This window comes from Polynucleobacter sp. IMCC30063 (genome assembly GCF_021395235.1).
GTDB lineage: Bacteria > Pseudomonadota > Gammaproteobacteria > Burkholderiales > Burkholderiaceae > Polynucleobacter.
This window is the reverse complement of the sequence record NZ_JAJVCQ010000002.1, coordinates 115,344-173,014: the sequence shown is the minus strand read 5'-3', so window position 1 is coordinate 173,014 and position 57,671 is coordinate 115,344. Positions and strand designations below refer to the sequence as shown.

General features: G+C 45.7%; 52 protein-coding genes and 1 tRNA gene (2 of these 53 cut by a window edge). 16 read left to right on the top strand and 37 right to left on the bottom strand.

Features of this window, described 5'->3' with window-relative positions:
- The 4 genes in view from guaA to LZG75_RS05475 are tightly spaced (at most 34 nt apart) and all read right to left on the bottom strand, a layout consistent with a single transcriptional unit that may run on beyond the window.
- Positions 1-1,501: the 5' portion of a glutamine-hydrolyzing GMP synthase gene (guaA, locus tag LZG75_RS05490; RefSeq protein WP_233936043.1), read on the bottom strand. It extends 107 nt beyond the left edge of the window; 1,501 of the gene's 1,608 nt are visible here — the first part of the coding sequence; it begins with the start codon at positions 1,499-1,501; the stop codon falls past the left edge of the window.
- A gap of 11 nt (positions 1,502-1,512) precedes the next feature.
- A complete protein-coding gene (gene guaB, locus LZG75_RS05485) occupies positions 1,513-2,979 on the bottom strand; it encodes an IMP dehydrogenase (protein WP_233923857.1) in 1,467 nt (488 codons plus the stop codon).
- Positions 2,980-3,013: 34 nt separating this feature from the next.
- Positions 3,014-3,385 carry an RnfH family protein gene (locus tag LZG75_RS05480; RefSeq protein WP_233936033.1) on the bottom strand — a complete coding sequence of 124 codons (372 nt, stop codon included), beginning with the start codon at positions 3,383-3,385 and terminating at the stop codon, positions 3,014-3,016.
- 4 nt (positions 3,386-3,389) lie between these two features.
- Positions 3,390-3,821 (bottom strand): type II toxin-antitoxin system RatA family toxin, encoded by a 432-nt coding sequence (locus LZG75_RS05475; protein ID WP_233923855.1) that lies wholly within the window; start codon positions 3,819-3,821, stop codon positions 3,390-3,392.
- A gap of 29 nt (positions 3,822-3,850) precedes the next feature.
- Between LZG75_RS05475 and smpB the strand changes: the two genes are divergently transcribed.
- From smpB to LZG75_RS05450, 5 genes are all read left to right on the top strand, one after another.
- Positions 3,851-4,300, top strand: a complete 450-nt coding sequence (smpB, locus tag LZG75_RS05470) for an SsrA-binding protein SmpB (protein ID WP_233923854.1) — start codon at positions 3,851-3,853, stop codon at positions 4,298-4,300.
- A 147-nt stretch (positions 4,301-4,447) separates the two neighbouring features.
- Positions 4,448-5,860 (top strand): circularly permuted type 2 ATP-grasp protein, encoded by a 1,413-nt coding sequence (locus LZG75_RS05465; RefSeq protein ID WP_233923853.1) that lies wholly within the window; start codon positions 4,448-4,450, stop codon positions 5,858-5,860.
- Between the two features lie 7 nt (positions 5,861-5,867).
- Positions 5,868-6,845: an alpha-E domain-containing protein gene (locus LZG75_RS05460; RefSeq protein WP_233923852.1), complete on the top strand. Its 978-nt coding sequence runs from the start codon at positions 5,868-5,870 to the stop codon at positions 6,843-6,845.
- Between the two features lie 21 nt (positions 6,846-6,866).
- Positions 6,867-7,664: a transglutaminase family protein gene (locus tag LZG75_RS05455; protein WP_233923851.1), complete on the top strand. Its 798-nt coding sequence runs from the start codon at positions 6,867-6,869 to the stop codon at positions 7,662-7,664.
- A 31-nt stretch (positions 7,665-7,695) separates the two neighbouring features.
- A complete protein-coding gene (locus LZG75_RS05450; RefSeq protein ID WP_233923850.1) occupies positions 7,696-8,538 on the top strand; it encodes a peptidase in 843 nt (280 codons plus the stop codon).
- Between the two features lie 41 nt (positions 8,539-8,579).
- On the opposite strand, the gene ppsA is transcribed toward LZG75_RS05450, so the two are convergent.
- Positions 8,580-10,970, bottom strand: coding sequence for a phosphoenolpyruvate synthase (ppsA, locus tag LZG75_RS05445; RefSeq protein WP_233936443.1), 2,391 nt, complete (start codon positions 10,968-10,970; stop codon positions 8,580-8,582).
- 128 nt (positions 10,971-11,098) lie between these two features.
- On the opposite strand from ppsA, the gene LZG75_RS05440 reads away from it, so the two are divergent.
- On the top strand, positions 11,099-11,920 hold the full coding sequence (locus LZG75_RS05440) for a pyruvate, water dikinase regulatory protein (protein WP_233923849.1): 822 nt from the start codon (positions 11,099-11,101) through the stop codon (positions 11,918-11,920).
- A gap of 14 nt (positions 11,921-11,934) precedes the next feature.
- Here the strand turns inward: LZG75_RS05440 and LZG75_RS05435 are convergent, their stop codons facing one another.
- From LZG75_RS05435 to rpsB, 16 genes are read right to left on the bottom strand one after another with little or no spacing between them, the layout of a single operon-like run.
- On the bottom strand, positions 11,935-12,777 hold the full coding sequence (locus LZG75_RS05435) for an RNA methyltransferase (protein WP_233936030.1): 843 nt from the start codon (positions 12,775-12,777) through the stop codon (positions 11,935-11,937).
- Positions 12,774-13,403 carry a ribonuclease HII gene (rnhB, locus tag LZG75_RS05430; protein ID WP_233936028.1) on the bottom strand — a complete coding sequence of 210 codons (630 nt, stop codon included), beginning with the start codon at positions 13,401-13,403 and terminating at the stop codon, positions 12,774-12,776. Before rnhB ends, LZG75_RS05435 begins: the two co-directional genes overlap by 4 nt.
- Before the next feature lie 10 nt (positions 13,404-13,413).
- The gene (lpxB, locus tag LZG75_RS05425) at positions 13,414-14,646 is read right to left on the bottom strand and encodes a lipid-A-disaccharide synthase (protein ID WP_233936025.1); all 1,233 of its coding nucleotides are present in this window, start codon (positions 14,644-14,646) and stop codon (positions 13,414-13,416) included.
- Positions 14,606-15,403 (bottom strand): acyl-ACP--UDP-N-acetylglucosamine O-acyltransferase, encoded by a 798-nt coding sequence (lpxA, locus tag LZG75_RS05420; protein ID WP_233923845.1) that lies wholly within the window; start codon positions 15,401-15,403, stop codon positions 14,606-14,608. The genes lpxB and lpxA overlap by 41 nt, the downstream gene beginning before the upstream one ends.
- Positions 15,403-15,852 (bottom strand): 3-hydroxyacyl-ACP dehydratase FabZ, encoded by a 450-nt coding sequence (gene fabZ / locus LZG75_RS05415; RefSeq protein ID WP_233923844.1) that lies wholly within the window; start codon positions 15,850-15,852, stop codon positions 15,403-15,405. The genes lpxA and fabZ overlap by 1 nt, the downstream gene beginning before the upstream one ends.
- A 41-nt stretch (positions 15,853-15,893) precedes the next feature.
- Positions 15,894-16,955, bottom strand: a complete 1,062-nt coding sequence (gene lpxD / locus LZG75_RS05410) for a UDP-3-O-(3-hydroxymyristoyl)glucosamine N-acyltransferase (protein ID WP_233923843.1) — start codon at positions 16,953-16,955, stop codon at positions 15,894-15,896.
- Between the two features lie 5 nt (positions 16,956-16,960).
- On the bottom strand, positions 16,961-17,500 hold the full coding sequence (locus LZG75_RS05405; RefSeq protein ID WP_233923842.1) for an OmpH family outer membrane protein: 540 nt from the start codon (positions 17,498-17,500) through the stop codon (positions 16,961-16,963).
- 28 nt (positions 17,501-17,528) lie between these two features.
- Positions 17,529-19,997 (bottom strand): outer membrane protein assembly factor BamA, encoded by a 2,469-nt coding sequence (bamA, locus tag LZG75_RS05400; protein WP_233923841.1) that lies wholly within the window; start codon positions 19,995-19,997, stop codon positions 17,529-17,531.
- A 12-nt stretch (positions 19,998-20,009) separates the two neighbouring features.
- The gene (locus LZG75_RS05395; protein WP_233923840.1) at positions 20,010-21,143 is read right to left on the bottom strand and encodes an RIP metalloprotease; all 1,134 of its coding nucleotides are present in this window, start codon (positions 21,141-21,143) and stop codon (positions 20,010-20,012) included.
- A 15-nt stretch (positions 21,144-21,158) separates the two neighbouring features.
- Complete coding sequence (ispC, locus tag LZG75_RS05390; RefSeq protein WP_233936022.1) at positions 21,159-22,367, bottom strand: 1-deoxy-D-xylulose-5-phosphate reductoisomerase; 1,209 nt, start codon at positions 22,365-22,367, stop codon at positions 21,159-21,161.
- Complete coding sequence (locus LZG75_RS05385) at positions 22,364-23,194, bottom strand: phosphatidate cytidylyltransferase (protein WP_233936013.1); 831 nt, start codon at positions 23,192-23,194, stop codon at positions 22,364-22,366. Before LZG75_RS05385 ends, ispC begins: the two co-directional genes overlap by 4 nt.
- A 26-nt stretch (positions 23,195-23,220) precedes the next feature.
- Positions 23,221-24,006 carry a polyprenyl diphosphate synthase gene (gene uppS / locus LZG75_RS05380; protein WP_233923837.1) on the bottom strand — a complete coding sequence of 262 codons (786 nt, stop codon included), beginning with the start codon at positions 24,004-24,006 and terminating at the stop codon, positions 23,221-23,223.
- A gap of 45 nt (positions 24,007-24,051) precedes the next feature.
- Positions 24,052-24,612, bottom strand: a complete 561-nt coding sequence (frr, locus tag LZG75_RS05375; protein ID WP_233923836.1) for a ribosome recycling factor — start codon at positions 24,610-24,612, stop codon at positions 24,052-24,054.
- 13 nt (positions 24,613-24,625) lie between these two features.
- Positions 24,626-25,336: a UMP kinase gene (gene pyrH, locus LZG75_RS05370; RefSeq protein WP_233923835.1), complete on the bottom strand. Its 711-nt coding sequence runs from the start codon at positions 25,334-25,336 to the stop codon at positions 24,626-24,628.
- Positions 25,337-25,365: 29 nt separating this feature from the next.
- Complete coding sequence (gene tsf, locus LZG75_RS05365; protein ID WP_233936003.1) at positions 25,366-26,247, bottom strand: translation elongation factor Ts; 882 nt, start codon at positions 26,245-26,247, stop codon at positions 25,366-25,368.
- Positions 26,247-26,996, bottom strand: a complete 750-nt coding sequence (gene rpsB / locus LZG75_RS05360) for a 30S ribosomal protein S2 (protein ID WP_233936001.1) — start codon at positions 26,994-26,996, stop codon at positions 26,247-26,249. Before rpsB ends, tsf begins: the two co-directional genes overlap by 1 nt.
- 172 nt (positions 26,997-27,168) lie before the next feature.
- Here rpsB and map point away from each other — a divergent pair, with 172 nt between their 5' ends.
- Together map and LZG75_RS05350 are read left to right on the top strand one after the other, a co-directional pair.
- On the top strand, positions 27,169-28,005 hold the full coding sequence (gene map / locus LZG75_RS05355; RefSeq protein WP_233923832.1) for a type I methionyl aminopeptidase: 837 nt from the start codon (positions 27,169-27,171) through the stop codon (positions 28,003-28,005).
- Between the two features lie 30 nt (positions 28,006-28,035).
- A complete protein-coding gene (locus LZG75_RS05350) occupies positions 28,036-30,636 on the top strand; it encodes a [protein-PII] uridylyltransferase (protein WP_255698793.1) in 2,601 nt (866 codons plus the stop codon).
- Positions 30,637-30,673: 37 nt separating this feature from the next.
- On the opposite strand, the gene ligA is transcribed toward LZG75_RS05350, so the two are convergent.
- From ligA to smc, 3 genes are read right to left on the bottom strand one after another with little or no spacing between them, the layout of a single operon-like run.
- Positions 30,674-32,689: an NAD-dependent DNA ligase LigA gene (ligA, locus tag LZG75_RS05345; RefSeq protein WP_255698792.1), complete on the bottom strand. Its 2,016-nt coding sequence runs from the start codon at positions 32,687-32,689 to the stop codon at positions 30,674-30,676.
- A gap of 9 nt (positions 32,690-32,698) precedes the next feature.
- Positions 32,699-33,754 carry a cell division protein ZipA C-terminal FtsZ-binding domain-containing protein gene (locus tag LZG75_RS05340; RefSeq protein ID WP_233935994.1) on the bottom strand — a complete coding sequence of 352 codons (1,056 nt, stop codon included), beginning with the start codon at positions 33,752-33,754 and terminating at the stop codon, positions 32,699-32,701.
- Positions 33,755-37,276 carry a chromosome segregation protein SMC gene (gene smc, locus LZG75_RS05335; protein WP_233923829.1) on the bottom strand — a complete coding sequence of 1,174 codons (3,522 nt, stop codon included), beginning with the start codon at positions 37,274-37,276 and terminating at the stop codon, positions 33,755-33,757.
- Positions 37,277-37,445: 169 nt separating this feature from the next.
- Between smc and dapD the strand changes: the two genes are divergently transcribed.
- The 3 genes from dapD to prmB are packed head-to-tail and all read left to right on the top strand — an operon-like array spanning position 37,446 to position 40,415.
- Positions 37,446-38,273, top strand: coding sequence for a 2,3,4,5-tetrahydropyridine-2,6-dicarboxylate N-succinyltransferase (gene dapD / locus LZG75_RS05330; RefSeq protein WP_233923828.1), 828 nt, complete (start codon positions 37,446-37,448; stop codon positions 38,271-38,273).
- Between the two features lie 2 nt (positions 38,274-38,275).
- Positions 38,276-39,442: a succinyl-diaminopimelate desuccinylase gene (dapE, locus tag LZG75_RS05325; RefSeq protein WP_233935992.1), complete on the top strand. Its 1,167-nt coding sequence runs from the start codon at positions 38,276-38,278 to the stop codon at positions 39,440-39,442.
- 52 nt (positions 39,443-39,494) lie between these two features.
- On the top strand, positions 39,495-40,415 hold the full coding sequence (gene prmB / locus LZG75_RS05320; protein WP_233935989.1) for a 50S ribosomal protein L3 N(5)-glutamine methyltransferase: 921 nt from the start codon (positions 39,495-39,497) through the stop codon (positions 40,413-40,415).
- Here the strand turns inward: prmB and radA are convergent.
- The 3 genes from radA to LZG75_RS05305 are packed head-to-tail and all read right to left on the bottom strand — an operon-like array spanning position 40,407 to position 44,218.
- Positions 40,407-41,777, bottom strand: coding sequence for a DNA repair protein RadA (gene radA / locus LZG75_RS05315; RefSeq protein ID WP_233935980.1), 1,371 nt, complete (start codon positions 41,775-41,777; stop codon positions 40,407-40,409). The genes prmB and radA overlap by 9 nt on opposite strands.
- A 6-nt stretch (positions 41,778-41,783) precedes the next feature.
- A complete protein-coding gene (locus tag LZG75_RS05310; protein ID WP_233923824.1) occupies positions 41,784-42,278 on the bottom strand; it encodes a hypothetical protein in 495 nt (164 codons plus the stop codon).
- On the bottom strand, positions 42,275-44,218 hold the full coding sequence (locus LZG75_RS05305) for a potassium transporter Kup (protein WP_233935968.1): 1,944 nt from the start codon (positions 44,216-44,218) through the stop codon (positions 42,275-42,277). The genes LZG75_RS05310 and LZG75_RS05305 overlap by 4 nt, the downstream gene beginning before the upstream one ends.
- 143 nt (positions 44,219-44,361) lie before the next feature.
- On the opposite strand from LZG75_RS05305, the gene LZG75_RS05300 reads away from it, so the two are divergent.
- Positions 44,362-44,438 (top strand) — tRNA-Met (locus tag LZG75_RS05300).
- A gap of 194 nt (positions 44,439-44,632) precedes the next feature.
- On the opposite strand, the gene LZG75_RS05295 is transcribed toward LZG75_RS05300, so the two are convergent.
- From LZG75_RS05295 to LZG75_RS05285, 3 genes are all read right to left on the bottom strand, one after another.
- On the bottom strand, positions 44,633-45,019 hold the full coding sequence (locus LZG75_RS05295) for a hypothetical protein (RefSeq protein WP_233935966.1): 387 nt from the start codon (positions 45,017-45,019) through the stop codon (positions 44,633-44,635).
- Positions 45,020-45,082: 63 nt separating this feature from the next.
- The gene (locus LZG75_RS05290) at positions 45,083-45,721 is read right to left on the bottom strand and encodes a YbjN domain-containing protein (protein ID WP_233935963.1); all 639 of its coding nucleotides are present in this window, start codon (positions 45,719-45,721) and stop codon (positions 45,083-45,085) included.
- A 65-nt stretch (positions 45,722-45,786) separates the two neighbouring features.
- Positions 45,787-46,770 (bottom strand): tripartite tricarboxylate transporter substrate binding protein, encoded by a 984-nt coding sequence (locus tag LZG75_RS05285; RefSeq protein WP_233935961.1) that lies wholly within the window; start codon positions 46,768-46,770, stop codon positions 45,787-45,789.
- A gap of 127 nt (positions 46,771-46,897) precedes the next feature.
- Between LZG75_RS05285 and LZG75_RS05280 the strand changes: the two genes are divergently transcribed.
- Positions 46,898-47,590 (top strand): fumarylacetoacetate hydrolase family protein, encoded by a 693-nt coding sequence (locus LZG75_RS05280; RefSeq protein WP_233935958.1) that lies wholly within the window; start codon positions 46,898-46,900, stop codon positions 47,588-47,590.
- Positions 47,591-47,708: 118 nt separating this feature from the next.
- On the opposite strand, the gene LZG75_RS05275 is transcribed toward LZG75_RS05280, so the two are convergent.
- The 3 genes from LZG75_RS05275 to LZG75_RS05265 form a co-directional block, all read right to left on the bottom strand.
- Positions 47,709-48,623 (bottom strand): hypothetical protein, encoded by a 915-nt coding sequence (locus LZG75_RS05275; protein ID WP_233935956.1) that lies wholly within the window; start codon positions 48,621-48,623, stop codon positions 47,709-47,711.
- 113 nt (positions 48,624-48,736) lie between these two features.
- Complete coding sequence (locus LZG75_RS05270) at positions 48,737-49,285, bottom strand: hypothetical protein (protein WP_233923818.1); 549 nt, start codon at positions 49,283-49,285, stop codon at positions 48,737-48,739.
- A gap of 2 nt (positions 49,286-49,287) precedes the next feature.
- On the bottom strand, positions 49,288-49,536 hold the full coding sequence (locus tag LZG75_RS05265; RefSeq protein ID WP_233923817.1) for a helix-turn-helix transcriptional regulator: 249 nt from the start codon (positions 49,534-49,536) through the stop codon (positions 49,288-49,290).
- Positions 49,537-49,607: 71 nt separating this feature from the next.
- Between LZG75_RS05265 and LZG75_RS05260 the strand changes: the two genes are divergently transcribed.
- The 3 genes from LZG75_RS05260 to LZG75_RS05250 all read left to right on the top strand — a co-directional run bounded on the left by LZG75_RS05260 (position 49,608) and on the right by LZG75_RS05250 (position 52,654).
- Positions 49,608-50,549: a YqaJ viral recombinase family protein gene (locus LZG75_RS05260; protein WP_233923816.1), complete on the top strand. Its 942-nt coding sequence runs from the start codon at positions 49,608-49,610 to the stop codon at positions 50,547-50,549.
- A gap of 9 nt (positions 50,550-50,558) precedes the next feature.
- Complete coding sequence (locus tag LZG75_RS05255) at positions 50,559-51,356, top strand: recombinase RecT (protein ID WP_233935954.1); 798 nt, start codon at positions 50,559-50,561, stop codon at positions 51,354-51,356.
- 155 nt (positions 51,357-51,511) lie between these two features.
- Positions 51,512-52,654, top strand: a complete 1,143-nt coding sequence (locus LZG75_RS05250) for an epoxide hydrolase family protein (RefSeq protein WP_233923814.1) — start codon at positions 51,512-51,514, stop codon at positions 52,652-52,654.
- A 192-nt stretch (positions 52,655-52,846) separates the two neighbouring features.
- Here LZG75_RS05250 and LZG75_RS05245 read toward each other — a convergent pair whose 3' ends face one another.
- The 4 genes from LZG75_RS05245 to LZG75_RS05230 form a co-directional block, all read right to left on the bottom strand.
- Positions 52,847-54,259 carry an amidase gene (locus LZG75_RS05245; RefSeq protein ID WP_233923813.1) on the bottom strand — a complete coding sequence of 471 codons (1,413 nt, stop codon included), beginning with the start codon at positions 54,257-54,259 and terminating at the stop codon, positions 52,847-52,849.
- A 612-nt stretch (positions 54,260-54,871) separates the two neighbouring features.
- Entirely contained in the window at positions 54,872-55,222 is a 351-nt protein-coding gene (locus LZG75_RS05240) for a non-heme iron oxygenase ferredoxin subunit (protein WP_233935950.1), read from the bottom strand.
- A 55-nt stretch (positions 55,223-55,277) separates the two neighbouring features.
- A complete protein-coding gene (locus LZG75_RS05235) occupies positions 55,278-56,225 on the bottom strand; it encodes a fatty acid desaturase (RefSeq protein WP_233923811.1) in 948 nt (315 codons plus the stop codon).
- 516 nt (positions 56,226-56,741) lie between these two features.
- Positions 56,742-57,671, bottom strand: partial view of a tripartite tricarboxylate transporter substrate binding protein gene (locus LZG75_RS05230; RefSeq protein WP_233923810.1) — the 3' portion only. Its footprint extends 39 nt past the window's final position; only the last 930 of its 969 coding nucleotides appear in the window; the start codon falls outside the window, past its right edge; its stop codon occupies positions 56,742-56,744.

Genomic DNA, 57,671 nt, shown 5'->3' with positions numbered 1-57,671 from the left:
CATGAGGCAAATGCGCCCAATGTGCGGTCATAAAATCTTGAGTCTGCACTGCACGCAAAGCTACAACATATTCGTAAGTGCGACCATCGCCCATTACCCCTACTGATTTGACTGGTAGAAATACCGCAAAAGCTTGACTCGTTAAGTCGTACCATGATTTTCCGCTAACTTCATCAATCGTGTTGCGCAATTCTTCAATAAAAATGGCATCGGCATGACGCAGTAAATCAGCGTATTCAGCCTTCACTTCACCTAAGATGCGCACACCCAAACCAGGGCCTGGAAAGGGATGGCGATAGACCATTTCACGGGGTAGACCTAGCGCCACACCCAACTCGCGTACCTCATCCTTGAATAATTCACGTAAGGGTTCGAGTAATTTCAAGTGCATATCATCTGGTAAACCGCCTACATTGTGGTGACTCTTAATGGTATGAGCACCCTTTTTACCTTTGCCAGCAGACTCAATGACATCCGGATAAATAGTGCCTTGCGCCAACCACTTGGCATTTTTAATTTTGATAGATTCAGCTTGAAATACGTCAATAAATTCTTTGCCAATAATTTTACGTTTCATCTCGGGATCGCTTACGCCTGCTAGCTGCGCCATAAATTGTTCAGCTGCATCTACCCGAATAACCTTCACCCCTAAATTACGGGCAAACATTTCCATCACCATTTCACCTTCATTCAAGCGCAATAAACCATGATCGACAAATACACAAGTAAGTTGATTACCAATCGCTTGATGAATTAATGCTGCGGCAACGCTCGAGTCAACGCCTCCCGATAAACCTAAAATTACTTCATCGCTGCCAACTTGTGCGCGAATATGCGCGATGGCCTCACTAATGTAATCACCCATCACCCAATCGCCTGGGCAATGGCAAATATCACGTACAAAACGCTGCAAGATGGCTTCGCCCTGCAGGGTATGGGTTACTTCTGGATGAAACTGAAAACCATAAAATTGTTTGGCTTCATCGGCCATGCCAGCAATGGGGCAAGAGGCGGTTGAAGCCATTAATTGAAAGCCAGGCGGCATAGTCGTGACCGAATCACCATGACTCATCCAGACCTTCAGCATGCCATGACCATCAGTAGTCACAAAATCTTCAATGCCTTTTAAAAGGGCAGTATGGCCATGTGCTCGAACTTCTGCGTAACCAAATTCGCGGGCTTTACCCAGCGTCTCGGCTGACGCAACCGCACCGCCCAATTGTTCAGCCATGGTTTGCATGCCATAACAAATGCCAAGTACTGGCACACCTAATTCAAAAACAATTTGTGGGGCTCTAGGACTAGCGCTGCTAGTAACTGAATTTGGACCGCCAGAAAGAATAATGCCTTTGCAGTCGTCTTGCTCTACTAAACGTCGAATCAGTTCAGGAGCGCAATCGTAAGGATGAATTTCGCAATAGACTTTTGCTTCACGGATACGGCGGGCAATGAGTTGGGTTACTTGGGAACCAAAATCAAGAATAAGAATCTTAGCGTGCACAGCGATATCGTTTAATCAATATGGTAATTAGGTGCTTCCTTTGTAATCTTGACATCATGCACATGCGATTCACGCACACCTGCTGAAGTAATTTCTACAAAATTGGCTTTGTCATGTAACTCGGCAATTGTTTTACAACCGCAATATCCCATTGAGGAACGAATACCGCCAGTCAGTTGATGCAAGATGGTGAGAACGCTACCCTTATAAGGTACTTGCCCTTCGATACCTTCGGGAACTAACTTATCGGCATTAGCAGTAGCAATATCTTCTTGGAAATACCGATCGGCAGCACCATCCGTCATCGCACCTAAAGAACCCATGCCACGATAACTTTTATATGAACGGCCCTGATATAAAAAGACTTCACCTGGCGCCTCTTCAGTACCTGCAAACATGCCGCCCATCATTACCGCATCTGCTCCAGCTGCCAGCGCTTTCGCCACATCACCTGAATAGCGCACTCCACCATCGGCGATTAATGGCACACCGGTGCCTTTGAGGGCCAGCGCAACATTGACGATGGCAGTAATTTGTGGAACACCGACGCCCGCCACAATGCGAGTAGTGCAAATGGAGCCGGGGCCTATACCCACCTTGACGCCATCGGCCCCCGCTTCCAATAATGCTTTTGCGGCATCAGCAGTGGCGATATTGCCGCCAATCACTTGCACTTGCGGATAATTTTTCTTCACCCACTTCACTCGATCAAGAACCCCTTGACTGTGACCATGGGCCGTATCAACCACAATCACATCGACCCCTGCCCTCACCAGTAACTCGACGCGCTCGTCGTTATCTGAGCCCACTCCAACCGCCGCCCCAACGCGCAACTTACCTTCGCTATCTTTACACGCATTCGGATGCTCGGTAGCTTTTAAAATATCTTTAACCGTAATCAGGCCCCGTAATTCAAAAGCATCGTTGACCACCAACACGCGTTCAAGGCGATGTTTATTCATTAAGCGCTTGGCGTCTTCTAATGAAGCGCTTTCGCCCACAGTAACGAGTCGATCGCGCGGCGTCATTTTGGTTTTTACCGGCGCATCAAGCTCCTCTTCAAAGCGTAAATCGCGATTAGTGATGATGCCCACGACCGTCTTGCCCTGCAGCACAGGAAAGCCAGAAAAGCCATGTTCACGCGATAACTGAATCACCTCGCGCACGGTAACCTCAGGTCCAATGGTGATGGGGTCACGCAAGACGCCTGACTCATAACGCTTTACTTTAGCTACTTCGCGGGCTTGCTCAGCTGGTTTGAGATTTTTATGCACAATACCAATACCACCCTCGCTGGCCATTGCAATGGCTAAACGACCTTCGGTTACGGTGTCCATGGCCGCCGAAACTAAGGGGATGTTTAAGGCAATATCGCGGGTTAAACGACTAATTAAACTCGCATCACGTGGTAAGACCGCCGAATAAGCAGGCACAAGGAGCACGTCGTCGAAAGTGAGTGCTTTTTGGATGAGTCGCATACAAAACCCCTAGTCGCAAAATCAGATTATAGACTTATCGCTGCTTCGCCTTGCGACGGGCCTGACGAGCCAGGGCGCTGGCCTTTAATTCACTATCCCGGTTTTGATTGGCTTTTTTACGCCGCACTGCCTTCGGATCAATCAATAAGAGGCCATATAACTCAATTCGATCACCTTCATAAATAGGGCTAAGCCAGTCTTTGCGCTTGCCAAAGACCCCAATACAACCCTTTCGACTAAAGGCTGGATCAGTGGGCCCACTAGCAATCCCGGCACGCATTAAGGCCATTCCAATGGTGGCCACCGCGCCACTTGGCAGGGGTAAATACAAAGGAGTAATGATCGGTGAGGCATCGCCCCTTTGCAAACTAGCGCTTGCGCGGGCGTCGCAAAGCCACAAATTCAAGCCTTTAGCCATATAAGCTTTCAGCTCGGGTGACAAAGCGATCGACAAACGTACCAGCAATATGGGCAAAGACGGGGCCAATAATTTTATCGAGCAAGGCATTTTTAAATTCCCAATGCAACTTAAACTCTACTTTGCACGCATCTTCGCGCAAGGCAATAAAGTTCCACTGACCTGAAAAATGCCGAAACGGTCCATCGACAAAAACCATATCAATGGTTTCGGGGCGATGATTCACATTGCGCGTATGGAAGTATTGATTAATGCCTTTAAAATGAATGTGTATTTTGGCGTCTAAAATTGTTTCAGACTGTTCAAAAATCTCTACGCCGCCACACCATGGCAGAAATTCAGGGTAACGCGCCACATCGGTCACTAAATCGAACATCCGTTCAACGGATTGGTTAATTAAAACGGTCTTGTAGACGTCTGCCATAATTAAGTCAGAAAATTACTATATAAACCATGAGTATCGTTGATAACAAAAAAGCCTTCTTTGATTATTTTATCGAGGAACGCTGCGAAGCTGGACTCGCCTTAGAGGGCTGGGAGGTGAAAGCCATTCGCGCAGGCCGGGCACAAATTAAAGAGGCGTATGTGGTAATCCGCAAGGCTGAACTATTCCTCATTGGCGCACATATTAGCCCGCTTAGCTCCACTTCGACCCATGTACTAGCTGACCCCACGCGTACCCGTAAATTACTCCTTAATGCCCTTGAAATTCGCAAACTCATTGGCAAGGTCGATCAAAAGGGGTATACCCTTGTACCCATTAACCTGCATTTCTCGAAAGGCAATGTGAAATGCGAGATTGGCTTAGCTAAAGGGAAAAAACAACATGACAAACGCGCTACCGAAAAAGAACGTGATTGGGAGCGAGAAAAAGCCCGCATTGCCCGCGGCGACCTGTCTTAAGCTAACGGCACTTTTCGCTGGAGCTGCCTTTAAAAATAAGCCGTTTTTAGCTAAAAAGTTTCTTTTAGCACCAAATTTGTGCATTAATGCACCATCGAACCTCCCCGTTCGCCCCTGAAGTGCCCTAAGGTGATTTAACTTATAGCGATGAACTTGCCATACGACGAAATGCTCAACGAGGCAGGTAAAGCGCGGCCCCATTACCGCACCTTTCATCGCTGGCTAAAGCAGCAAAGCGATACCCTTATGGGTCTGAAGCGCGCTGAGGCGGAACTGATTTTTCGACGAGTGGGAATTACCTTTGCTGTTTATGGTGATGACTTGGGCGCAGAACGCACGATTCCATTTGATCAAATTCCGCGGATATTTAGCGCTCAAGAATGGGCTCAGCTTGAGGCTGGGCTGCGCCAACGGGTTCAAGCCTTAAACTGTTTTATCTCTGATATTTATCATGCAGAAGCCATTATTAAAGCGGGCATTGTGCCCGCCGAGCAAATTTTTAATAATGCCCAATACCGTCCCGAGATGCGCAATGTAGATGTGCCGCGCGACATCTACGCGCAAATTGCGGGAATTGATATTGTGCGTGCAGGTGCAGGGGAGTTTTATGTATTAGAAGATAACTTACGCGTGCCATCTGGTGTCTCATATATGGTGGAAGATCGCAAAATGATGATGCGCTTATTTCCCGACTTGTTTCAAGAGCAACGCATTGCACCCGTAGAGCATTACCCCGACCTTTTATTGGAGTGTCTGAAGTCAGTAAAACCCAGCGATGTTAAAAAACCCAATGTGGTTGTGTTAACTCCAGGGATGTACAACTCAGCTTACTTTGAACATACCTATTTAGCCTTACAAATGGGGGTTGAATTGGTTGAAGGCAAAGACTTGTATGTGAAAAATGAGCAGGTCTTCATGCGCACTACCCAAGGCCCCGAACGAGTTGATGTCATTTATCGACGCATTGATGATGACTTTTTAGACCCTCTGGCTTTTCGCTCTGATTCCACACTCGGTGTTGCTGGTCTCCTCTCGGCCTACCGAGCGGGTAATGTGACCTTGGCTAATGCTATAGGCACAGGCGTAGCTGATGATAAATCGATTTACCCCTATGTACCGGAAATGATTCAGTTCTATTTAGGTGAAAAACCCATCCTCAATAACGTCCCTACTTTTCAATGCCGTAAACCAGAAGATCTGGCTTACACCTTGGCACACTTAAGCGAGTTGGTGGTCAAAGAAACGCATGGTGCAGGCGGCTATGGCATGTTGGTAGGACCAGCCGCCAGCAAAGCTGAGATAGAAAGTTTCCGCGTCCACTTAAAAGCCAACCCAGAAAAATATATTGCACAACCTACCTTAGCCTTATCAACCTGCCCAACTTTTGTGGAATCGGGTATTGCGCCCCGCCATATTGATTTACGCCCTTTTGTGCTTTCAGGTAAAACGGTGAAGATGGTACCGGGCGGGCTTACCCGAGTGGCCCTGAAAGAAGGCTCATTAGTGGTTAATTCGTCTCAAGGTGGCGGCACAAAAGATACCTGGGTCCTAGAAAAATGAGGCAATCATGTTAAGTCGTACCGCCGATTGCCTCTATTGGATGGCACGTTATACCGAGCGCGCTGAAAATACGGCACGCATGCTCGACGTTAGTCATCAAACGTCTTTACTTCCCCAGCCAGAACAATTTCTCGAGCAAAGCTGGAAAAAACTCTTGACGATTTCGAAATTAGAAGATGATTTTGGCAGCAAATATGACGCCATCAATCGTCATAACGTGCTTGACTTCATGATTTATGAAAATACTAACCCATCTAGTATTGTTTCTTGCCTATATTCTGCCCGTGAAAATGCTCGCGTGATTCGCGGTCGCATCACCTCCGAGGTATGGGAAACACAAAATACTACTTGGCTTGAACTACAAACCATCTTAGTGAATCGCGAGCGCTCAGACCATAGTCGCTTTTTAGATTGGGTTAAGCACCGCTGTCATTTAGTGCGTGGCGTGATTCAAGGCACAATGTTAAAAAATGAAGCTTTATATTTTTTAGGTATTGGCACTTTAATCGAGCGCGCTGATAATACTGCGCGCATCTTGGAAACAAAATATGAGATTCAAGAAAATTTAAAGCAAATACCAACGAAAAAAGAATTAGAAGAAGAATCAGGCGATAGCTTCTTTGATTTTTATCATTGGGCCTCACTACTGCGCTCAGTATCTGCATTTGAAATTTATCGGCAAATTTATTCAGATCAAATCACCCCTAAAAAAGTTGCAGAACTATTAATTTTTAACCCACAAATGCCGCGTTCGCTAGTTTCTTGTGTCAATGAGTTAATCCCCTTAATGGCTGCTGTACGCAATCAAGACTCGAGGGAAATCGAACGTCTGCTTGGCAAACTAAAAGCCAGCCTTGAATTTTCCGATATCGATGAGGTCTTTAGTCAGGGTCTCGAAGAATTTATGGAAGTTTTCTTAGCGCGCATTAATCATATTGCCGATGATTTTAGTAATACCTTCCTAATACCCCTAGCTGTTGCTTAATCACCCTTTACTGCCCAATTCATGCAATTAAAAATTATTCACCGCACCGAGTACCATTATGAATTGCCAGTCCGCTACTCAATTCAAGAGTTACGCTTAACCCCCACTACAACTGCCGGGCAAGACGTTGAAAAATGGTGCATTCAGACGCCCATTAAAGCCAATCTGTCAATTGATGCCTTTCAAAATACCTGCAGCACCTTTGTGCAAGATAATCCTTATACTGCAATGATGATTGAAGCTGAAGGAATTGTTAAAACGAGTGCAGCCTATGAATTTATCGATTCAAGCAAAACGGTTTCGCCTTATTATTTATTACAACAGACCCGCCTTACCGAACCCACTGCAGACATGCTCGATTTTTTTGCCGCCGACTTACCAAAAAATAATCAGCCTGATGCTATTCTAAATTTAGCCACGGCCGTACAGCAAGCCATTGCGTATATTCCTGGCTCAACCAATTTTGCTAGTTTAGCAGCGCAATCATTCGCCTTAAAATCTGGGGTCTGTCAAGATCACAGCCATATACTCTTGGGCCTCTGTCGTGCCAGCCACATTCCAGCTCGCTATGTAAGTGGTTATTTCTTTACTGAAGACTCACCCGATTTAGCCAGCCATGCTTGGATTGATGCTTGTATTGACATTGAGCGCGGTCATTGGATTAGTGTAGATACTACCCATGCCTGTTTTACTGATGCGCGCCATATTCGCCTGGCCGTGGGGCGAGATTACTATTCAGCCGCGCCCGTAAAAGGGGTTCGCTCTGGGGGTGGCGAAGAAGAACTGACCGCGACTATTTCCATCCATCAATTATCCTAGTAACTATTTTTATGAAGAATGGATTCTTGCCATGACCTATTGCGTTGGCCTTTGCCTAAAAAATGGCTTGGTTTTTTTAGCTGATACCCGTACGAACGCGGGTGTTGATCAAATTGGCATCTTCCGCAAAATGACCTTATTTCAAAAAGATAAAGATCGTTTCTTTGCCCTGATGAGCTCTGGAAATTTAGCTATTACTCAAGCTGTAAAAGAAATTCTACTGCAAGGAAAATTACTCAGTGGGAAAAATTTATGGAACGCTGCCAATGCACATGAAGCAGCTGAAGTTGTTGGTGACGCCATTAAAAAAGTGTATGAACGTGATTTTGAAGCACTTAAAAAAGCAGGTATTGACTTTAATTGCAATCTCATTTTTGGTGGTCAAGTACGCGGTGAAAATCCACGGCTATTTAATGTTTATTCAGCGGGTAATTTTATTGAGGCTACACCCGAGAATTGTTATTTCCAAATTGGCGAATCAAAATATGGCAAACCCATATTAGATCGGGTTGTCAATTTTCAAACTCCTTTAAATCTGGCGACAAAATGCGCTTTAATTTCGATGGATTCCACTCTCAAAAGCAATATCTCGGTTGGTTTACCCCTCGATTTACTAGTTTATGAAACCAACTCGTTTCATCCCAGCAAACTGGTGACGATTGACGAAAGTAACCCTTACTACCAAATGATTCATCAGGTCTGGGGACAAAAATTACGTGCCGCTTTTATGGAAATACCGGAACCCAGTTGGAATAGTTCACGCCGAGGTACAGCCATTATGTCGAGCTCAAAAGAGCTTGGCGCGGTACCCATTGAGCATGAAAATAAAAAGAAGTCTGCTACGAAACCAAAGCGCCAGAGCCATAAAAAATAAACTTTTTAGCAAACTACTTCGCCCGCGCGCTTTAATCTCGCTTATTTCGCCAACATTTCCCAAGTTTGCACTACGCTATCGGGGTTCAAGGAAATTGAGGTAATACCCTTTTCCACTAACCACTTAGCAAAATCAGGATGGTCAGAGGGTCCTTGACCACAAATACCAACATATTTATTTTGCTTGCAACAGGCGTCTATAGCGCGCTCAATCATGAAGGTCACTGCTGGGTCGCGCTCATCAAAATCAATCGCCAAGAGCTCCATTCCTGAGTCGCGGTCTAAGCCAAGCGTGAGTTGTGTCAGATCATTCGAGCCAATCGAAAAACCATCAAAATAGGTCAGAAATTCATCTGCCAAAATTGCATTCGACGGCACCTCACACATCATTATTAAGCGCAGGCCGTTTTCCCCTCGCCGTAGACCCAGCTTAGCCATCATGTCAATAACGCGCTCAGCCTGTTTGGTGGTGCGCACAAAGGGCACCATAATTTCAACATTATCTAAGCCCATGTTTTCACGAACGCGTTTCAGGGCTACACATTCCAAAGCAAAGGCCTCACCAAAATCGGCAGACACATAGCGCGAAGCACCACGAAAACCGAGCATCGGATTTTCTTCGTCAGGTTCATAACGCGATCCACCAATCAGTTTCTTATACTCATTCGATTTAAAGTCGGATAAGCGCACAATGACCGATTTAGGATAAAAAGCAGCAGCAATTGTTGCGACCCCTTCGACCAATTTATCCTCATAAAATGCCCGTGGACTGGCATAACCGCGCGCGACACTTTCTACTGCGCGCTTTAAGTCGGGGTCGATATTCGGATACTCTAAAACCGCTCGGGGATGCACGCCAATGTAATTATTAATAATAAATTCGAGCCGCGCTAAACCAACACCACTATTCGGAATTTGGCAAAAATCAAAAGCCAATTGCGGATTACCAATATTCATCGTTATTTTTACAGGTATCTCTGGCAATTCTCCGCGTGATATTTCAGTTATCTCGGTTTCAATCAGACCGTCATAAATATGCCCTTCATCACCTTCCGCGCAAGAAACCGTTACCACCGCGCCTTCTTGTAATACGTCGGTCGCATCACCGCAACCCACAACGGCTGGCACACCTAACTCGCGGGCAATGATAGCGGCATGGCAAGTACGGCCACCGCGATTGGTAATAATGGCAGCCGCTCGTTTCATCACGGGCTCCCAGTTGGGGTCGGTCATATCCGCTACTAAAACATCGCCGGGTTGCACTCGATCCATTTCGTTTGCATCGCGAATAATACGTACTGGTCCAGCGCCAATTTTTTGGCCAATTGCTCGACCCTTCGCCAATACCTTTGAACTGCCTTTTAACTTATAGCGCATCTCTAATTGACCAATGGCCTGACTCTTCACAGTCTCTGGACGCGCCTGCAAAATATATAACAGGCCATCTTTACCGTCTTTACCCCACTCGATATCCATCGGCCTACCATAATGTTTTTCAATAATCACGGCAAACTTGGCAAGCTCAGTAATATCGGCATCCTCCAAAGAAAAGCGATTGCGTTTTTCGGGAGCAACATCGGTGGTAATGACCCGCTCTGCAGAGCCAGCAGGGGCAAATTCCATTTGAATTAATTTAGAACCGAGCGAGCGGCGAATAATGGCGCTTTTATTCTGGGCTAAAGTAGTTTTGAAAACATAAAACTCATCCGGATTGACTGCGCCCTGCACTACTGTTTCACCCAAGCCATAACTTGAGGTAATAAACACGACATCCGGAAATCCCGATTCAGTATCTAGTGTAAACATCACTCCAGCTGCGCCTAAATCAGAGCGCACCATACGCTGGATGCCGGCCGATAAAGCAACTTCAGCATGAGCAAAGCCCTTATGTACCCGATACGAAATAGCGCGATCGTTGTACAAAGAAGCAAAAACAATGCGGATCTTCTGTAAAACATCCTCAATACCCGCCACATTCAGAAAAGTTTCTTGCTGACCCGCAAACGAGGCGTCAGGCAAATCCTCGGCTGTTGCTGATGAGCGCACCGCAAACGATCCTTGGCCTGAGGCGTCTAGCTGAGCAAACGCTCGGCGAATTTCCTGTTCAAGACGAGGCTGAAACGGCGCTTCTTCAATCCAACGGCGAATTTCCGCCCCCGCTTGCGCTAAAGCACGTACATCGTCAATGTTTAAATTGACTAAACGCTGTTGAATACGCTCAGTTAACTGATTGTGCTGCAAGAAATCACGAAAAGCTAAAGCCGTGGTGGCAAAGCCAGTTGGAACTCGCACGCCAGCACTCGCTAGTTGCGAAATCATTTCCCCTAAAGAGGCATTTTTACCGCCAACCGATTCAACATCGGTCATTCTTAGTTGTTCAAAAGGCAATACATACGCATCGCCCGCCTGGGCTACAGTTGGTTGGTTGGACATAAATACACTCGCAAAAAATAAAGAAAGCGGTTCAGCAGCCAGCAAAAATGCGGCATACTTCATTAATCGCTATTGTAGTACCCCGCTTGCCTCGGTCAGTCTAAACTGACCTAATTGACCCTTAAACTATGACCAACTCCACTAGGCTCGTTTTTATCGTCTCAGACGGCACGGGAATTACGGCCGAAAACTTTAGCCAGTCGATTTTGGCGCAGTTTGAGCTGAGCTTTAAGCAAATCCGCATTCCTTTCGTAGATAGCCCAGAAAAGGCCTATAAAGCTCTAGAAACGATTAATCAGGCATGCCAAGACAAAGGGTTTAAGCCAATTATCTTCACTACCCTCGTCAATCCTGAAATGAACAGCATTGTGGCCAAAGCGGAAGGCTTGGTGCTCGATATGTTTCAAACCTTTGTTGCGCCGCTCGAACAATTGTTGGGCCAAAAATCGACCCATGCCATTAATCGCTTACACCACAACGCCGATACCGATGCATATAAAAATCGTATAGAAGCCATCAATTATTCACTCGCCCATGACGATGGGCAATCAAATCAAAATTTAGCCTCTGCTGATGTCATTTTGGTGGGGGTTTCCAGGGTTGGCAAGACCCCCACGAGCCTGTATCTAGCCATGCAATATGGCTTAAAAGCGGCTAACTACCCGCTCATTCCTGAAGATTTTGAGCGCGGTAAATTACCCCAAGATTTACGCACATTTCAATCAAAAATCTTTGGCTTGATGATTGATCCCGAAAGACTCGCTGAAATTCGTAATGAAAGGCGTCCAGGAAGTAATTATGCTAAGTTAGAAAACTGTCGCTATGAAATTAACGAGGCTACGGCGATGATGCGCCGCGAATCAATTCCTTGGATTGCTACTACTAGCAAATCAATTGAAGAAATTGCCACGACGATCTTACAAGCGATTAAATCGGATAAAACTTTATGAACCAGATCGCGTTATTAGCTGCTGCGTACCCGCACAGTTTCGAATAAACACACTGCTGCGGCAGTTGCAACATTTAAGGATTCAACCCCTGCTGCTAGCGGAATTCGCACGAGTTGGCCTTGGGACCGCAGCTCTACAGAAACGCCGTGACCTTCGCTACCAAATACCCAAGCTACAGGATTTTTTAATTGCGCTTGCAAGGCATATAAGTCTGTCTTCGCTTCGGCAGCAGTGATCAGCAACGGCGCATCAAGATACTGCATGAGATTAGTTATTGTCCAATCTTCATATAAGGTGAGTTGATGGTGAGCGCCCATCCCTGCCCGCAATACTTTACTAGACCATAAATGGGCACACCCCCTTAAGGCCACAACCGTTTTTACCCCGGTTGCTGCCACAGTACGCAAAATGGCACCGACATTTCCAGCATCTTGAATACCTTCTAGAATCACCACATCTCCGTTTAGCAGAAATTGCTTGGCGATAGGCTGAATGACAGAATCGGGAAGCTGCACTAATCCCAAAAAATGGGGGGCATTCTCTAACTCACTAATTGAGTCCCAGAGTGCAGTATCTAGCTCAACTAAGCGGGTTTGCGGACATAAAGCCAAATGGCGTTCTAGCGACTCCAGTATTTCTGGGTTTGCCAAACCAGCTGCACTCGTTAGTACGGTGCTTAAACTGGGGTCACCAGCCCAGGTTTGTAATAAATGCACTCCCTCTAGCACTGCTTGGGAGTTTGCCAAACGTTGCTTCTGGCCTTTGCTGCCTAGCGCTTGTAACAAGCGAATTTGCTTGAGCAGTGCATTGTCTTTTGAGCTAATGAATTCAACTTCGGTATTACCAAATAGATTCATGGGGCTTCACCATTTAATACCCGCCGCACGGGCCCAAAACTAATACGATGCTCTGGGCAAATTCCAAACTCAGTTAAGGCGGCGTAATGGGATGGGGTTGGATAACCCATATGCTGATTAAAACCGTATTGAGGAAAGCGCGCATGGAGTTCATCCATTTGTCGATCGCGACTTACCTTAGCCAAAATTGAAGCGGCTGAAATCGCCTGCTCTTTAGTGTCGCCTTTAATTATTGCCTCAGCTGCTATCGGTAAGACTGGGCAACGATTTCCATCAATCAGCGCTTTATCAGGCCAAGCGCCTAAAGCGACGACTAAATTTTCAATCGCCCGTTGCATTGCTAGCATTGTGGCCTGCAAAATGTTCAATTGATCAATCTCTTGTGGACTCGCTTCGCCAACCCCCCATGCTTTAGCCTTGAGCATAATTTCAGCGTATAAAAATTCACGCCTCGCTGGCGTTAATTTTTTTGAATCTTTTAATCCTAGAATCGGTTGCAAGGGATTTAAGAGTACGGCCCCAGCTAAGACCGCACCAACCAATGGTCCTCTCCCGGCCTCATCTACGCCACAAATCCATACCCCCTCTTCAATCGCCGAGTAGAGAGAAATCGCCCGCGCATTCATTTTGCGGCACTCAACGCTGTGATAACTTTTCAGCCAACACTTGCGCAACTAAGAGCGCAGTCGGTTGACGCAATTCATGATGCAGCACACTAAAACGTTGGCGTAAGGCAGCAACTTGGTCGGGGTTGAGCAGCCAATTGAGCAGGGCTTTAGCCAATTTCTGTGGTTGGGCCTGAGATTGCAACAACTCGGGCACCACGAATTCCCCACACAAAATATTAGGTAAACCAACATAGGGCAAGTAAGCCTGACGCTTCATTACTTGCGCAGTAAGCCAAGGCACCCGATACGAAATAACCATTGGTTTTTTCCACAGGGCTGCTTGCAAAGTGGCAGTTCCACTTGCAATGAGTACGACATCAGCGGCCTCTAAAATAAGATCAGCTTGACCATCGAACAAATGAATTTGTAATTGTGGATGGCGAGTCAAAACCTCAAGGCGAAGCTGTTCTAAGGCTGGTCTTAAGTGGGGTGCAGCCACGGGTATAACAAAAATGGGTACCGCTTCCTCAAGCTGTTGAGCTAAAACAGGCATCGTTGCAAAAAAAATTGGCGCAATTAATTGAATTTCTGAATGACGACTACCAGGCAAAACAGCCACCACTTTAGCCGTCGTTAAATTTTGCAGACTGGGATCAAGTTCTAATAAGCGGGCTCGAGCTTCTGACACATTAGGCTCTAGAGGAATGGAACTCGCCAAAGGATGGCCGACATAAGTGGCTTGAATACCCGCAGCTTCATAAATCGCTTTTTCAAAGGGGAAAATGCACAGCATATGATCTACTGCTCGTTGAATTTTTTTAATCCGACTACCGCGCCAAGCCCAAATGGATGGCGAAATGAAATGCACAGTAGGAATACCCGCCGAGCGTAATTTTTCTTCAACTCCCAAATTAAAGTCTGGCGCGTCAATCCCCAAAAAAACATCGGGGCGTTTTGCGCCAAGTAAATCAGTAATCAGCGCTTTTCGTACACGCAGAATGGTGGGCAGTTGCCGTAAAGCCTCAACATAGCCCCGCACACTCAAAACTTCCATTGGCCATAAAGATTGTAGGCCTTGAGCCTGCATGAAGGGGCCGCCAATGCCATACATCTCTAGCCCCGCCTGCGCCGGAATTTGCTTTAATGCCTGCAAGCTCGAGGCTGCCAATAAATCGCCCGAGGGTTCACCTGCGACACATGCCAAAGTTGGCAAAGTAAGCCTAACGAATAATGCCGCGCGTTGAGGCGGCAATAAAATCATGAAATTCTGTCAACTTGCCGCTGGTGGCAGCATCTAAACCGGGGCTTACCGACAGCGCATGAATAGCTAATTTAGCGTCTTCAAAGCTAAGACTATCTTTATATAACAATTTATAGGCTTGACGTAAGGCAGTAATCGTTTCAGTCGAAAAATCACGCCGTTTCAAGCCTTCAGTGTTAATCCCATGCGGCGCAGCTTTATCTCCAGCAGCAATGACAAAGGGCGGAATATCTTGCACTAAAGCCGATGCTCCACCTAACATGGCATGTTGTCCGATACGAACAAACTGATGCACACCTGTCATACCACCCAAAATCGCCCAATCGCCTACCTCCACATGACCAGCAATTTGTGCATTGCTAGCAAAAATAGTGTGATTGCCAATTTGGCAATCGTGGGCAATGTGTACGTAAGCCATAATCCAATTGTCATTGCCAATACGTGTGACTCCAGTATCTTGCGCAGTGCCAATATGGATGGTCGTGAATTCGCGAATCGTATTGCGATCGCCAATGGTCAATTGTGTAGCCTCACCTCGATATTTCATATCTTGGGGTGCGCCGCCCAGAGCGACAAAATGCCCGATCACGTTATCAATACCTAAAGTGGTCCGCCCCTCAATGACCGTATGCGAACCAATTTTGCTGCCTGCGCCAATCACTACTGCAGGCCCAATTACCGCATAAGGACCAATTTCAACGGTATCGCCAATTTTTGCTTGCGGGTCAATAATCGCCGTTGCATGAATGCGCGCCATTAAACACCTTTTTTGCGCACTGCGCAGGTAATATTAGCCTCGGCAACCAATTTATCATCAACAGTTGCGCTAACTTGAAATTTATAGATGCCAGCACGTTCACGTTCATACAGAGCGGTCATGATCAGTTGATCGCCAGGAACTACCGGTTTTTTAAAGCGGGCGCCATCAATGCCAGCAAAGTAATACAGTGAGTCTTCTTGCTGAGATTCAGAAAATGTCAGCAACGCTGCAGTTTGTGCAAGCGCTTCAATAATGAGCACCCCAGGCATGACCGGCAACCCAGGAAAATGTCCTTGAAAAAAAGGCTCATTCATGGTGACGTTTTTTAATGCCCGAATACTGACACGAGGCACTAAATCTAAAACCCGATCGACCAATAAAAAAGGATAGCGATGCGGGAGTAATTGCAAAATCTGATTGATATCGATCAAGATGGGCTGGGTCATAAAGCTGCTTTGTTCATATAAAAATGCCAGTGAGGAAAGAATTAAGTATCAGTCGAAGATTTGCCACGCTCTAAAAAACGCAATCGTTGGCGTATTTTATCGAGTCCACGCAAGATCGCCGCGTTTTTCTCCCAAGCCGCATGTAACATCGATGGAAACACGCCAGTAAAGTGCTGTCCTGGCTCAATAATAGAGCGAATAATCGACGTACCACCTGAAACCGTCGTGCGATCGGCAATTGTCAAATGCCCGGCAAAATTAGCATAGCCTCCGATCATGCAATAACTACCAATCGTTGTACTGCCGGAAATACCTACACAGCCAGCCACAACAGTATGAGCGCCAATATGGACGTTATGACCAATTTGCACTTGATTATCAATTTTGCAACCTGCCCCAATGCGAGTTTCATTCATTGCACCACGGTCGATAGTAGTCGAGGCGCCAATTTCTACATCATCTTCTAGCACTACCTTACCAGTTTGCGGAATTTTGACCCACTCGCCACCCGTCGCCGAAAAATCGGGTGCAAAGCCAAAGCCATCAGCGCCAATTACAGTGCTGCTATGAATAATGCAACGTGTCCCAATTTCGCAGCCGTGATAAATCGTTGTCAGCGGGTGTAGCACGCTATCACTGCCAATTCGTACATTTCTACCAATTGAGCTATTCCCCAATATGGTTACCCGCTCACCCAAGACTACACCAGCAGCAATTTGCACAAAAGGACCAATATGGCATGAGGGTGGGACTATGGCCGATGCATCCACAGCAGCCTGCGCATGAATACCGGGCGCATACTTCGTATTCACGTTTCCCTCAAATAGTTGCGCAATGCGCGCAAAAGTTGCATACGGATTTTTTGCCACAATAAAACTACGCAGTTTCGTACTCGCAGCTTGAATAAATTCGCAATCAGCCGCGCTAACAATTAGGACGCCAGCAGCGCTATCGAGCGCTTGTTGACGATAAAGGGGGTTGGATAGAAACGCAATTTGATCGGCTTGGGCCAATTCTAGTGGGGCTAAACCCCTTAACGGCGCAGAGCCCTCGCCCACCAACTCCGCTTGAAACTGTTTAGCCAGCTCGATGGCGGTGGGCATGAAACTTACTTTAGATTATTTAAAGCCTTGATGACATCATCAGTGATATCAATCTTCGGGCTTACGTAAGCAGCATCTTGAATAATGACATCAATTTTCCGTTGCTCTGCAATTTGGCGCAAAATTACATTGGCCTTCTCGGCAATCTTGGCGCGCTCTTCAAAATTACGTTGATTTAAATCTTCGGTATATTCTCGTTGCTTGCGCTGCAGTTCACGGTCTTGATCAGCCAACTCACGCTGTTTACGAATTCGATCTGCCTCTGGCATCACGGCGGCGTCGCGATCTAATTTTTCAGCTGCAGTTTTAATTTTTTGCATTGAATCGCGTAATTCATTTTGCCGCTTAGCAAATTCAAGTTCCAATTTTTTTTGCGTTGCCTTGGCCATGTTCGATTCGCCAAACACTTTTTCCACGCTCACGACTGCCAATCGCGTTGGCGGCATCTCCTGGGCAAAAACTGAAGAACCAAACGCAAGCCCAAACAATGTTGAGATTGTGTATAAGCCAACAGAAAAACCTCTCGGTAGATAAGGTTGCTTCATAAGTCTTCCTTAAAACAATTAAAGATGGTTAAAACGCGGTACCAATTTGGAACTGTAAACGTTGAATATTATCATTTGGCTGCGATTTTATCGGAATGCCATAGCTAAACTTTAACGGTCCCAGCGGTGATATCCATTCTAAACCTAAGCCATAAGAATACCTTAGAACGAGGTTGATATTGGTGCCAAAGGCATTTCCGCCATCAGTAAAGACGAAAGCCCGTAAGGTTTTGTCGTTGCCAGACCCAGGGAATGGCACGGTATATTCAAGGTTAGCCACAATTTTAGACTGCCCGCCGGTAGGCTGATAGGTGCCAGTAGAGGTATTAAAGTACTGTGGGCCGATAGATCCAGGGGAGTAGCCCCGAACCGACCCAATACCACCCACATAGTAGTTTTTGGTAATTGGAAAGGGGTACTTGCCATAAGCCTCGCTGTAGCCCGTCTCAAAATTAAAGGACAAAATATGGGCCTTTGAGAAAGAGTGATATTGCTGATATTTGCCATAAATACGGTAGTACTGCATATTGGCTACCGGGGTTCCAACTTCACTTAAAAGGCTGATTAAAGAGCCGGTTGAGGGGACTAAAGCGCTATCGCGTCCGTCACGGGTCCATGAAGCGGTAAGGGGTACGTTAAAGGTGGTTAAGGTACCCGGAATGGTTACCCCATAATCCTGCACATAAGTTTGATAAGGTACCGGCGTATTCGACGTGGCATTAATTTGGTAGGCCTCAACCGCAGTACCATAAAACACCCGATCCACTTCAGAGTAAGGCACCCCAAAACGCAAAGTTCCGCCAGCACTCTTAATTTGGTAGGCGGGATCACCCGTGTAATACAGCGGTTTTGAAGAGCGATAGAATAAATCGGTATAGCGGCTGATACCATCATCAGTAAAGAAAGGGTCGTATTGGGATAGGACCAGGTTTTGATTAATTTTTCCCAATGAGGCATTTAAGCCAATTGCCGTACCCGAACCAAAGGCATTTTCTTGATTAATACCCGCAGTTAAGATAATTTTTTCAGTTGATGAGTAACCAGCACCAAGGCTAATAGAGCCAGTCGGTTTTTCGGCTACCTTCACGTCAACGTCAACCTGATCGGGCGCGCCTGGCACATCTTTAGTCATGATGTCAGCTTCAGTAAAGTAGCCTAAGCGATTAATCCGCTCTTTTGACAATTGAATTTTGTCGCCATCAAACCAAGAGCTTTCAAACTGGCGCAGTTCACGACGAATGACCGTATCACGCGTTCGGGAATTACCGGTAATATTTACTTGACGTACGTAAACTCGGCGCCCAGGATCAATGACTAGAGTTAAATCGACTTCACTTAAATCTTGCCGTACGTCGGGCTGGGGGTTTACTGTCGCAAAAGCGTAGCCATAAGAGCCTAATAAGCCGGCAATCAATTTTGTACTCTCGGCTAACTTTGCCGAAGAGTACACATCCCCCGCTTTAAGCTGTAGTAGTTTGCTGAGTTCCGCTTCTTTGCCAAGTAATTCGCCAGCGAGCTTAATGTCTTTAACTTTAAAGCGCTGGCCTTCTTTCAAGCCAATAGTCAGGTAAATACCTTTTTTATCCGGAGTAATTGACACCTGCGTTGACTCAATTAAAAATTCTAAGTAACCCCGATTTAAATAATAGGAACGAATCGTTTCCAAATCGGCTGTGAGTTTTTGCTTTGAATATAAATCATCGTTAGTGTAAAAAGACAGCCAGCCTTTTGCTTTGAGTTGCATTTCATCGCGCAAAGTGCCTTCACTAAATACTTTATTACCAATAAAATTAATTTCTTGAATCTTTGCAACGGGGCCCTCATCGACATTGAAATACACTGAAACTTGATTGCGCTCCATTGGAGTAACGGTTGCGACAACCTCGGCGGCAAATAAGCCCTTGCTCACATATTGGCGCTTTAATTCTTGTTCAGCTTTATCAATCAATGCTTTGTCATAAAAACGCGCTTCCGCAAGGCCTACTACCTTTAGCGATTTCCGGACAATGTCTTGATCAAATTCTTTCATGCCCGTAAATTCAATGCGATTAATCGTAGGCCGCTCCTCCACACTCACAATTAAAACATCGCCCTGTTCTTGAATTTGTACGTCACGAAAAAAGCCAGTACCATAAAGTGCGCGAATTGCTTCCGCGCCTTTTTCTGGCGTAAATTTATCGCCAACCTGCAAAGGCAGGTAACTAAATACCGTGCCTGGTTCAACCCGCTGCAAGCCCTCTAAGCGAATATCTTTTATGACAAACCCGCCTGAATCTGTTGCGCTTGCTGGAAGATCGCCTGGCGCACTAGTTTTGCTTGCGGAATTTTTTGGCGGAGTACTTGGCGCTGGGGCAGCCGCAGGTCCGGGTGCATTGTCGGGTAAAGCCTCAGTAACCAAATTACTATTGGTCTCGGCAGCTGAAACGGCAAAACCAAAAAAAGCTAAAGCAATAGAGGTGCCATAAAGGCATGAGCTTAGACGAATTTTAAGACTCATATTCTGGTGGACTCAAGGCGAAAGATAGCGTTGAAAATCATTAAACAAAGCCAACAGCATTAGAAACGTTAACAAGATAAAACTACTTTTTTGTAAAACCGCTTGCAAGGCTTCTGGTAGGCGTCGACCCGACAGCAGTTCCCATGCATCATACAGTAGCTGACCGCCATCAAGCATAGGTATTGGAATCAAATTAAGCAAGCCGATACTGATACTTAGAAGCGCCAAAAATGCTAAATAGGGTTGCCAACCCACTTGAGCAGACTTGCCCGCCATATCGGCAATACTCAGTGGGCCGCCAATTTGCGCTAAAGAAGTACTGCCTGTCACTAAACCCAGCATCATGCGGCTTGATACTTTTGTAATTAACCATACTCGCTCTGCGGCATAAGCCATGGCAGGTAACGGCGCTAATTGCAATTCAAACCATTGCGGAGAATTGGCAACCAGTGGAAAAAGTCCGAGCTCACGAAATACATCCGTCTTTGGTTTGACTTCAGGTAATTGCTCACTTAAAAATCGTACGGTTGATTTTCCGCCGCGGGCATTTTCAATTTGCAACGCAAAACCAGTGTGTGCCGTAATGCTATCCAATAAATACCACCGCAAAGCATTCCAGCTCACTACTGAAGTAAAGGCATTCGCTGGGTCATCGACATTTTCTTCATTTCCCAAGCTGCGCCAGCCAATAACCCGATCGCCAGCACTTAAACCGGCTTTAGCCGCTAAAGATACGGCGGGTGGGGTTTGCAGTTGGGCAGGCAATTGCGGTACCCCGCTAACATAAATCACACTCAATAATAGTAAAGCTAAGACAAAATTCGCGAGGGGGCCCGCCGCTACAATCAGTGAGCGTTGCCATAATGGCTTCCGCTCAAAGTCACTGGCTTGATCAGCTATCGAGATAGTTTGTTCCGCATCGCGTCCGTTTAATAACTTGACATAGCCACCTAAAGGGAGCAGCGCAATAACCCATTCCGTTTGATGGCGATCATGAAAAATGAAGAGTGGCTTACCAAAACCGAGCGCAAAGCGCAGTACTTTTACCCCGCAACACCGAGCGGCAAAATAATGGCCAAACTCGTGAAAACTCACCAGTATTCCTAGCGCCACTAAAAAAGCCAATAAAGTGCTCAGTGCTTGCATCGGTGCTGGCCTCGCTTAATGACTGCGCAAACGCGCCAAACATTGCATAGCAACGCGCCGAGCTGTTTGATCAGCGTCTAATACTTCGGCAAGAGTTTGAGCTTGAGCGGCCGCTACTTGCTCAAGCACTTGCTCAACTAAAGTAGGAATCTGTAAATACGGTAATTCACTAGCCAAAAAGGCACCCACAGCCACTTCATTAGCCGCATTCAAAATTGCTGGAGCAGTACCGCCGCTGTGTGCAGCGGCAAAAGCTAAAGCTAAACAGGGGAATTGCTTTAAGTCAGGCTGAATAAAATGTAAAGCACTCATCTGGGTTAAATCAAGCGGCTCAACCCCCGCCGCAATTCGCTGCGGCCAAGCTAAGCCGTAGGCAATGGGAGTGCGCATATCAGGCTGACCCAGTTGGGCAATGACCGAGCCGTCGCGATAACGCACCATTGAATGCACTACGCTTTGAGGATGAATGAGGACCCGAATTTGCGCTAGTGGTACGCCAAACAACCACCGTGCCTCAATCACCTCTAACCCTTTATTCATCATGGTGGCTGAATCAACTGAAATCTTGCGCCCCATCACCCAATTAGGGTGAGCGCAAGCTTGATCAGGAGTGATATCTGCCAACTCAACTAAAGGCGTGGTACGAAATGGGCCCCCAGAGGCAGTGAGCCATAATTCTTCAACCCCACACTCTGCCCTTGCAACGTCGCTATGCAGAGCATTAAAACCCGCTGGTAAACACTGAAATATCGCATTATGTTCACTATCGATAGGAATTAATTCAGCGCCACTATCACGTACCGCTTGCATCAATAAATCCCCAGACATGACGAGCGCTTCTTTATTCGCTAACAAAATACGTTTACCTGCGCGAGCCGCAGCCAAGGTTGGCAACAAGCCAGCAGCGCCTACAATAGCCGCCATCACAGTATCGCAATCCGATTCGCTTACTGCGCTAACCAATGCTTCAGCCCCATATAAAACAGTAGTCGGAATTTTTTCCTGAAGCACGGCTGCAGCCAATTTTTTTGCACTCTGCGCATCACCTACAACTGCAATACGAGGTTTAAACTCACGACACTGCGCGAGTAAGCGGTCTACTTGTTGATGCGCAGTTAAGGCGGCTACCTGATAGCGCTCAGGATGCGAGCGGATCACATCTAAGGTATTCACTCCAATCGAGCCAGTTGAGCCCAAAATCGTGATGCGCCGTAATAACCTCATAACATCAAGCCAACTAAAAGCGCTGCTAGCGGCATGGTAGGCAATAAGGCATCAATCCGATCTAATACTCCGCCATGGCCTGGCAATAAGCCGCTACTATCTTTTGCGCCCGCCAAACGTTTTACCTGTGATTCAAATAAGTCACCTATGATGCTAAACAACGTTAAGCCGATAACCAAGACCAGCATCGAGGGAAAACCCAATCGCATCACGGCAAAGCCAAATAAAGTAAGATTAAAAGGTAAATACCAAGCGCAGATACTGGCATAAATACAAGTCAAGATTAGGCCCCCAACTGCTCCCTCAAGCGTTTTACCAGGGCTAATTTGCGGGGCTAAGCGACGGCGACCAAGCGCTTTACCAACGAAATAGGCGCCAATGTCGGCAACCCAAACTAAGGCCATAGTAGAAAGTAAAAATATCACGCCAAACTGACGCAATAAAATGAGCGCAAACCAGGCTGCGCTAAAAATAACTAAGCCTAATAATGCGAAGGTCAGCGGCCATTTTGCTACGGGCAAACGCAGTCCTCGCCACAACAAAATAGGGGCGCCAACGAGCCAAAAACAACTCGCCGCTAATAAGATACTAAATTCAATAACGGGAATTTGTGTATACAACAAGGCGGCAATAACGCAAATCAAAAGCAACGCATAGAACCAAGCTAAGCGCCCTTTTTGTGGCGCAATTAAACGGCTCCACTCCCATGCTGCTAATGCCAAGATTAATAAAAAGACGCCACTCAAATAAAGCGGATTAAGCAAAAATAAACTAGGCAATAGTACTGCAAGCAAAAGTAACGCGGTAATGATACGGGTCTTTAGCATCGCAGAGTGTTTAGACGCAACTGCGCTTAAACAGTGCCCTGAGCAGAAACTTTAGAGACTTTGGTGGCGAGTTGTGCACTAGTTCGGCCAAAGCGTCGCTCACGCTGACTAAACCAATCAAATGCTTGCTGTAATTGCGCAGCATCAAAATCGGGCCATAATATATCGGTGAAATACAGCTCTGTATATGCTAGTTGCCATAATAAAAAATTACTCACGCGTTGTTCACCGCCCGTACGGATAAATAAATCGGGCTCTGGTGCATACGCCATCGATAAATTTTCTTGCAGTAATTCCTCCGTTATTTGATCGGCCTGCAAGGTAGGATTAAGCAACAAACATTTGCGCATCGCCTGCAAAATGTCCCATCGTCCGCCATAGTTAGCGGCTACAGTTAAGGTTAAACCTTTGCAATGGGCGGTTTTCTCTTCCGAAAAACGCACCATATCTTGAATTGCGGTATCAAAGCGGCTTAAATCGCCAATTAACTTAAAGCGGATATCGTTATCACTTAAGCGACTGACCTCACGGCGCAACGATTTTAAAAATAACTTCATTAAAAACCCTACCTCTTCAGGTGGGCGGCGCCAATTTTCCGAACTAAAAGCAAAAATAGTCAGGTATTCAACACCAGAACGGCGACATTCTTCCACCACTTTGCGCACCGACTCTAGACCCTCTGAATGCCCTGTCACTCGCGGCATTAAACGCTTTCCAGCCCAACGTCCATTACCATCCATGATGATTGCAACATGACGAGGTACTTCACTTACCTCGGGAATGACTAAGGTAGAGCTACTATGTTTAGACATAAAAAGTGAATAAGTAGAAATACATATTTTTTAGATCAAACGGGTCTAGACCGTCATAATCTCTTTTTCTTTTTCAGCAACAATTTTATCGATATCCGTTACGGCCCGATCGGTCATTTTCTGAACTTCATCTTGGGCACGGCGCTCTTCATCTTCTGAGATTACTTTGTCTTTACTCAGTCGCTTTAAATGTTCGTTAGCATCGCGCCGTAAATTACGAATAGCAATTTTGCTTTCTTCGCCTTCACTCTTCACTAATTTAGTCAGCTCGCGCCGACGTTCCTCGGTAAGTGGCGGCATTGGTACGCGAATGACAGTACCTTGCGAAACGGGGTTTAGACCTAAATCAGAATCACGAATGGCCTTTTCAATTACCGCAACCATGGTTTTTTCGAAAGGCTGCACATTAATCGTCCGCGCATCGGCAAGACCTAAATTAGCCACTTGACTTAAGGGCGTTGGGTTACCGTAATAGTCAACCGTAATATGCTCAAGAATGCCAGCATTCGCGCGGCCTGAACGAATTTTTGCTAAATTACTTTTTAATGATTCCAGCGACCGATGCATTTTTTGCTCGGCACTCGTTTTGATTTCAGCAGCAGACATCACAGCACTCCTTTTAAACGTGTACTAAAGTACCTTCCGACTCACCTAACACCACACGCATTAAAGCGCCTGGCTTCAAAATAGAAAATACCCGAATTGGTAGCTTGCGATCACGACATAAAGCAAACGCCGTTGCATCCATCACTTGTAAATTTTTAATTAATGCTTCATCAAAGGTAATCGACTGATACAAGGTCGCGGTAGGATCGAGTTTGGGATCACTACTATAAATACCATCCACTTTAGTGGCCTTGAGCATCACCTCAACACCCATTTCAGCTCCACGCAAAGCAGCTGCAGTATCGGTGGTAAAAAATGGGTTGCCAGTACCAGCGGCAAAAATGACTACTTTACCCTCGCTCATAGCACGAATAGCACGCGGCCGTATATAAGGCTCAACTACTTGATCCATACGTAAAGCTGATTGCACGCGAGCTTCGACGCCTTTTTGCCGCAAGGCGTCTTGTAATGCGAGGGAGTTCATCATTGTGGCTAGCATACCCATGTAATCGGCAGTTGCACGATCCATGCCGGCAGCACCTCCCGCGACGCCGCGGAAAATATTACCGCCGCCAATGACAATGGCTAACTCGATGCCAATTCCAACTACTTCAGCAATTTCTGCCACCATCGCATCAATCGTGATGGGGTTGATCCCAAAAGCATCATCCCCCATCAAGGCTTCTCCCGATAGTTTGAGGAGGACACGCTTATAAGCAGGCATAGTGAAAGACCTTATTAAAGTGATTAATCTTAAGCGCTTACCTTTGCAGCAGCTACTTGCGCAGCAACTTCCGCGGCAAAATCGTCTTGGCGCTTCTCGATGCCCTCACCCACGACATACAAAGTAAATGACTTAATCGTAGTATTCATGGCCTTGAGCATTTGCTCAACCGTTTGCTTATCGTTTTTAACAAAGGTTTGATCAAGCAAAGAAACTTCCTTAAGATACTTTTGCACCGTACCCTCAACCATTTTTGCCACGATGTCAGGAGGTTTGCCCGACTCGGCCGCTTTCTGCTGCGCAATATTCCGTTCGGCAGCAATGTTGGCTGCAGGAACATCAGCTGCAGATAAGGCGACCGGCTTCATTGCTGCAATGTGCATCGCAACATCTTTAGCGGCTGTTTCATCGCCTTCAAATTCCACCATAACGCCAATGCGAGTGCCATGTAGATAAGATACTAATTTACCGGTACTCGCAAAACGTTGAAAACGACGCGGCGTCATATTTTCACCAATGCGTCCAATTAATTCACTACGCACAGCATCGACCGTTTTGCCATCCATTGCTAAGGCTAATAAAGCAGTGGTATCAGCCGGATTCTGCTTAGCAACCAACTGTGCACAAGCATTACTAAAGGCTAGAAAATCATCGTTTTTTGAAACGAAATCGGTTTCGCAGTTCACTTCAATTAAAGCGCCAGAGCCACCATCGATGTAACTCGCAACGACGCCTTCAGCAGTCACACGTGAAGCAGCTTTGCTGGCTTTGCTACCTAATTTCACCCGCAGAATTTCTTCTGCTTTCGCCATATCGCCAAATGCTTCAGTTAATGCTTTTTTGCACTCCATCATTGGAGCATCGGTTTTGGCACGTAATTCGCCAACCATTGCAGCAGTAATAGCCGTCATTACTCTACCTTCCCTTCTTCAACAAACTCTTCTTCGCCTTCTTTAACAGCGTCTAAGACTTCCTGCACTGAATTCGCTTTGCCTTCTAGAATCGCATCGGCAATGCCGCGTACGTAAAGAAGTACTGCCTTGCTAGAATCATCATTACCAGGAATGATGTAATCAATACCTTCAGGGGAATGGTTGGTGTCAACTACGGCGATAACGGGAATGCCAAGTTTTTTCGCTTCGGTAATAGCTATCTTGTGATACCCAACGTCAACCACAAAAATTGCATCGGGTACGCCATTCAGATCTTGAATTCCGCCTAGGGCTTTTTGTAATTTGTCGAGATCACGATCGTTGGTTAATGCTTCTTTCTTTGAGAGCTTATCCCAATCACCCGCTTCTTTAGCAACAGCCATGTCTTTTAAGCGCTTCAAAGAGCCTTTGACAGTCTTAAAATTAGTTAAGGTGCCGCCTAACCAGCGGCTATCGATATAAGGCATGCCAGCACGTGCAGCTTCTTCTGCAATCACTTCGCGTGATTGACGCTTCGTACCAACAAATAAAATCGTGCCACGATTTGCAGCAATTTGCTTTGCAAATTTCAGGGCATTCTGAAACATGGGCAAAGTCTTTTCCAAATTAATAATGTGGATTTTATTGCGATGGCCAAAAATATAAGGGGCCATCTTGGGGGACCAAAAGCGCGTTTGGTGGCCAAAGTGGCAACCGGCTTCTAGCATTTCACGCATGGTTACTGACATAACATTCTCCTAAGGGTTTGGTCTAAGGCTAAGTCCTGACTGCGCTAAAAAACGCTACCCTGGAAGGCTTAGCCTGCTATTTCGAATTGCTTCGATGGGCAAATTATAGCTTATATATCAATCATCTAGGCGCAAAAGAGCCAAAAAACCTCAAGTCGTTGATAATCAAGGCATGAATAGTGTTTTTACCCTTGAAAAAGACCTCCAAGGCATGCGTGAGGCGGGTCGACTCGCCAGCGAAGTACTCGACCACGTGGCCCCAGCGATTCGTCCGGGCGTTAGTACTGGCGAACTCGATCAAATTTGCCACACCTTTATGCGTGATGTTCAAAATACTATTCCAGCCCCATTAAATTATCAGCCCCCCGGCTACCCCCCTTTTCCAGCAGCGATCTGTACCTCGGTCAATGATGTCATCTGCCACGGTATTCCAGGAGATAAGGTATTAAAGGGCGGTGACGTGGTCAATCTCGATATCACCGTGATTACCCCAGATGGCTACTATGGCGATACCAGCCGCATGTTTATGGTGGGTGAAGTTTCAGTGTTAGCCGAGCGCTTAACGCAAATTACCTTTGAATGTATGTGGCTGGGAATTGCCCAAGTAAAGCCCGGGGCTTATTTAGGCGATATTGGTCATGTAATTCAAACGCATGCTGAACAAGCGGGTTATTCGGTCGTTCGGGAATACTGTGGTCATGGTATTGGCAAAGTCTTTCATCAAGACCCGCAAATTTTGCATTATGGTCGGCCCAATACGGGAGAACAATTGCAAGCAGGAATGACCTTTACGATAGAGCCCATGATTAATGCTGGGCGCCGCGAAATTCGTACCATGCCCGATCAATGGACAGTAAAAACCAAAGACCGCAGCCTATCAGCACAATGGGAACACACCTTGCTTGTTACGTCACAAGGTGTGGAAGTTTTAACTTGGTCGGCAGGCAGTAACGCGCCGCCAAATTGCGTTAAGGGCTTAGTATTTCGACCTCAACTAATTACGGCCTAAGTACCACTCCAAATTAGTCCTTCTGCGACCATGAATTCAGTGACTGCACTCGCACCGCATCAGGCCATTGCTCATCTACGTAGCTCATGCGCTGCTGAATACGAACTATTTCTAGCAGATCAAAATGTCGCGCGACTAACAAAAAAACTCACCGAATTAAATGATCTGGCCTTAAAACAGTTATGGCAAGACTGCGCTATGGGAGCTCATTTGGCGCTGATTGCAGTCGGTGGTTTTGGGCGCGCAGAGCTTTTTCCCTATTCTGATATTGATATTTTAGTATTACTACCCAACGAATCGAAGCTGGATACAAAAGCTGAGAGTGAAAAGGTGGCACGTTTTATTACGCAATGCTGGGACTCGGGACTAGAAATTGGCTCGGCAGTGCGCACATTAGCAGAATGCTTAAGTGAAGCGGAACAAGATATAACCGTGCGTACTTCACTGTTAGAGGCTCGGCTCATCTGCGGTTCGCGGTATCTATTTCAATCATTTGCAACCGCATTTACTGCGACACTTGATCCCAAGGCCTTCTTCCAAGCTAAATTGCTAGAGCAAACCCAACGTCACCAAAAGTATCAGGGTACGCCCTATGCGCTTGAGCCCAATTGCAAAGAAAGTCCCGGCGGGCTCCGCGACTTACAAGTAATCCTCTGGGTAAGTAAGGCCGCTCAACTGGGCAATAGCTTTAATGATTTGTTCCAAAAAAATCTCATTACCGAGCGCGAGCTTACTGAATTAAAACGCAATAAGCGCTTTCTAGCAACGCTTCGCGCTAATTTACATTTACTTGCTAAACGCCATCAAGATGTTTTAGCGTTTGACTTGCAAGCGGGTTTAGCGAAGTCCATGGGTATTGAAGAAAGCTCAGCCCGTCAAGCCAGTGAAGCCATCATGCGGCGCTACTACTGGGTAGCCAAGGCGGTTACCCAACTCAATACTATTTTGTTACAAAATATTGAAGCTTTATTATTTCCCCAAGAATCACGCACCATTCATCCTATTGCGGGTGCAGAGAACAGTGATTTTATTGAGCGCCAAGGCCTCTTAGATATTCAAGATCCCAATTTATATCAAAAACACCCTGAGCAAATTTTGCGGACCTTCTTAGTATTAACCCAAACCCCAGCAGTCAATGGCTTATCAGCTACGATTTTGCGTGCACTGTATAACGCGCGTAAAAAAATGAATAGTCAATGGCGTAAGGCCCCAATAAATCGCCAACTCTTTATGGAAATTTTAAAGCAAGCCGATGGTGTCAGTAATGCCTTTAGACTCATGAATCAAACCAGTGTACTGGGTCGCTACCTACCTCCCTTTCGGCGCATCGTCGGGCAAATGCAACATGATTTATTCCACGTCTACACGGTCGATCAACATATTTTGATGGTCCTTAGAAATGTGCGCCGCTTTATGTTGGTCGAACATGCTCACGAGTTCCCTTTATGTAGTCGTTTAATTGCGCACTTTGAAAAGCCTTGGCTACTAGTTATTGCGGCTTTATTTCACGATATCGCTAAAGGGCGTGGGGGCGATCATTCAATACTAGGTAAACGCGATGTCCGTGAATTCGCCAAAGACCATGGGCTTGATAAAAAAGATACCGAATTATTAGTTTGGCTAGTAGCTGAGCACTTAAATATGAGTCAGGTTGCTCAAAAACAAGACATTAGCAACCCAAATGTGATTATGGCTTTTGCAAAAAAAATTGGCGATGAACGTCATCTCACAGCGCTTTACTTACTAACTGTTGCCGATGTACGTGGCACTAGCCCTAAAGTTTGGAATGGCTGGAAAGCCAAGTTACTGGAAGATTTATATCGCGCTACCCTAAGGGTTTTAGGTGGTGCAAAGCCTGATGCCTCATCGGAATTAGCTCAGCATCAAGAAGAGGCGCGACGTAACTTGCGTTTACATGGCTTTCAAGACTCAGCGTATGAAGACTTCTGGCAAAAACTCGATGTGGCTTTTTTCTTGCGCCAAGAGGCAGGTGATATTGCTTGGCTATCGCGCCATTTAATGGATCAAGTTGAAACTACCAAACCGATTGTGCTTGCACGGCTATCACCGGCAGGAGAAGGTTTACAAGTTGCTATTTATATGCCTGACCAAGCAGACCTTTTCTCGCGCATTTGTGGCTACTTTGAACGTAACGGTTTTTCAATTTTAGATGCGCGCATTCATACTACGCGTCATGGTTATGCTTTAGATACCTTTGAAGTTGCTAGTAGTGAACTCGATGATGAGCCTCATAGTTACCGCAATCAAATTCAATTAGTTGAATATGCCCTTACTGAAGCATTACAAAAAGCCACACCTCTACCTACGCCAGCGATGGGTCGTTTATCGCGTCAGTCACGCAGCTTCCCCATTCAACCCAGGGTCCATATGCAGCCCGATGAACGAGGTCAATACTATGCTCTCTCATTCACCGCCAGCGACCGCGCAGGCTTGCTCTATGCTATATCAAGAGTATTGGCTAAACACCATGTTTCACTGCATACTGCGCGCATCAATACGCTAGGCGAGCGAGTTGAAGACGTCTTACTTTTAAATGCTAGTGAACTCAGTAAAAATCCGCGCTTACAAATTCAATTAGAAACTGAATTACTGGAAGTACTGGGAAGTTAATAGAGCAAAGTTGCGTATCGCGAAATAATGTAATTATTTAACGCAATAAAGCCAGCATTTCTGCTTCGTCAATTACGGCAAGACCAAGCTCTTCTGCTTTGGCTAGTTTGCTACCAGCATCTGCGCCGGCGACAACATAATTGGTCTTCGCTGATACCGAGCCAGCAACCTTTGCGCCGGCTTTTTCCAACATCGCTTTAGCATCCTCACGTGAAAGGGATGGCAAGGTACCGGTCAAAACAAAGGTTTTACCTGCTACCGCTGCATTCAAGGTCTTTTCAGTCACACTCAACTGCATACCAGAGGCTAGCAATTGTTCAATGACTTCGCGATTATGTGCCTCAGCCATAAAACTTTCAATCGAATCGGCTACAACTGGGCCAACGTCATGAATAGTTAATAGTTCCTCGGCAGAGGCCGCCATCAAGGCGCTCATATTGCCGTAGTGCGCAGCTAAGTCCTTAGCCGTAGTTTCACCGACATGACGAATTCCTAAGGCAAAAATAAAGCGCGCCAAACTCGTTTTTCGGGATTGCTCAATTGCTTGAATTAAATTGTCCGCCGACTTTTCACCCATCCGCTCTAAATTAGCTAGAGCATTAAACCCGAGGCGATAAAGATCTGCTGGGGTGCGTACGATATTCAAATCGACCAATTGATCAACAATTTTTTCTCCCAATCCCTCAATATCCATTGCCCGACGTTGGGCAAAATGCAATAAAGCTTGCTTACGTTGCGCACCACAAAATAAGCCACCGCTACAGCGCGCAATTGCTTCATCAGCCAAACGTTCAATATGGGAGTCGCACACCGGACAACGCTTGGGCATTACAAATTGTGCGGTCTTCTTGGGACGTCGCTCGGGTAACACCGCTACTACCTCGGGTATTACGTCGCCTGCTCGACGCACAACTACGGTATCGCCAATGCGCACATCTTTACGGCGTACTTCATCTTCGTTATGTAAAGTCGCATTGGTAACGGTAACCCCCCCAACCTCAACTGGCGCTAAGCGTGCCACCGGAGTTATCGCGCCAGTGCGGCCCACTTGCACATCAATTCCTAAGACCGTAGTCAACGCCTCTTGTGCAGGATATTTATGTGCTAAAGCAAAACGGGGTGCCCTAGAAACAAAACCCAATTGATTTTGCTCGGCAAAGGAATTGACTTTATAAACTACGCCATCAATGTCATAGGGCAAATTAGCGCGTTTCGTACCCACCTCATCGTAAAAAGCCAGCATCTCTTTTACTGAGTTTAATAAACGACGCTCAGGACAAACCGGTAAACCCAATTCAATATAACGATCCAATAATTCTCGATGGGTTGCAGGTAACCAAGAATTTGGAATTAATTCGCCTAATCCATAAGCAAAAAAAGAAAGTGGGCGACGTGCGGTAATTTTCGAATCTAACTGCCGCAAACTACCGGCAGCTGCGTTACGGGGGTTGGCAAATTCCTTTTCACCCAGTTCAGCCGCTAATTGATTCATCCGCTCAAAGTCGCGCAAATACATGAACACCTCACCACGTACCTCGAGCACAGTAGGTATTGATTTTCCCAATAAATGCAAAGGAATAGCGCGAATGGTACGAATATTAGCAGTAACATCTTCACCGTTAGCGCCATCACCACGCGTCGCAGCCCGAACGAGTACGCCATTTTCATAGCGTAAGGAAATGGCCAAACCATCAAACTTTAATTCGCCGGCAAATTCAACTTGCTGCAGATGTAGACCTTCACGACAGCGCCGCTCAAAAGCTTCTAATTCCTTTAATTCAAATGCATTATTTAAGGAAAGCATGGGTACCGCATGTTGCACTGATTTAAAATCACTTAAAGCAACACCGCCAACCCGCTGGGAGAGTGAGTCGGGCCTAACCCATTGAGGGTGCATGAGCTCAATATCGAGCATCTCGCGATACAGTCGATCGTATTCACTATCAGGCACTAAAGGCGCATCAAGCACATAATAAGCATGCTCTAGACGAGCTAGCTCTAACTGAAGCCACCGATATCGCTCGGCTAATTTTGCCGGATCCTTCTGCGACAAAATCACAACCTAACTAAATAACCGTTGAGCAGTGGCAGAACCAGCAACAATGCCGCCCCGCTCTAATTCGGCATAAAGACCATCGATATGATGATGAATACTACTAACTGCCATCGCCGTTAAATTAATGCCATTATCATCAACCAAGCGACCCTGCTTTGTCTCAGCAATTGCCGCACCTTCCGCTAACATTTTCTCAAAGGGCCGCTCTTCAACTGCTACCAGTGGCAGCTCAAGTAAAAAAGTAAGTTGGCTAACTGGCTCAGCAGGATTTAATTCGCTACTGAAGAACAGTAATTGCTGCTGATTAAAAAATTCAAAGGAGCGACCATTCGCGCTAAGACGAAAGCCCCTTGCTTGCAGCAAAGCCCCTAAATCATTCCAGCTTAAGGGGGTGCTATCAAAAAGTATATTAATACTCAGCTGTATATCGGTTTGGGCTGCCAAGGCATCTAATTCTTTAGCGCTATCTAGCATCGCGTTAACCCCAGGCATGTCAATTTGTGCGCCTAAAGCTTCTGCTAAATTTTGGCAATGAGTGAAAAAATCGGATAAGTCAAAAACCTCAATTGGCCCTTGTCGATTGGCGAGTTGCATTGCCAACTGTAATTCACTATAAGCAGAGCCCGCTTGAATTTTTTCCCAAGTATCGCCATCAATCCAATTTGCCTTTAAGCCTTCAGCCCCCCAATTAAATTGAAAACGAGGCCAGGTGGCAATTTCTGCCAAGATCTCCGTTGCCTGAATCGGCTCAGTAAAACGCAAGGTCACGACACAATCAATGCGAGGATCAATAGTCATCTTGCTGCTATTTGTTGCTGAATCAGCGAGCAATGAAGAACTCACTGCAGGATCGCTTTCACCAAGAGAAGGTTCATGTCGTTGCTGCGATCCCAGCTCAGGATCAAATTTTCCGGTGCTCCTCATTTCATTCAATTTGCGGCGAGCGCGCCCATGCCTAAAATTGACAATCACCACTAACAGTAATAAAAAAATCCCAATGACAACTAAAGCCAATTGCAGGTCTGACAGTCCTAATTTGCCAATCATTTCATTTATTGGCATTTAAGCCGGCTCCACCATCGATACCGCCGAAGAAATATCGACTGCCACTATGCGCGATACACCTTGCTCCTGCATGGTCACGCCAATGAGTTGATGAGCAATTTCCATGGTAATTTTGTTATGCGAAATAAAAACAAATTGAGTCTTAGCTGACATTCTGGCAACCATTTCAGCATAGCGTAAGGTATTTGCATCATCTAAGGGCGCATCCACCTCATCTAATAAACAGAACGGCGCAGGATTTAATAAGAAAAGTGAAAAGACCAAGGCAATCGCAGTTAAGGCCTTTTCTCCACCCGATAAAAGGTGAATTGAACTATTTTTCTTGCCAGGCGGTTGCGCCATGACCAGCACACCGGAATCTAAAATCTCCTCGCCTGTCATCACTAATTCGGCATGACCACCACCAAAGAGCTCGGGGAACAAACGACCAAAGTGTGCATTAACTTGATCAAAAGTGCCTTGTAATAAATCACGAGTTTCAGCATCAATCTTGGCAATTGCATCGGTTAAGGTTTGCATGGCCTCGTGCAAATCAGCCGATTGGGCATCAAGGAATGATTTACGCTCACGCGAGCTCACCAACTCATCTAGCGCAGTCATGTTGACAGGGCCCAATGATTGAATTTCATTATTCAAGCGGGTAACCTCGCTTTGTAAACTACTGACTTTTAAATCAGTGCTAAAGCGAACCTCAAGACTATCAAGATCAGCTTCAGCATCTGATAATAAAGTGGCAAATTGCTCATAATTGAGACGTGCAGCCTGTTCCCGTAATTGCAAGTCAGTCGCTTTATCACGCAATGGTTGTAGGGTACGCTCTACCAACATCCGTGCTTCATCTGCTTCACGCAACTCATGTAGTAATGCATCCTGTTCTGTACGCGCATTCGCTAAGGCAGTTTCACGATCAGTACGAGTCACCAGTAAAGTTTGTAACTTATCCTGAGCATCTTCATCACTTAAACCTGCTAACTCAGTTTCAGCGGCGGCAAATTTATCTTGAATTTCCATAATTTGGGTACGCGCCGTAGTTTGGTCGCGCTGCAAATCGGTAATTCGTTGCTGTAAAGAGCGGGCTGCAAAAGCTGCTTCCTGCGCCGCCATTTCAGCAGTTCGTAAGGCCTCACGTAGTTGGTCACGAGCCTGCGTAGCTAACTCATATTGCTGGTGAGCAGCTGTCAATTCTGTCTGCGTACTCGCTTGGGTTTGCTCGGATTGATTAAAGTCAGCTCTGGCTTGTTCTACCTGTAAATTACTTTGCTCAATTTGCTGACTTAATTCAGTTAGTTCCGTGTTAATTTGGGTAGCCCGCAAGGTATATTGCTCTTCGGCCTGACTTAACTGCATTTGCTCAACTTCAAAACCATGGGCTGTTTGCACAGCCCCCTCGGCATTGAGTCGAGCACGCTCAGCGGCTTGTAAGGCAGCTTGATAGTTTGCAGTACATTGATCTAAGGCACCTTGTAACTCGCTTTGCATGAGGCGTTGCGCGCGTAATTGTTTTTCCAGCCCCTCCATCTCTTGCGCACGAGCTAACATCCCAGCCTGCTCCGAATCAGCCGCATACAGTTGCACACCTACGCGAGTTACTAGATGACCTTGTGCGGTGACAAAGGCTGCACCAAGGGGTAATTTTTCGCGCCGCTGCAAAGCATCATCTAAGCTATCGGCGATAAAAATAGCATTTAGCCACTCTTGCAGTACTAGCTGAATACTCGATCCTGCCACACATTGCACCCGCGTCATTAAAGGGGTAAAACCCGTCGGCACATTCAGCGTCACCGTTTTTAAACCATCGGTTAATAAAATCGCCAAACGACTTGGAGGGGCGTCTTTAGCTAATGTCAGCGCAGCTTTAACATCCTTGCCAGTTAAGGCGGCAAGCCGTTCGCGTAACACCGATTCCAATGCTGGCTCCCAACCCTTTTCAACCTTAATGTCTTGCCATAGGCGCTTGCTCTCTTTTAAGCCTTTACTGTCTAGCCATGGGCCAATTTTTCCTTGGGCTTGCACACTCGCTTGCAGCGCTGTTAAGGCAGTTAATTTGGCTTCGGTTTGCGCTAGATCTTGATTTGCCGTTTGAATTTCTTCCATAGCCGCTTGACGAGCAGCATCTGTAGCGGGTACGCGCGCCTGGGTTTCTGCTGCCTGGACTTTGCTCTCTTCAACCTTGCGCGCCGCAACTGCATAGCGATCGAGGGCCATTTTTAAGGCTTCTGCATCAGGTTGTCGCAAGCCTTGCAATTCTGCTGTTAAACGCGCCTCGCGCCCTTTTGCATCTTCCATTTGCTCAGCTACCGCCTTGATGCGCTCTCCTAAACTCGCTAAGCGCTGATCGACATTAGCTAAAGCAATTCGTAAGTCATCAACACTTTTTGTGGCATCTTGAAACGCAGTTTCTTTAATGGGTGCATCGGCCTGCAAATCAGCAAGCTCAGTTGACATCACTTGCTCATGGTCAGAAGCGGCACTTAATTCATGCTCGGTACTACGTTGGGCTTGCGCGGCATCGGTTTCTTGCGTGGTCCAACGCTGTAGTTGGGCTTGTAGGTCTTGGGTTTGTTGCTGTAAACGCAAGCGAGATTCCTGCACATATTTAATTTGTGACTCAACTTGACTTACATCTGAATTGGTTTGATATAAATCCCCTTGGGCTAAAGAGACTTTATCTTGTAAGGCGTACTGCCGAGTACGCATCGTTTCTAGTTCGGTTTCGGCGTGCCGTAACTTCGCTGTTTGCTCTTCCAATTGCACTTGTGAGTCACGAATTGCATTGGCATAACGTTCTTGCTCTTTGCCTGCCTCGGTTTGGCGTACAAACCATAATAATTGCTGCTGCGCTTTCATTTCGGTTTGCAACTGGTTATGGCGCTCAGCAACTGTCGCTTGACTTTCTAAGCGCGCTAATTGCAATTCCAGCTCGCGCAAAATATCTTGTACGCGCACTAAATTTTCTTGGGTATCTTCTAGCCGTGCGGCAGTTTCTTTGCGCCGCTCTTTGTATTTTGAAACGCCCGCAGCCTCTTCAAGAAAAACCCGCAACTCTTCTGGTTTAGATTCTAAAATTCGAGAAATCGTGCCCTGACCAATAATGGCATAACCACGTGGCCCCATGCCAGTGCCTAAAAAGATATCTTGTACATCTTTACGGCGTACTACTTGATTATTAATATAGTAACTAGAATTGCCATCACGAGTTAACACCCGCTTTACCGAGAGTTCGCCAAAACTACTCCACTGCCCTTGCGCGCGTCCATCAGCATTATCAAAAATTAATTCCACACTGGCGCGGCCCGATGGTTTACGCAAACCAGAGCCATTAAAAATCACGTCTTGCATTGATTCGCCACGCAACTCACTGGCACGTGACTCACCCAAAACCCAGCGAACCGCATCAATAATGTTTGACTTACCGCAACCATTGGGCCCCACTACACCAATCAATTGACCAGGTAATTCAAAATGAGTGGGATCAACAAAAGATTTAAAGCCTGAGAGTTTGATTGATTTAAGTTGCACGGCGTACTTTGTAAAGAAAGGGATTAAAAAGGCAATTTAATGACAAATGGCACTGTGGAAGATGATAGCAAGTTAGGGGCATCAACACCCATTTTTGACCCACCGATATAATGATAATTCGTCCTCCTAGAACAAAACCCCTTAACAATCTGATAGTTAACTAAAAAGTATGAGCCAATCACCACAAAGCATCATTGAACAAGCATGGGAAAACCGTGCCAACCTTTCTATTCAAGACGTTTCCGCCGATATCCGCAAGGCTGTAATTGCAGTTCTTGAGGGTCTTAATTCGGGCCATATTCGGGTTGCTGAAAAAAAGGGCAGAGGCCAGTGGGAGGTCAATCAGTGGGTTAAAAAGGCTGTTTTACTCTCGTTTCGCCTGGAAGATAACAAGCCCATGGGGGCGGGAGGGTATACCCAGTTTTACGACAAAGTTCCCAGCAAGTTCGAAAACTTTACGGCCGCCGATTTTGCTGCTGGCGGCTATCGCGTTGTCCCGCCTGCAATGGCTAGACGAGGCTGCTTTATTGGCAAAAATGTGGTTCTGATGCCCTCTTATGTCAACATTGGTGCCTATGTAGATGAAGGCACGATGGTCGATACCTGGGCCACCGTTGGCTCATGCGCCCAAATTGGTAAAAATGTCCATCTTTCCGGTGGTGTCGGCATTGGTGGGGTACTCGAACCCATTCAAGCTGGACCCGTCATTATTGAAGATAACTGCTTTATTGGCGCTCGCTCAGAAATCGTTGAGGGTGTCATTATCGAAGAAAATAGCGTTCTTTCCATGGGCGTATACCTTGGCCAAAGTACCAAAATTTATGATCGCGACACTGGCGAAGTCCATTATGGTCGCGTACCAGCAGGCTCAGTTGTGGTGCCTGGCTCACTACCCTCAAGCGATGGCAAATATAGCCTTTACGCGGCTATTATTGTTAAAAAAGTCGATGCACAAACGCGGGCCAAAACCGCTATTAATGAGTTATTACGCGACTAAGCATGCCTTTAGCCACCCATTCGGCTACCGCCGATTTAACTGCAGAGCTCATCGCTTGCCACTCGATTACGCCAGCCGATGGTGGTTGCCAGCAGGTCATCGCTGGACGTTTAAAAGCGCTCGGTTTTGAGATTGAAACGGTGATCAGTGGTCCGGCAGATTTTTCTGTAACGAATTTATGGGCCATTAAATTAGGCAAGCTAGGCAAAGCTGGAAAAGTCTTTGTCTTTGCGGGCCATACCGACGTCGTGCCCACGGGTCCATTAGACAAATGGGATAGCAACCCCTTTACCCCAAGTGAGCGTGATGGCTACCTCTTTGGCCGTGGTGCAGCAGATATGAAAACCTCATTAGCGGCTTTTGTCGTGGCCACTGAAGAATACGTACGAAGTAACCCCAATCATGCGGACACCATTGCTTTTCTCCTCACTAGTGACGAAGAAGGCCCTGCACACGATGGCACGGTAGTGATGTGTGAGCGCCTCAAAAAACGCGGTCAAGCCTTAGATTACTGTGTCATTGGCGAGCCCACCTCAGTCAATCGCTTAGGGGACATGATTAAGAATGGTCGGCGCGGGTCTTTATCTGGGAAGCTCAGTGTCAAAGGCATTCAAGCCCATATTGCTTACCCTCACCTCGGTGCCAACCCCATTCATTTAGCGGCTGGGGCGATTGCTACCTTAGCCAGCACCGAATGGGATCAGGGTAACGACTATTTCCAGCCAACCACGTTTCAAATTTCGAATATTCACGCTGGTACTGGTGCAAACAACATTATTCCCGGGGAAATGACCGTCGAATTTAATTTTCGCTTTTCATCTGCCAGTACCCCAGAAGCGTTACGCGCAAAGGTTAGTGCAATTTTGGATGAAGCTAAACTTGACTATGCAATCGATTGGAAGCTAGGTGCTAGCCCTTTTCTGACGCCAAAAGGGGCCTTAGCGCTTGCACTCCAAGAGGCGATTCAAACTGAAACTCAGATAGTTACTGAGCTTTCTACCACCGGTGGCACTAGCGATGGTCGCTTCATCTCGCAAATCTGTAAAGAGGTAGTCGAATTTGGTCCAATAAATTCTACTAGCCATAAGCTCAATGAGTGTGTTTCAATAAACGATATTGAACCTCTCAAAAATATCTATCGACGCGTTTTAGAAAATCTGCTGGCTTAATCGTTATCCCTCTAAGCTGGCACTTGAATCCCTTCCGCAAAATATTCCCTTCATGGACCCTGAGCCTCTAGCGCCACAGCAGCCTTCTGCTGCTAACCCGATTTCAATTGAAGCATGCTGCCAACAGCTAGCTACGCAGCTGGCTATGGCTAACTTGCATTTTGGTCATGGTGCTATCGATGCCCAAAGCGAAGCACTCTGGATTGTCAGTAAAGAGTTGGGTTTAAGTCCCAGTGCAGCACTTGAGCAAATGCATACTGAATTAACTACCGCGCAACAAGCGCATGCCTTAGCCATTGCCACGGAACGCATTCGTAGCCGTAAGCCACTTGCATACTTACTGGAAGAGGCGTGGTTAATGGGGGTGCCATTTGATTGCAATGAGCAAAGCATTGTGCCCCGCTCGTTTATTGCCGAACTGATTACATCAGGCGATATCGAGCCTTGGCTGCCAGCTGATGGTAAGGTACTCGACCTTTGTACTGGCAATGGCTCGCTAGCTATTTTGGCTGCCCTAGCTTGCCCCGATATTCGCGTTACAGCCTGTGATATTAGTATGCCCGCCCTAGCTTTAGCCGCGCGGAATTTAAAGCGCCATGGGTTTAGCGAACAAATAGAGCTTTTGCATGGTGATTTATTTGACGCTTTACCCGATCCGAATGAAGAAGAACGTTTTGATTTAATTATCTGTAACCCACCGTATGTCAACGACGCATCAATGCAAGCCTTACCAGCAGAGTATCAAGCTGAGCCAGCAATTGCTTTAGCGGGTGGCAGCGATGGGATGAATTTGATCCGGCGCATTATTGATGCTGCGCCAGACTATCTAAATGAGCGCGGCGCACTCTTAATTGAAATTGGCAATGAGGCCGAGCACTTTCATTTGGCTTTTCCCCAGATACCCGTTATTTGGATGGAGGTATCAGCTGGCAATCAGCAAGTGATCCTCATTCAGGCTGAAGACTTACGCTAACTCTAAATCATTAGCCGCAGCAATCGCCTCATCAATGCGCTCAACGCTAATAATGCGTAGACCAGCAATTTTAGTTTTGGGCATATTCGCTTTAGGAATAATGGCAACAGTAAAGCCCAATTTAGCAGCCTCCTTCAAACGCTCTTGACCCCGTGGACACGGCCGGATTTCGCCAGCCAAACCGACTTCACCAAAAACAATTAATTCACGCGGTAAAGCGCGGTTACGAATCGAGGATTGAATCGCTAGCAACACCGCTAAGTCAGCCGCGGGCTCAGAAATCTTGACTCCACCAACTGCGTTCAAAAAAACATCTTGGTCAAAGCAAGCAATCCCAGCGTGGCGATGCAAGACCGCCAAGAGCATGGCTAAACGGTGCTGCTCTAAACCTACTGCCAAGCGACGCGGGTTGGGAATATGCGCGGTATCAACTAAGGCTTGAATCTCCACTAATAAGGGGCGACTACCTTCTTGCGTTACTAATACACAAGCACCTGGCACCATTTCAGCATGCTGCGAAAGAAATATGGCTGAAGGGTTTGATACCCCCCGTAAACCCTTTTCCGTCATAGCAAAAACACCAAGTTCATTCACTGCACCAAAACGGTTTTTAATCGCGCGTACTAAACGAAAACTCGAGTGGGTATCACCCTCAAAATACAAAACGGTATCGACAATGTGCTCAAGCACCCGTGGGCCAGCTAAATGACCGTCCTTAGTCACATGACCGACCAATAAAACACAAATGCCCGTGGACTTTGCAAAACGGGTTAACTGGGCTGCGCACTCGCGCACCTGCGCAACTGATCCTGGTGCAGAGCTAAAGGCTTCGGAATAAATCGTTTGAATCGAATCAACCACGACTACTTGCGGGCGCACCGTATCCATGATCATTAACAATTTTTCTAACTGAATTTCGGCCAATACTTCAAGCTGAGGGGCTTTTAAATCAATCCGTTTAGCACGCAGTGCAATTTGAGCAGCCGATTCTTCGCCACTGCTATATAACGCTGAAACTCCAGCCGCGCTCATTTGCGCTAAGGCCTGCAGTAGTAAAGTTGATTTACCAATACCAGGGTCTCCGCCAAGTAACACCACTCCGCCAGGCACTAAACCGCCACCCAGAACCCGATCAAACTCTTCAATGCCAGTAGGAAGGCGCGGCAAATCTTCCGCTTGAATGGTGGCTAATTTTTGCCGTGGAATCGCTTGTGTTAAACCCTGAAAGCGAGGTGCACTGGGTGTTTCAGCAATGCTTTCCTCCAGCGTATTCCATGCTTGACAAGTTGGGCATTGGCCCTGCCATTTAGCAGAAGTGCCGCCACAAGCTTGGCACACGTATATTGTTTTTACTTTTGCCATAGGAAATTAATCGAGTTGAGTACCCGCTTTATTTTCTTGCGCACGCCGTGGCGCATCTTTACGGCGTTTTTCTAAATCAGCGGCACGTTCAGCTTCGTCTTTTTGTTTTTGTTCAAACGCTTTTTTATTATCAGCACGTTGCACTGCTTTTGCGGGATCCGCGCGCTCAGCAGCCCGCTTGGCATCATTGGCATCTTTAATTTTGTCGCGCACAATCCGCTGGCTTTCATGTAAAGCCACTTCTTGCGCACGAATGGGATCAATTTCTTCGCGATAATCAGCGCGTGTGCCTTTTAAGCAATAGGTTACGAAGAAATCTTTGTAACATGCTGCAGAGGCTTTTTTCCAACGGTAATCAATCCACTGACGCTGTAATAGTAATTGCGCTTCAATTTTATTCAGCTCTGCTAACTCATCTTCCTCAGGAGTATTAGCCCATACTGAATTAGCGCAACACAAAATGGCAAATACCATAGTAAGCGCAGCAAATACGGCTTTCAAATCTCAACCTTTGCGCCTAATTCAACTAAGCGATTTGCCGGAATTTTGAAAAAGTCAGATTGACGGCTCGCGTTTTGATACATCCAGGCAAATATGGCTTCACGCCAAAGAGCCATGCCTTTCATATCAGTAGGCACAATGGTGTCACGCGATAAGAAAAATGAGGTACTCATCAAGTCGAATTTCAAGTTCGCTTTAGTCTCAATCAAATGCATGATTTGACTCATATCAGGGGTTTCATTAAAGCCATACACCGCCCGCACAATAAAAATATTCGGCTCAATTTCACTTAGAGTAATACGGTCTTCATTTCGCACTCGGGGTATATCCCAAATACTCACTTTCAAGAAGAAAACCCGTTCATGCAAGACATGATTGTGCTTTAAGTTATGCAAGAAAGACACCGGCAAGTAATCAACATGCGCAGTAAGAAAAACCGCGGTGCCCTCTACGCGATGGGGAGGATGCTTTAATAAGGAGCTCATGAAAGAATCGAGCTTAATGCCATTATTTACTGCCCTCTCACGCATCATTTGTCGGCCCTGATACCAGGTTAAGAGCAGCATGAAACAAATGGCACCAAGCAGTAAGGGGAACCAGCCCCCCTCTAATACTTTTAATAAGTTAGCGGTAAAGAAGGCGGCGTCGACAAATAAAAAAGCGGAAATCACAAGGGTAACTAAATAGGCATTCCAGCGCCATAAAACCCGCATCACAATTGCAGCTAAAACCGTATCAATAATCATAGTTGTTGTAACTGCAATGCCATAAGCAGCGGCTAAATTTTCAGACTTTTTAAATGCCAACACAATCACAATCACAAAGATAAATAAAATCCAATTGACTAAAGGAATATAAATTTGTCCGATCGACTTATCCGACGTATGTTGAATCTTCATGCGTGGCAAGAAACCCAACAAAATAGCTTGGCTAGTAATGGAAAATGCCCCAGAAATAACAGCTTGCGAAGCAATGACTGTCGCTAGCGTTGCCAAAATAATTAAGGGAAATACAAATACATCGGGTACCATGGAATAGAAGGGATTTTTTGCTGTCTCAGGGTTGAGTAGCAGCATGGCTCCCTGACCAAAGTAATTTAATAATAAACAGGGCATCACTAAAAAGAACCAACCCACCCGAATCGACTTAATACCAAAGTGCCCCATATCGGCATACAAAGCCTCAGCACCTGTTAGCACCAGAAATACTGCACCGAGCACAATAAAGCCCTGTAACGCATGGTTGAGCATGAAATCAATTGCATATAGGGGATTAAAGGCAAGCAAGATAATGGGATTACTAATAATTTGGTAAATACCCATCACACCCAAAACTACAAACCAAGTAACCATGATGGGGCCAAATAATTTACCCACTAATGCCGAGCCTTTTTTCTGAATTAAAAATAATCCAGTCAAAATTGCTAAAGTCACAGGAATAACGTAAGTAGTTAAGTTTGGCGAAAGAACTTCAAGCCCCTCAACAGCAGATAAAACCGAAATTGCTGGCGTAATAATGGCGTCACCATAAAACATGCAAGTGCCAAACACGCCCATCATCATTAAGGTCATCGCACGGCGAGAGCCAACCGGTGCCGAGCGTAATGCCAAAGCCATTAAAGCTAAAGTGCCGCCTTCGCCCTGATTATTAGCACGCATAATGAAGAGCACATACTTTAATGAAACGACGATGGTAAATGCCCAAAACACCATCGAGATCACGCCATAAACGGCTTCTGCTGAAAATGGAATGCCGTGGGCAACACTAAAACATTCTTTTAAAGCATACAGTGGGCTAGTACCAATATCGCCAAAGACCACACCAATAGCTGCAACGACTAGACCAGGTAAGGCACCGCGATGTTCGTGATGGGCACCATGAGAAATTTCGATAGGACGTAGTAACGTCGATTCTGAATATTCGGGATTGCTAACCGACATTACTTAACCTCAAATTGATATTGCAAGGCAATATATTACTCCTTTGAGCCCTTATTTTTCCCGATTAATTGTCACAATATACCCTTAAAGGCCTGCAAAGCTCGACAAAATAGGCTTAAAAATGCTAGAATCGAAGGCTCAGACGCGGGGTGGAGCAGTCTGGCAGCTCGTCGGGCTCATAACCCGAAGGTCGTAGGTTCAAATCCTGCCCCCGCAACCAGTTTTTATAAGGCTTTAAAGGCGATTATGTCTTTAAGGCCTTTTTGGTTTTTAGGGTGATGCAGTGACTATTTAAAGGTTGCTAGGCTACTTTATTTATTAATACAAACTATTTCACTAAAGCAATAGGTGATGGATAAGTAAGGATTATTAAATACCAACCCTCGGGTTGGTATTTAATTACTCGCACTTTAATTACTGTCTAGTAATTTCGTGACAATCAGCTACTGGCCCGGCTGATTGATCAGCGGGATCCGTTGTTGTAGAAGCGAAAAAGACGGATATCTGATTTTGCCCAAGCATCTTAAAGGTGTAGGTCCCGTCCTTATCAGCCATCGTGCCACTAACTAAATCACCGCTAAATGAGCCAACGATTGGCACGGTATGGTTGGCAATCGTAAACACTCCAGCAAAGGCGCGATTAGACTGCTTATCAAATTGATAGGTCACTGTCGAACTCAGAAAACGAACTTCGCCTGACTTACCGCCGGGGTAGTGACTACCTCCCCCAATCACAGCGTCATTCGTTTGACCAACCCAAGTACCAATGACATTAGGAGCCTGTTTACCTGTTTCTGACATCTGACAATACCTTTTCTATTTCAAAATGATGAAGTGAGTCTTTAGCGCGCCTATGACGTGGCTTTATTTTGCCTTGATAGCGATCTTAATAAACTGATCGATAAAGCCACCCATAAACTGGTTACCAGCATGGAACATATTGCCAATTAAGCGGGGATCAATGGCTTCGATATCCTCAAGATCAACTGCTGAGTAATAACGCAAGAATTTATCTTCATTAGCCAATTGAAATTGACCAACAAAACAGTTCAAATTACTTTGCAAAATCAAATCTTTTGCTTTACTTAAATTCTTTGCAGGAATCTCATGATCAAGATAATAAATTGACATCGTAATTAAGCCACTTTCTTCAAAGGTATTGAAAAAGCACTGATACTCAATTTTAGAATTACTAGATTCAACGGTTAATTCCCACTGCGCGCCATTACCATCGGGATCGATTTCAATCGAATCTTGAAAGCCTAAGCTTTTAGCCCAACGCATTAAAGCGTAAGTAATGGGTTGTAACTGCGATAGCGTTTCAAGTGGCTGATCAAAAGTTTCAATTTGCACTTTTTTCACTGCAGTAGAAGGGGTCGCTTTAGCATTCGATCTAGCGGCTGACTTCTTTGCTGCTGGCTTTTTAGAGGCAACGCGCTTAATACTTTTTTTAACCGCTTTTTTAGAGGCCATTTTTTTGCTTGGGGATTTCTTGGTGGCCATGGTCTTACTTTCTACTGTTGGTGGATAAAATGAATCTTGCTATTTTGCACTATTTTTCTGTTAATTTAATCTAATTTAAGCCCAATTTTTTTAACGACCTTGCCATACCGATCGCCTTCAGACCGAATCATGCCGCTGAACTGATCAGGAGAATTACTCACCGGCTCGGCGCCATTTTTCTCCATCAGCACTTTAAAATCCGGTGTAGCCACAATACTGACTAACTCTTTGTTTAACCGCTCAATAATCGGTTTAGGGGTGCCAGCAGGAGCCAAAACTCCCAACCAAAGTGCCGCCTCAAAACCTGGGTATCCGCTTTCAGCAACCGTAGGTACATTTGGTAAGGCAGAAGAGCGCTTTAAAGTACCTACCGCTAGGGGGCGCACTTTATCCGCTTTAGCGTTTTGTAATAAAGCGGGCATCGAGCCAAACAACACTTGAACTTCATTTGCAAGAATTGCTAAATCGGCTTGAGCATTACCTTTGTAAGGTACATGCACCACATCCATGCCAGCGACATCATTTAACATTTCCATCGCTAAATGGGTAGTCGAGCCATTACCAGCTGAAGCGTAATTTAACTTACCAGGCTGGCTTTTTGCTAAGGCCACTAGTTCTGCCAGAGTATTAGCAGGCACCTTTGGATTAACAACTAGCAAATAAGGCGTGGTCGCAACTAAAGAAATGGGTGAGAAACCTTTTACGGGGTCATAAGGTAACTTTGCGTAAGCGCCAGCAGCAACGGCATGCGTACTCGTAGTGCCAATCGTTAAGGTATATCCATCAGGCGCTGCTTTGGCAGCTAACTCAGCGCCAATCGTGCCACCCGCGCCCGCTTTATTTTCAACCACGATAGTCTGGCCAAGGCGCTCACCTAACTTCTGCGCAACGATTCGACCGACAATATCAGTAGAGCCCCCTGGCGGAAAGCCAATAATGAGCCGAATCGGTTTATTGGGGTAATCAGCTTGAGCGTGCACCGAAAACGGCATAAAAATAGTGCCCACCAGAAATGCTAAGCAAGCAACCAAGTTCGGCAAGTATCCCATCAAGCATATCTCCTATTAATTCATGTTTTTTCTAATAATTGATTTTGATTCTAGCATTGAAGTATGGCCTTGTAACTGATGCTATAGTAACTAGCAATTTCCATTTTATCCCCCTCAAAGGACCATCATGAGTACCGAATTTGTTATCGCCGCCCCAAAAGTCAACTCCATTCCAATTGAGGGTGATAGCCGTCGCTTTCCTGTTAACCGCATCTATTGTGTAGGTCGTAATTACGCTGACCATGCCCGTGAAATGGGCCATGATCCCGACCGTGAACCGCCCTTCTTTTTTATGAAGCCAGCCACTTCAATTGTGACCGATGGTAAAGACATGCAATACCCCTCTTTAACGCAAGATCTGCATCATGAAATTGAAATGGTCGTAGCTATTGGTATTGGTGGCTCTAACATTGCACCCGCTGATGCACTTAATCATGTGTGGGGTTATGGCGTGGGTCTTGATATGACGCGCCGCGATTTACAAGGTGAGGCAAAAAAAATGGGGCGCCCTTGGGATACCGGTAAAGCCTTTGATGAATCAGCACCCTGCGCAAGCCTTGTTCCAGTCAGTCAATGCGGCCATCTGGCCAAAGGACTCATTAATCTCAAAGTCAATGGCGTGATTAAACAAGAAGGTGATCTTGCCATGATGATTTGGAATGTGCCTGACACGATTGCCTATCTATCTACCTTATTTGCACTAGAACCAGGTGATTTAATCTTTTCTGGCACCCCTGCCGGTGTAGCTGCAGTAAAAAAAGGGGATGTGCTTGAAGGTTATGTCGCTGGCTTGCCAATCCTTAAAACCAAGATTGCTTAGTTAGCAATACACTAGTAAGGACCTCTCGCAATTCATCCTTAATCTAAAATCATTAAGTGCTTGATTTACTTTAGAAAAGTGCCATTTCGTTTTTTCAAAATGGCACTTTTTTCGTATATCAAACTACTTTTTCATCAACCACATTTGCACTTTCCTCTTCCGCCTTGCTCTCAGAATCGGGTTCAGGCTCATCCATTGCAAGAATCGGTAGCTGGGCTTTTTCTATAACCTGCTGCACATCCCTTGCTTCAATCTGATTAAAGTAACTTAAAGCTTGGTAAGCCTTAAAGATACGATTTTGTAAACTCGTAGCTATCCGGTTATTGCGCTCTAAATCCATCACCTCATACATTTGCTCAGCGCGGATACCATTAATAATGAGTTGATAGCGCGCCGGATCCTGTGCCCAGGTTAGGTGATCGCCAAACTTTGAGGTTAGAGAATTCATGAGCTCAGTTAGGTTTAATGTGACAGCTGATTTTTGGTAGCGCTGGCCAAGCACCATCAAAAATGAAGCATTTGCGGGTTGATTTTGCATGATGTAGTGATACAGATCAGGAAAGTATTCCTTAATCTGTGGCACGATGCGATCACTAAACTTTACACGTAGTTCTTCTGCTTGCTGCCACACCAAATCGAGGTAGATGGCATACTTTTTTTGTCCGCCATCATTCTCCATAAAATACCAAGCCGGAAGCGAATTGCCAAGCATCGCACTTAAGCCTGCACGTATAGTAAATTTTTGTACAATATCGAGGGACTGCATCGCTGCTTCAATTTTGATTTTTTCAACAGCCATCATGCGCTCAAGGCCTAAGCTTGCTTGCTCAATGGTTCGTAATACCAACTGCCTACTGGGATCATAGGCCTTCCACTGATCGCACATCGCTTCAAACTCAACTTGCTTTTGTGTGACATCTTCACTGGGTAAATAGCCCTTAGTAAAGATATTCCCTTTGAGCGCATTTTTTGCTACTATCTTTTTGCCGGCAATAGATTTAGGACCGGTTTGCTTCTGAATGGTTTTAGCCATTTTAAATCTCCTAATAATAGGTTAATGACTTTCTCACAGCGAGAAAATCTTCTATTATTTTCTAGGCACTTTTTTGGTAAATACCCCCCGGAAACAAACCCAAAATCTAAAAATTATTCTTTTATTTGCAAATTTTTTCTAAAGGCTTTTACTTGCAGGCGTTCTGCTTTCCACTCTTCATAGGTTTGATTTTTTTTGAGTAAGGCTTGGCGGTAAGACTCATAGTCCTCTAAGTGTGTCAATACCTTACCAATTTGCGCTAATTTAAAAAAAGGCATGGCAAATTCAACAAATGGAGTTTGCTCATCACCCTTATTATTGATAGTTGGCTTTATTTCTGTGCCCTCATTCCAGCTGGACCAAATTGCGCTAATAAACTGAAAGCGCAATAACTCTTCATCGTTTCTACCTTCCTTACGAACACCTCCAAATGAGATGCGGGTAACTTTTTTACCTTTGTAACTGTTGTAGGGTGCTGCGCGGTGCTCTTCGCAATTGAGAATCGCTTGGGTAATGCGAATGGATGATCTTAAGGTCGCGCGCTTAAATCTGGCTTTTTCTAAAAGTTTGCGAATTTTTTCTTGAAGCGCTTGTTCATGGGTAGGCGGATCCCCTGAAATATCAATATAACGCCCCTTACTAACCTCAACGCCGCGTCCCATAGCTATTTATTTGCAAAGCTAGATTTCCACTTCACCCCAGCGCCCTCTTCTGGCGTGCCGATGAATTCGATGCCGGCATCTTCTATTGCACGCTGTACTGCGTCCAAAGTTTTTACCTGACCTGACGGAATACCTTCGGAGGACTCAAGTCGAACAATGGTAGTAAACGCCACACCAGATAGTTCTGCAAGTTTGGTAGCAGTAATGCCCAAAAGAGCGCGCGCGGCTTTTATTTGACTACTTGTAATCACAATAATAATTAGCTATAATAGGATAAAATATTCTAGTAGTTCAATATTTTATTGTTTATAAAGGATAAAAAATGCTTATTAATCAAGATTTTACACAGGATCGCACTAAATATATAGGGGGGTCTGACATTGGCGCCATTTTGGGCTTATCCAAATTTCGCAGTGCCCTTGATGTCTGGATGGAAAAAACAGGTAAGGAGGTGAAAGCCTTGGATTCCCTGCCGCTACGCTTTGGGTCCTTTGCCGAGGAGTTTGTTGCTAGCGAATACGCGCGTTATACAGGGCTTGAGCTTATTCATGATGAATCCATTTACCTACATTCCCAGTACTCCTATATGAGCGCGCACATCGATCGCTTTGTTCATGGTGATGGTATTGCTATGGCACCAACGAAGATTTTGGAATGCAAAACAGCAAACCCATTTACCCAAAGTGATTGGGGTGATATCGGATCCGATCAGGTACCCATGAGTTATTTGTGTCAGTGCGCTTGGTACCAAGCAATTACAGGGATTGATGAAGCAGATCTGGCAGTCCTTTTTGGTAATAGTGACTTTCGGATCTACCAAATTCTGCGTGACAAAGAACTAGAAGACCTCCTATTAGAAAAGGCCTCTAGCTTTTGGCAGGACTATGTACTAAAGGATCTTCCCCCACCCCCACAAAGTGAAGCTGATTACCAGGCTCTCTTTAAGCGCGGCAATGCAGAGCAATCGATTGAAGCCAATTTAGAAACCGTGAAGCAAATTACCCGCTTACATTTACTCAACGCAGAAATCAGTACTAAAGAAGAAGAGATCTCAGTAATTAAGCAGCATGTAATGGGGCAGCTAGAGAATGCTGAGTTACTTACCTATCAAAATCAAACGCTAGCAACCTGGAAAGCGCCCAAGCCCAGCTTTCGCTTAGATACCAAGCGGTTAGAGCTTGATCATCCAGATCTATGCGCTAAGTACAAAAGCCCAGTACAGAATTCACGGCGCTTATTAATTAAAGAGTTCAAAACCAATTAGGAGAAAGCCATGAAAAGAAAAACTGCAAATAGTCCTAAGGAGCTACACACAATTGTAGATTTGCGAGAGGATCTACTTGAACCAATCGCTCATGAAGCTTCTCAGATATCTCAGATAAGGCAAATAAGGGGTGCGGCCCACAATCAGCCCATAGATTTAATTGAGCAGCTCATTGCAAAAGAAGTTACTCAAACCGCCAGCATCCTTGGCTTAGAGCACGAGGAGCTAAAAGCCTGGCTTGACTTAAACCCATTGGCACCCGCCAAAGTAATTCTTTCTTTACTGCGTACCGCAAGTGAACACCGGCTTGACCCAATCAAAGATGAAGTAAGCCTCACTCAATATGAAGATGGATCTTGGCAAGTCTTTATTACTGTAGATGGTTGGTCTAAATTAATGAATCAACACCCCGCCTTTTGCGGGATTGAGTTTACTGAATCACCGGAAAGCATTAATAATGTTCCCACTTGGATTAGCTGCTCTATTTACCGTACTGACCGAGCTATTCCAACGACGGTACGCGAATACTTGCTTGAAGTCCAAAACGATCACGCTATCTGGCAAAAAATGCCTAGAAGGATGCTGCGCCACCGAGTTATGCAGCAGTGCGCCAGAATTGCTTTTGGTATTGGTATGTCTGAAGCAACACCTAAAACTATTCAGGCTATTGCGCAAAAGAGTGCGCCAGGGCAACCCCTACAAGCTAAAACTGATCTCAATGGGAAGGGGCCGAGTCGAGCAACTACATTAAAAGCATTCTTATCAAAGCAAGATGAAGTAAGTTGTAATTATAAAAATACTAGTTAGTTAATTTGGCCCTCTAGGACTTGAGTCTGGGCCTAGGAAATTAGATTAATTAACTCTACAAGCGTTACTGAAAGTAATGATCAATAAAATATAAATCCTAGCCTTAATCTAGCTCAAGCTTAATTTACGTATTGAAAAGTTGTATAACCATAACTATGAATTCTTTTAAATACCACGTTTCCGATAACGAAATCACCGACCTTAGGTCGCGGCTTGCACTAACACGTTGGCCGGATCAGGCGCCAGATGCTCCCTGGGCCTTCGGTACTGATGTTGGTTATTTACACAATCTAGTAAGATATTGGCTCAGTGACTTTGACTGGCGTGCCCAAGAAGCTGACCTCAATGCCTTTGTCCAGCATATGGTTCCTATCTCTGGAATAAACATCCATACGCTTCATGTTCAGGGAAAGGGGCCAAATCCCATGCCCCTACTTTTATTACACGGTTGGCCAGGTTCAGTATTCGAGTTCCTTGACATCATTCCACGTTTAACAGATCCGGCTGCTTTTGGGGGTGACCCAGCCGATGCCTTTACGGTAGTGGCGCCCTCCTTACCCGGCTTCGGTCTTTCATTCCAGCAGGGACAAAAACGCTTTGGAGTAAAGCAGATGGCTGATATCGTTGCCGAGTTAATGTCAGCACTTGGTTATGATCAATTTGGCGTTCAAGGTGGTGATTGGGGCTCTACGATTTCGACTAGTCTGAGCCTGCATCACGCTGATCGACTTAAAGGCATTCACCTTAACTTTCTTGGCGCGATAAAGCGCGATCCAGCACTTTATCAGGATCAATCGCCTGAAGTTCAGAACTTTGTTGCCCAACTAAAACACTTCAATGCCGAAGAAACTGGTTACCAGTGGATCCAGGGAACGAAGCCCCAGACTCTATCCTTCGCTCTAATCGATTCCCCAGTAGGACTTGCAGCTTGGATGGTTGAAAAGTTCCGTAGTTGGACAGATTGTGGCGGCAATCCCGATAGCGCCATCAACCGTGACAAGATGCTAGCAAATATCAGTTTTTATTGGTTCACCGGTTGTATTGGTGCTTCGTTTTGGCCATATTACGACCGGCTACATAGCCCCTCAATAGTGCCTGAAGGAAAAACTATCGATGTGCCGATAGGCTATGCGCAGTTCCCATTTGAAATCCTGCGTCCTCCACGGATAATTGCAGAAATGGTCTTCAGCAATATACGGCGATGGAGTGTGATGCCCAAGGGAGGCCATTTCGCCGCAATGGAACAACCTGCTGCATTGACATCTGAAGTTCTAGAGTTCTTCAGAGAGTTACGCTAGTTTTTTGCAATACTAGGACTTCAGTATTGTAAGTGGCTATCTTGACAGTAGTTCGGTATCCTTAATTTATCCGGGCTCCTCTTGTTGTTGATTTTGCAAGTACCCCAGATTTTTTTAGCAATCGCTAGAAGGTCCATGGTTATCTTCAACGAATTGTTCTGATATCTAGTTATTCTTAATAAAATTAAATAGTTATAGTGGATAAAAATGTTTTGGATGGTAGCTAATCCATGGTTGTGCTGCCTCAAAAGCAGAGGCAGCCCTAAAGATATCAACCTCAGAATTAATCTTAGAAACTAGTTGTATCCCTACTGGTAATCCTGCCTGGGTAAATCCAGCGGGAATTGAGGCCGCAGGCTGCCCAGTCAAATTGAATGGGTAAGTGTAATAAACCCAAGAAACTATATTTCTATCTATTAATTTTGGTGGCGTATTCAAGCCTATATCAAATGCTGCGCATGGTGAGGTTGGCGTAAGTAATAAATCAAAATCTTCGAAAAAAATCCTTACCTTTTCTCTAAATTCATATCTTTTAAAAACATTGGAGTAATACTCTTCTGAAGTTTGGCTTAGGGCATTATCTAAAACACTAGCTACGGCTTGATCTAATAATTCACGCTGGTCTCTTAACGTATTTTTTAACCGCACTCCGACACCAGCATAAAATTCAGACATCCATAATTCAATTGGGTCAGACTCAAAAAATGAATCAATCTCAATAACTTGACAGCCTAAATCTTCAAAAATTTTGACTGCCTTCTCGAGAATCGCGGTCACCTCTTTGTCAACATTAGCATACCCAAGCGTCTTACTCCAAGCAATCCGCATACCCTTAATAGGCTGATCGCATGCAGCTAAAAAATCAGGTACAGACTCAGATAAAGAAAATGGATCGCGCCTATCAAAGCCACTAATAGCTTTTAGCAAAAGTGCAGCATCACGAACGGTGCGGGCTAATGGACCAACGTGCGCTAGCGTAGGAGTAGCGGATACAGGAAAAATAGGAACCCGTCCAAACTGGGCTTTAATTCCAAAAATACCTGATAGAGATGCGGGTATACGTATTGACCCACCTCCATCAGTTCCTAGACCAATAGAAGTAATGCCAGCAGCTATGCTCGCAGCCGCCCCAGCACTTGATCCACCGGGAGTTTTACTGAGATCCCATGGGTTACAAGTTATCCCAGTTAAAGGAGAATCGCCTACCGCCTTACATCCAAACTCACTGGTAGTCGTTTTACCTATTAAACACCCGCCAGATTTAAAAAGCCGCTCAACAGATGGAGCGTCATATAGGCCAATATTATTAACCAAGGCTCTTGAGCCTGAGGAAAAAGGTATATCTTTTACTGATATGAGATCTTTTACTGAGACGGGAAGTCCATGCAATAAGCCAAGAGGTGCGCCATCCATTACCGCCTGCTCCGCTAATTTTGCCTGATGCATCGCGAACTCTGGCGTATAAGTAGCGAAACAATTAAGTTTAGACTCCAAAGCCTCTGCTTGATCGAGAGTCTCCTTCATTAACTCAACTGGAGAAATTTCTTTTTCTGCAATCGCTTTTGTTAATTCAATCGCAGATCTACCATTAGCTATACCACTCATCATTAATCCTATTTTAAAAAGCGATCATAAGGGTATTCAAATTGCTCCAGATGTCATATTAAATAATGGTATTTCATGAGCTATACAAGTAGAAAATTTCCTATTGATAAACTCTCGATCCAATCCTTTCCCAATTAGAACGAGTCGGCAAATCTTGGTAGTTTACCCATAGACATCAAGAACTTTATTGTAAAAAGCTTCCAAGGTTATCTGGCAAAATATAGATGGCCTTTTATTATTAATTGAAATACAAGAGAGAACCTTAAATCTAGTCACCACTAGACGAAAGGTCAATTAGTATGTTCCCTAACTAATTAAACTGCACTTTCTGAGAGTTCGAATACTTTTTAGGTATATCTGCCACCACAACTAAAGGGTAAACATGAAAAAAGCTACTAGTATTAGGTTCTGCTTATTCATATTTCGCGTTCCTTTATAAAGGATTAATTAGTTAGAATATTGTTTTAAATTATAGAAATATTATTTTTACTAGATATGAACCTGTGCCTGAAGTCATTAAGGTAGAAAATTTGTTGTGAAGGTATTTTCTAATCCCTCTAGCTGGGTATTGATATAAGGATAAATCCAGAGCACCATTAGCTGAGTGTCCAGTTAGTCGAACTGGGTGTCCTCGATCAGAACATAGATCACATCTTGCTCCACTTTCACCGGATACGTCTTTAGGTCGATGCTGACCGGCGCATTTTTAGCTTTTCCAGTAGGAACATGAAACCGCCCCTGGTGCAACGGACATTCGATGCAGTCGTCGATCACCAGCCCGTCCGACAGACGGGCTGTCTGATGCGTGCAACGATCTGCCGTTGCGTAAAAGTTTCCTTGGATCTTATACAGGGCGACTTCATGCTCCCCTTGATCGCCAAGAAGTACTCCTAATACGTCGTCGTCCTCAATATTCGATGTCGCGGCGGCTCGATGCCATTTGCCCGGTTTCGTACCTATCATTTCAAACTCCTCCATTCCCCCTGTGCTGTGATTTTCTCACCCACCGATCATATACTTACTGCGCACGTGGGGCATGTCGCAACCGTATAAACTTACGAAATAGATCCACATGTACGCTGAAATATCCACCTGAAGACACGGTCACCTTGTCCCTAACCTGAAGATGAAATTTCGGCAGAGCGTGAAATGGTATATACGCGCATAGGTGGTGTTCTGCGTGATAAGGCATGTTCCACCAAAGGATGCGGATAAATGAATTAGTCAGCGTGGTTCGAGTATTAACCCTAGGATCTGATCCTTCGGCGCAGCCGGTATGCTCCGCAACCCGAATCCACCGCGCATATGATTCCCCTACGACTCGCGGTAAGAGCCAGTAGATAACCGGTGCCCAAGAGCCATAGGCAACTGCAACGATTCCAACCGTGGCGTAGATGAAGAGCATGATGCGCGCCTGACGTATCAGAACAGGAAATTGGTCCTCGGGCGCATACAATCTTTCTGCTGGATCTATGCGGCCAAGAGCGTGGCCGAACAGGTAAGATAGATTGCGTTTCCATACCATCAGTCCCGAAACGTAGAACAGGTATTCCTTCAGTGTGATCGGTTTCGGCAGCACCATTGCGGAATCCATGCGCCGTACCTGAGTATACGTATGGTGAAACGCATGGTGATACCTAAACCAGTGAGGCGGAAAAATATAGATCAACGAGCAAATCCACAAGACGGCCTCATTGAGCCGCAGCGTCCTGAAAGCCGTGCCGTGAGCCGTCTCGTGCATGGGCGCAAACAATGTCGCCAGCATCGCGCCGTGCACAAAAATCGCCGGGATAATCCACATCGTCCCGAGACTGACGTAAACGAGCCATCCGGTGCATGCAATTACCCCGAAGTGAAATGCAAAGAAAAGCAGTCCAGCATAGTTATTACGCTTCGCAAGCCGCTTCAGATTTGCGCGCGGAATTATCTGCTCCCGCACACTTACTAGTTCGTCAAGCTCTTTCATTTCGATTCACTCATAGTCATGTCGATCGTAGCTCGCCTTACTTACTGTTTAAGTGCAAATTTACGTAACTTCAGTCTATCTTTCAATAAATCAATAATTGCAATAACTCCGACAATCACAACAAAAGATGCTGTAAAAAAAGCGGCTATATACAGATACTGAGGTGAACAAATAAAGGTTAAGAAATAAATAAAAAGGCTAAAACACCCTAGAGCTTAAGCCACCCTGAATAGACGATTATTTCTAGAAATTAATATCATTTAATAATCTTGCCCCCTTGCTTCTATAAAGTCTAAAAATTATAATTAATATACTCCCATTATATTTATTTAAAAAATTGACGTATAGAGGATTACAGTTTAGTCGCCTAGCAATTGAGCTGTACCTTGGGTCTAAGAGATTTGTTGATGAGACGGTCATCATCTCAAAGTAAGGGTATGCCAGCAGAACTTAGTACGTAAATGATCATATTTAACTAGTAAATTTTTGGCCTCTTGCAACTAAGAGGCTGGGGCTTTAATCTACTTTCGCACCGGACGCCTTCACGACACCCCCCCATTTATCGATCTCGCTGTGAAAGAACTTCTTCGCTTCGGCGGTGGTCATGGCCACCGGTTCCGCACCCAGTTCGGCCAAGCGCGCGCGCGTCTGCGGATCGGCGAAGATACGAGTGACTTCAGCATTGATTTTGTTGGTGATCGTATCCGGCGTCTTCGCAGGTACAAGGATGCCGAACCACGAGCTCAAGTCGTAGCCGCGCACGCCGCCTTCGCTGATCGTCGGCACATCCGGTAGCGCGCTCGCTCGCTGCGCAGTGGTGACCGCGATTGCCTTGAATGTTCCAGCTTTCACCTGCGGCACGATCGAGGGCAGATTCGCAAATACGATGTCGATCTGCCCACCCATGAGATCAGTGAGGCTGGGGCCGGTGCCCTTGTACGGGATGTGCACGATGTCGATGCCGGCCATGGTCTTCAACATCTCACCGGATAGATGTAGCACGCTACCGGTGCCCGACGACCCATAGTTGATCTTGCCGGGCTTGGCACGGGCGAGATCAATCAACTCCTTGATGTTGTTGGCGGCAAACTTGGGGTTGGCCAAAAGAATGTTGGCTGTTACCGCCACTGGTGTGACGAGCGCAAGGTCGCGCTTTGCATCATAGGGCATGCGCGTATACAGACTGGGGTTGACTGCGTTCGATCCCGAGGTGCCGAGCAGCAGAGTGTAGCCGTCAGGTTCAGCCTTGGCAACGATATCCGAGCCGATGTTGCCGTTCGCGCCTCCGTGGTTTTCAACAATTACCTGCTGCTTCCAGGCGGCGGAGAGTTTCTGCCCGATGATGCGCGCGAGAATGTCGGTTGTGCCACCTGCGGCGTAGGGCACGATCAGCCTTATTGTGCGCTCGGGGTATTCGGCGAGCGCTGACGCCTGGATGAGCAGAAG

What these genes read in the sequence shown, in the direction of transcription:
- guaB (WP_233923857.1), bottom strand. Translation starts at nt 2,979, where the DNA reads ATGCGACTCATCCAAAAAGCACTCACTTTCGACGACGTGCTCCTTGTG.
- LZG75_RS05475 (WP_233923855.1), bottom strand. Translation starts at nt 3,821, where the DNA reads ATGGCAGACGTCTACAAGACCGTTTTAATTAACCAATCCGTTGAACGG.
- smpB (WP_233923854.1), top strand. Translation starts at nt 3,851, where the DNA reads ATGAGTATCGTTGATAACAAAAAAGCCTTCTTTGATTATTTTATCGAG.
- LZG75_RS05465 (WP_233923853.1), top strand. Translation starts at nt 4,448, where the DNA reads ATGAACTTGCCATACGACGAAATGCTCAACGAGGCAGGTAAAGCGCGG.
- LZG75_RS05460 (WP_233923852.1), top strand. Translation starts at nt 5,868, where the DNA reads ATGTTAAGTCGTACCGCCGATTGCCTCTATTGGATGGCACGTTATACC.
- LZG75_RS05455 (WP_233923851.1), top strand. Translation starts at nt 6,867, where the DNA reads ATGCAATTAAAAATTATTCACCGCACCGAGTACCATTATGAATTGCCA.
- LZG75_RS05450 (WP_233923850.1), top strand. Translation starts at nt 7,696, where the DNA reads ATGACCTATTGCGTTGGCCTTTGCCTAAAAAATGGCTTGGTTTTTTTA.
- ppsA (WP_233936443.1), bottom strand. Translation starts at nt 10,970, where the DNA reads ATGTCCAACCAACCAACTGTAGCCCAGGCGGGCGATGCGTATGTATTG.
- LZG75_RS05440 (WP_233923849.1), top strand. Translation starts at nt 11,099, where the DNA reads ATGACCAACTCCACTAGGCTCGTTTTTATCGTCTCAGACGGCACGGGA.
- LZG75_RS05435 (WP_233936030.1), bottom strand. Translation starts at nt 12,777, where the DNA reads ATGAATCTATTTGGTAATACCGAAGTTGAATTCATTAGCTCAAAAGAC.
- rnhB (WP_233936028.1), bottom strand. Translation starts at nt 13,403, where the DNA reads ATGAATGCGCGGGCGATTTCTCTCTACTCGGCGATTGAAGAGGGGGTA.
- lpxB (WP_233936025.1), bottom strand. Translation starts at nt 14,646, where the DNA reads ATGATTTTATTGCCGCCTCAACGCGCGGCATTATTCGTTAGGCTTACT.
- lpxA (WP_233923845.1), bottom strand. Translation starts at nt 15,403, where the DNA reads ATGGCGCGCATTCATGCAACGGCGATTATTGACCCGCAAGCAAAAATT.
- fabZ (WP_233923844.1), bottom strand. Translation starts at nt 15,852, where the DNA reads ATGACCCAGCCCATCTTGATCGATATCAATCAGATTTTGCAATTACTC.
- lpxD (WP_233923843.1), bottom strand. Translation starts at nt 16,955, where the DNA reads ATGCCCACCGCCATCGAGCTGGCTAAACAGTTTCAAGCGGAGTTGGTG.
- LZG75_RS05405 (WP_233923842.1), bottom strand. Translation starts at nt 17,500, where the DNA reads ATGAAGCAACCTTATCTACCGAGAGGTTTTTCTGTTGGCTTATACACA.
- bamA (WP_233923841.1), bottom strand. Translation starts at nt 19,997, where the DNA reads ATGAGTCTTAAAATTCGTCTAAGCTCATGCCTTTATGGCACCTCTATT.
- LZG75_RS05395 (WP_233923840.1), bottom strand. Translation starts at nt 21,143, where the DNA reads ATGCAAGCACTGAGCACTTTATTGGCTTTTTTAGTGGCGCTAGGAATA.
- ispC (WP_233936022.1), bottom strand. Translation starts at nt 22,367, where the DNA reads ATGAGGTTATTACGGCGCATCACGATTTTGGGCTCAACTGGCTCGATT.
- LZG75_RS05385 (WP_233936013.1), bottom strand. Translation starts at nt 23,194, where the DNA reads ATGCTAAAGACCCGTATCATTACCGCGTTACTTTTGCTTGCAGTACTA.
- uppS (WP_233923837.1), bottom strand. Translation starts at nt 24,006, where the DNA reads ATGTCTAAACATAGTAGCTCTACCTTAGTCATTCCCGAGGTAAGTGAA.
- frr (WP_233923836.1), bottom strand. Translation starts at nt 24,612, where the DNA reads ATGTCTGCTGCTGAAATCAAAACGAGTGCCGAGCAAAAAATGCATCGG.
- pyrH (WP_233923835.1), bottom strand. Translation starts at nt 25,336, where the DNA reads ATGCCTGCTTATAAGCGTGTCCTCCTCAAACTATCGGGAGAAGCCTTG.
- tsf (WP_233936003.1), bottom strand. Translation starts at nt 26,247, where the DNA reads ATGACGGCTATTACTGCTGCAATGGTTGGCGAATTACGTGCCAAAACC.
- rpsB (WP_233936001.1), bottom strand. Translation starts at nt 26,996, where the DNA reads ATGTCAGTAACCATGCGTGAAATGCTAGAAGCCGGTTGCCACTTTGGC.
- map (WP_233923832.1), top strand. Translation starts at nt 27,169, where the DNA reads ATGAATAGTGTTTTTACCCTTGAAAAAGACCTCCAAGGCATGCGTGAG.
- LZG75_RS05350 (WP_255698793.1), top strand. Translation starts at nt 28,036, where the DNA reads ATGAATTCAGTGACTGCACTCGCACCGCATCAGGCCATTGCTCATCTA.
- LZG75_RS05340 (WP_233935994.1), bottom strand. Translation starts at nt 33,754, where the DNA reads ATGCCAATAAATGAAATGATTGGCAAATTAGGACTGTCAGACCTGCAA.
- dapD (WP_233923828.1), top strand. Translation starts at nt 37,446, where the DNA reads ATGAGCCAATCACCACAAAGCATCATTGAACAAGCATGGGAAAACCGT.
- dapE (WP_233935992.1), top strand. Translation starts at nt 38,276, where the DNA reads ATGCCTTTAGCCACCCATTCGGCTACCGCCGATTTAACTGCAGAGCTC.
- prmB (WP_233935989.1), top strand. Translation starts at nt 39,495, where the DNA reads ATGGACCCTGAGCCTCTAGCGCCACAGCAGCCTTCTGCTGCTAACCCG.
- radA (WP_233935980.1), bottom strand. Translation starts at nt 41,777, where the DNA reads ATGGCAAAAGTAAAAACAATATACGTGTGCCAAGCTTGTGGCGGCACT.
- LZG75_RS05305 (WP_233935968.1), bottom strand. Translation starts at nt 44,218, where the DNA reads ATGTCGGTTAGCAATCCCGAATATTCAGAATCGACGTTACTACGTCCT.
- LZG75_RS05295 (WP_233935966.1), bottom strand. Translation starts at nt 45,019, where the DNA reads ATGTCAGAAACAGGTAAACAGGCTCCTAATGTCATTGGTACTTGGGTT.
- LZG75_RS05290 (WP_233935963.1), bottom strand. Translation starts at nt 45,721, where the DNA reads ATGGCCACCAAGAAATCCCCAAGCAAAAAAATGGCCTCTAAAAAAGCG.
- LZG75_RS05285 (WP_233935961.1), bottom strand. Translation starts at nt 46,770, where the DNA reads ATGGGATACTTGCCGAACTTGGTTGCTTGCTTAGCATTTCTGGTGGGC.
- LZG75_RS05280 (WP_233935958.1), top strand. Translation starts at nt 46,898, where the DNA reads ATGAGTACCGAATTTGTTATCGCCGCCCCAAAAGTCAACTCCATTCCA.
- LZG75_RS05275 (WP_233935956.1), bottom strand. Translation starts at nt 48,623, where the DNA reads ATGGCTAAAACCATTCAGAAGCAAACCGGTCCTAAATCTATTGCCGGC.
- LZG75_RS05270 (WP_233923818.1), bottom strand. Translation starts at nt 49,285, where the DNA reads ATGGGACGCGGCGTTGAGGTTAGTAAGGGGCGTTATATTGATATTTCA.
- LZG75_RS05260 (WP_233923816.1), top strand. Translation starts at nt 49,608, where the DNA reads ATGCTTATTAATCAAGATTTTACACAGGATCGCACTAAATATATAGGG.
- LZG75_RS05255 (WP_233935954.1), top strand. Translation starts at nt 50,559, where the DNA reads ATGAAAAGAAAAACTGCAAATAGTCCTAAGGAGCTACACACAATTGTA.
- LZG75_RS05250 (WP_233923814.1), top strand. Translation starts at nt 51,512, where the DNA reads ATGAATTCTTTTAAATACCACGTTTCCGATAACGAAATCACCGACCTT.
- LZG75_RS05245 (WP_233923813.1), bottom strand. Translation starts at nt 54,259, where the DNA reads ATGAGTGGTATAGCTAATGGTAGATCTGCGATTGAATTAACAAAAGCG.
- LZG75_RS05240 (WP_233935950.1), bottom strand. Translation starts at nt 55,222, where the DNA reads ATGATAGGTACGAAACCGGGCAAATGGCATCGAGCCGCCGCGACATCG.
- LZG75_RS05235 (WP_233923811.1), bottom strand. Translation starts at nt 56,225, where the DNA reads ATGAAAGAGCTTGACGAACTAGTAAGTGTGCGGGAGCAGATAATTCCG.